The following is a 57,671-nucleotide window of genomic DNA, read 5'->3' as shown; positions in this document are numbered from 1 at the left end:
GTTTAAGGCCAAATCCACCGAACCATCAAGCGTGCCCGACCCGCCATCATTTGCCGTGATCGACGGGATCGAAAGCCCATCCTGATCAAACGTCCCATCAAGGGTGATGGCATCGATAATCGTGCCATATTCAAGGTTTTCATACCGCGCATCGGCAAGCGCGATATTGCCCTGCCACGCGATATCATCCAAACGCCCCGATACATCCAGCGCCATTTTGATATTGCCCGAAAGGGAATGATCAGGGGCCGGGACATAGGGCCAGAACTCAGCAATTTCACCATCCAGGCGCACCGACCCATCAACCGGGGCTGACATATTCGGGCTAAATTCCTGTTTCAGGACCGAAATCGCCAGCGGCATTGTCCCATTGGCCGTCAATATCTGGGCATTATCATTGCCCAAAAATGCCTTACCGGCCAACTCGCCCTCGTTCAGGCGCACATCCAAATCCATCTTAAGCGGCTTAATACCCCGGGCGGCCTTGGCCGTAATCCCGGTGATTTCACCCTTGATTGATGCACTTGGTTGCTGGCCGGGTTTTTCATCCAATTTCGCCGAAAGGGTCGCAGTCCCATCCAGGCCATCAAACCCGGCAATGGCACCCCACGGGCCAAGCTTAAGCGCATCAAGGGTGACATCGGCTGAAATCAGCTTCTTTGCCTTATGATCCAGCACCGCAGTTAAATGCCCACTGCCCACATTCAGGTCCGCGTCAAGCTGCTGCCCGCCGTCGCTTTTCTGAACAAAAGTAAGCGGCTTACGCAGGCTGATCACCTGATCGGCAATGTTTGCATTAAACGTGCTGGCATCTACCCGAATATCATCGCCAAGTGCAATGCGCGTATCGGCTTCAAGGCTGATCGGCACATTGGCCTGCCACGTCCCGTCGGTGTCCAGCGACAAATCAAGCGCATCCAAACCGCCGTTTAGCTTCGCCGTAATCGTCTTGATCGCAACGTCACTGGCAAAAATATCCTTGCCATTCAGCGTCGCATCGATCTTTGGCGTATCAAATGCGTTGCGCACGGTCCCGCTAAGATCAATATCTTCAAGCCGGATCGCGTCTTCGCCCGCTTGCGCATCCATACGCAGGCCCTTGGCGGTCGCGTTAATCGTAACCGTTTGCGTGCCGCTTTCGGGCTTAAACCCGATATCCGCACTCATTTCGCCATTGGCAAACGGCACCCCAAACTCCGACAGCGCCACTGCCGAAAGCTTTGATAGCTTTAACTCACCGCGCATCGGCACACTATAATCTGGCAGGGTAATTCCCCCGCGCAGGTCAATCTGCCCGCCGCGCAGTGAAATCGCCTCAACCCGAAGGGCGTCACTTGGCAACACCACATTCGCCGCAAGGTCATAGGTATTTTTGCCGCGCGCAAACTTAACTTTGTTGTTCAAGGACAACACCGATTGCGGCGACCATTGCATCTTGCTGGTAAGTTTCACATCCCGAAGAACCTGCCCCGCGGCATCAACCTTTGCCGTAGTCAGGTTGATCACCCCTGCCGGGGCCGCTGTCGGGCCATCAAGATCAATGGCAAGCGTGGCCGGTGCAATTTCAACACCAATACCGGGCGGCACAGTGCCCGGCGCCACATCAAGATTTGCATCAATCGCCATCTGCGCAAATGTATCGGTCAGGTTCACCTTGGCCGTCCCGCCAATCATCGCGGTTTCAACCTGATCAAGGTCGACCAGCATATCCAATGCCGGGCTGATCGTGACCGCGCCCGAAATAACCGGTGACGGGCCGACAATCCGATCCAGATCCGAAATGCCAAATCCGGCTTTGTTTGCGGTAACGGCAACATCAAATTGACCGCCCTTGTCGGCTGACCATGCCCCATCCGAAAGCGTGATTTCACCCTGCCCGGATAAATCCATCCCCGAAATCGGCGCAAATACCGAAAGGTCTGCGGCATCAACCGTCAAATTGGCATCAGAAACCGCCATGGCATCATCAAGTTCCGCCTGCCCCTTTACCGAAACACCCGGCATTTTGACCGCCAACTGATCGATAAGGATTTTGGAAAAGTCCGATGCAATCGTGGCATCAATCGTGGCTTCCGGGGATGATCCGATAATCGCGCCAAGGCCTTCATCCTGCCATTTGGCACCTTCGGTCATGACGGCAAGTTTCGCGGCTAAATCCCCGTCAAAACTCGATTTTCCTTCAACATTGGCGGTCGCGGTTACTCGATCAATCGTTGAAACCGGTGTGGTGATATTTTGCCCGTTTAGTTTGACCACCAACGTCGGCAGGGCCAAATCACCATCGGCTGACACATCAAGGTTAAGCCCATCCCAGCCCACCTGATCGTCCATCAGGGATGACAGGGCCGGATCAACATGGGCCGCGATTTGTGCCTTAACCTGCTCATCGGCCAAATCAATATCCGCCGTGCCTGACACATCCAATGTGCCCGGCTGAACGACCGACAGCCGTTCAAATGAAAGCTGTTCTTCATCAAGATCAAACGCGCCGGTAACGCCAAGCGTGATGGCGCTACGCAATGGCTCTGGCAATTGGTCCGCAATCTTTTCAAGCGGGTCCAGATCGCCATCAAAGCCAAAATCAACGCGTTCTGATGACAGCTGCACACCAATATCGCCGTTCAGCGACGCATATCCGCGTGCAGCCACGTCAATCTTGCCCCGCCAATCATTGGCAGGCCCTTTCCCATTCAGCGAAACGGTAATATCGGCCGCACTTTCTGGATCAACCCCCGCCAGCGTCATGACAATGCCATTGCGATCAATTTCGCCGTCAATTTCGGCGCGCAGGCGCTGTTCGGGACCATCGAAATCCAGATCAACCGCCAACCGATCCGTCCCACCATCAAGCGGTTTTAGATCAAGCTTGGCCTTGCCCGAAAGGTCACTGCCCGCCGCCGCACTGGCCTGAAGACCGTATAAAAAGCTTTTGCCCGTGACCGGATCAACAACCGCAATTTCGTCAAACGCCACATCATCAATGGCAATTTCGATTGGCAGTGAAAAACCGGAACTATCTTCGTCTTCGGGCGCATCGGGGGTGCTGGGTGCCGATCCGTCGGGCAAGATCACATGTGTCTGTGCGACCGAAAGCCGGTTGACCTTTAACTTCCCGCCAAACAACGCACTTGGCGACCAGTCAAACACAACATTGCCAAGGTCCAGATCAAACCCATCCACCGCACGCGACATCGACACATGATCAAGCTGCAAGCCCGTCCAAATGCTGCCCTCAACCCGGCCCAATTCAAACTGGCTGTCGGTTGCGCCCGATACGGTTTCGTTGATCATCGGCGTAATGGCGCGCAAAACCGGCCCGGTGCCAGCAATGCCAACACCGACCAGTACAAGCACAACGCCGCCACCAACCGCAATCGCACTTCGGCGCGCCCACTTATTCAGTTGGCGCTTCGAACCGTTTGGCTTGCCCTTACGGGGGGACTTGCGTGGCCTTGGGGATGTGGGATCAGACTTGGTCAAAACGCCTGCCCCAGACTGATATAGAACTGATAGTCGTCATCAACATTTTCACGTTTATCAAGCGGTACGGCGATATCAAAACGCAGCGGCCCCACGGCCGTGTAGTACCGGAAACCAAGCCCGGTCGCCCACAGCAATGAAATATCGCCGGGCTCACTGCGTTCATATACGTTGCCCCCTTCGATAAAGGGCACGATGCCGAAACTTTCGGTAATGCGGGCACGGAATTCAAACCCGACTTCCAAGACCGACCGCCCACCAAGTGGATCACCGTCCTCGGCCAGTGGCCCGACCTTTTGGTATTCATACCCACGGATCGATCCACCACCGCCGGAATAGAACCGTTTGTTTGATGGCAAATTGCCGCGCTCTTCACCAATGATCGTCCCGGTCCGCGCACGCGCCGCCATGACGTAATCACCGTCATCATCAATCGAAAGATATTGCGACCCGCTCAGCGATACAGACGTAAAGCTTGTGCTGGAATCATTCAGGCCGACATAGGGCGACACATTGATTTCAAAACGGTTGCCTTCTGTGGGATCAAGGGGATTATCCGTATTGTCGTGTTTTAAAATGCCGCGCAAACCGCCCAGATAAAACTGCTCGTTGGGGGAATCTGTCCCGGTCAGGTCGGAATATTCCGCCGTCACCCCAAAGGTGCCCGACCAGTTTTCACCAAGTTTGCGTTCAACCCCGACAAAGTTATCGAACAATGTCCCCTGATAGGCATCCGTATCATGGTTTTTGGCGTTACTTTCCGCGACAAGCGCCTGACGCCGACGCAAAAATTGCGGCTTACGGAACTCGGCAGTTAACCCCTGCTCAAGGCCCGATGCCTCAATGCCAAGGCGCAGTTTCTCGCCCCGCCCAAACAGGTTGCGGTGTTCCCAAAACGCATTCGCACCCGGACCATCGGCGGTCGAAAAGTTCACCCCGCCCCCGACAGAACGATGCTTGCGCTCGACCACGGTGATTTCGATGGGCACTTCACCGGTTTCACCAACCGGTCCAACTGGCTTTACCACCACACTGTCAAACAGGTTCGATTTTGCCAAATCCTGACGCGTGGTTCTGATTTCATCGGGATTGAATTTTTGCCCCGGGCCCCAGCTGCGATATCCGGCAATAAAATCAGGGTCGACTTCCTCGGCCCCTTTTACCTCGACCGCGCCAAAATTGGCCTGTGCGCCAGCATCAAATGCATATGTCACCGACAGGGTCTTTTCGGCCGTATTGGCAACCACCCTGCGATCCCCGGCCTTGGCCAACGGATAACCATCTTGGCGCAGCACATCCACACCAAATTGTTCGGCCAAAATGATCGGGTTTGCACGCGCACGCTGCCCGATTTCCAAATGAATTTGTTCAAGCTCCGCATCCGTTGCCGCGCGCTCGACCACCTTATCAGTATAGGTGGTTTTAAACGTCACCCCATCAAGCAAATACGGCGTTCCCGGATCAACATGATAGGTCAGGACAACCGGTTTGGGGGCATCTGATCCCGCCACGGTATCGCTATTTTCCTGATCACCGTCCGCGGCATCCGTATCGGAATTGCCAGTGTCGGTGTTGGACTTGGTATCTGCATCGCTATCGGCGTCATTATCGGTATCGCTACCGTCATCAGACACTTGTGCGGTTCCGGAAGCCTCTTTTTCTTCGATATCAAAGGTGATTTCGGCGTCATAAAACCCGTTTGACCGCAACACCGCCTGAAACCGTTCAAGATCATCTTCGGCACGGCGTTGCAGGCCTGCGCGTGATCCGGGCGGTTGGGATTGCAACCTGCGTGCGGTGCTTGTTTCGTTCAGGCTTTCGATCAGTTTTTCTTCATGCGGATCAATCCCGGTCAGTTCCACACTATAGGGAACCGTGGTGCGCAAATCATTATGCTGTACCGCGCCATCGGAACCAAACCCAAAGCCCGATATGCCGTCATCTGACGAACAGCCCGCAAGCAACGTGCCCGCCATCAAAAGCGGGATGAATGCTGCGCGTCGGCGATTACACCGGAAGTTGCGGAACATGTAGTCGGTCAAAAAACGTGGTATCCTTTTGCTGCGGCCCAACCGGCTTTTCGCGCGGTTTTATGGTGATCGATTTTCGATCTGTTATGTTCAATCTTATATGGTCATATCGCAGTTTGGTATTTGTGCAATTTTTAAATCAGATATCTGAAAACACCCTGCTTTAAACGACTGTACAGGTAGAAGACCCTTCATGCCAAATCGCATGTAAAAATGGCATGGCTATGAACCGTAAACGCACTTGTCAGAAAAACATATTAAGCGTACCGCGGGTTGAGTACACTTCATAAGCTGCCCCCATTTGCAGGAGAACCACCACGTGGCTTCGACCCAGTCCAATGCCGTTATTCTTCGCAATGCCATGCCCGCCGATATCGATGGGCTTTGCGCGCTTGAAACAAACAATTTCACAAGTGATCGCATTTCGCGCGCATCCTTTTTGCGGTTTCTGCGCGGCAGCTCGGCCCGCCTTTTGGTCGCCGATGCCGGGGATAGCGATCATCCCAACGTGGTCGGCTATGGATTATTGTTGTTGCGCGAAAATACGGTAACGGCACGAATTTATTCTCTCGCAATTTCAAACGAATGGCGCGGCATTGGCCTTGGCACGCAACTTCTGGCCGGGTTGGAAAACTTTGCCATCGACGCCGGATGCCATCGCATCCGCCTTGAAGTCCGCATCGAAAATGATACGGCACGTGCATTATACGAACGCCACGGATACCAAAAAGTTTCCGACCTGCCCGGATATTATGAAGATGGGGGCGATGGCATCCGATTGCAGCATGATCTTTATGATGTGATTGCCGAAAAATCGCCTGCGGTTTCAACTGGCGCGCCGCTTATTTTGGTTGATCGATTGTCTGACCTGCCCTTTGCGGTATCGGGTGCGCGCGTCATGCGGGTGCGTGATTACCTTGCACTGGATCATGGGGTACGTAATCGGCGTGTGATTAACCTGTGCCGGTCTTACGAATATTTGTCGCGCGGCTATTATTGCAGCCTGCTGGCCGCCGCACGGGCCGAACGCGTCATCCCCGAGGCCGACGTCTTGCTCGATCTCAACTGGAAACGCCTGCAAAAGGCCGCCCGTCTTGATCTTAGCCCACAAATTGTCGACGCCCTGACAAAACCCGGCGATCAGCCAACCCACGTTGATATCTATTTTGGCCGCAGCCACGACAAACGGTTTCGTCACATCGCCCAACGGGTATTTGATCAGTTCCGCTGCCCGATCCTGCGCCTGCATCTGACCAACAAGGACGGCAAAGTATCCTTGCGCGAAATCGAAGCCCCGTCGCTAAGCCAGCTCGGCACCGAAAACATCACGGAGTTTGAAGCCGCCTTGCGGGCCTATTTGCGCGGCCGTGTCCGCAAACAGGGCAACGTCACCCAACCAACCGCCTTGGTCGCGATCTTGCACGATCCCGATGAAGTCATGCCACCGTCAGACAAAGACGCCCTTGCCCTTTTCGTTCAGGCCGCCGCCGACCTTGGCGCGCGTGCCGAACTGATCACGGCAAAGGATTTCCATCATCTTTCGGAATTTGATGCGCTGTTGATCCGCGAAACCACCGCCCTTGATCATCACACCTATCGCTTTGCCAAACGGGCGGTAAAGGAAGGCATTCCGGTGATTGACGACCCGGACTCGATGCTGCGTTGTACCAACAAGGTCTATCTGGCTGAATTGCTGCGCACCCACCGCATTCCGGCGCCCAAAAGTGCGATTTTTGATAAACGCCGCATTGGTGAAATCGGCGAACAATTTAGCTTCCCGTCGGTCCTTAAGGTACCTGACGGCTGCTTCTCACGCGGTGTGCGCAAGGTCAAATCACCGCAACATCTGTCCGAAGTCGCCACCGAGATGTTTAAAAACTCGGAATTGCTGGTCATTCAGGAATATGTCGAAACCACGTTTGATTGGCGCATTGGGGTTTTGGGCGGCGAAGCCATCTTTGCCAGCCGCTATTTCATGGCACCGGGCCACTGGCAGATCGTCAAACACGAAGATGACGGCAAAAGTTACGAAGAAGGCGGATTTGAAACCGTCGCCATCGAAGACGCCCCCGAAGACATCGTGACAACCGCCCTTGCCGCGGCACGATTGATGGGCGACGGGCTTTATGGTGTGGATATGAAACAAACCCCACAAGGCCCGATGGTGATCGAGGTGAATGACAACCCCAACATCGATGGCGGCGTCGAAGATGCCGTTCTGGGGATGGAGCTTTACCGGCGCATCATCGCCCACCTTCTGGGCAAGATCGCCCGCCCGTAAACGCGCAACAACCACATGAGATCAAAGGCCGGGGATCAACACCATGATCACCCGGCTTTTTTGCGCACAAAAACAGCCGCCTGCAATTTATCCCGGCCATAGCGCGCCATCAGATCAAACTCATGGCGCAGGATCGGAAAGGACAGGCAATCACTGCCCGTAAACGGATCATGGTCATCACCAATATCGGGGTCCGTAACATACACAAACCGGTCATCAAAGCCCGACACGACCACCCAATGGGGAATTTTATCGCCGTAAATGCGGTACTGACTGATCAAAACCAGCGCCATTTGCCCTTCGCGCATCCGGTTTTCAATATCCGCCACACCAAACGGCCCGACACTCACGGGAATACCGGCCTGTTCGATCTGCTGGGCAAAATCATAGTGCACCAGTTCGACCACTTCCCGGCTTTTGGGTTTGCGCACAGAATCAACAAACATCGGGCCGTCACGGCTGCGCAAAACCTCAACCGCGAAGCCCCGCCGATCTGCTGCCAAGGCCAAACCCAACGGCCCGCACCCGCCATGCCCGGACGTCATGAAAATCGTTGTGGCTTCGCGCCAAAGGGCGATCTCAAGGCTTCTGTCCATCTCAACCGATGGATCAAGCGCATTCATCGCCATCATCAACGACGCTGGCCCACAGGTAAATGGCAAAGTCTGGTGATAAAACTGGATCGGGGATGGCAACCGCATGGCATGGGGGACCAAAACCCGCTCCATGCGCAGCGCATCGGAATGATCGGGATAATAATCGGGATACAGCGCGAATTCTTGGTATCCCTTGCCATGAAACAGCGCGATGGCATCTTTGTTGCCCTGTGCGACTTCAAGACGCAAAATCGGTGCCCCAAAATCAAGGCTAAGGTCCTCGGCCTGTGCAACAAGCGCACGCCCAATGCCCATCCTTCGATGATCCGGTGCCACCGCCACCGAATATAGCCGTGCCAGCGCCACATTGCGCCGGAAAATCACCACCGCGTAGCCAACAACCACGCCGTGGATTTCGGCGACACACAGGCGCGCGGTTTCACTGCCGACAAAGCGTTTAAACGCCCGGCGGTTCAACCGATCAACGTCAAAGGAAACACTTTCGATCTGACACAGGGCATCAATATCCCGGTCATCTGCTAATCGAAATATCACGCCGCAATCATCAGCTTGGCCCAAATTCGCACCTTCACACCCTCAATGCCGCAACATCGCAGCATTCATAAAACGACGTCACGGCAAATGCCCCATGCAACCGCATGTCATCCCTTCATATCGTCACGAAACCCAAAAAAGCGATAGTGCATTTTCGGAAGGCGTGCCGCGCGTTTATGCGATGGCCAGAAGGCTCTTCGCGCATGACGCAACAGCACGGCGCGAGGACAAAGTTGCTAGTGGCAAGCTTCGGTGGCCAAGTGAGAGTGGCCGATGGTGCATGATGGTGGATGATGTGCGGTCGGCCGACGGTGGATGGTGCGTGATGGCTGGTGGCTGTTGGCTGATGCGGCCTGCGGGGCTAAGACGGGGCGTCTAAACGCCCCATCCCAAAAACGTCAACCGCGTGCAGCAATACGCGCCATCAAGGGCGACATATCATATCCGGCATCGGATGCTGATTTGATAATATCCTGAACCGGAAGGCTGCCCGAACTGGCCAAGGACCACAGGATCGTGCAACGCGTTCCACTGCGGCAATAGGCAAACACAGGCTTTTCCGCGGCCTTAAGATTGGCGGCAAACGCATCGGCGTCGGCATCGGAAACATTGCCACTGGCGACGGGTTGGAAAATCGCTTTCATGCCATTGCTTTCGGCCCTGGCGGCAATTTCCGCAAAGGATGGCTGACCCGGGTCTTCGTTATCGGGGCGATTGCAAATGATGGTTTTGAACCCTTCCTTGGCAACCTCGTCAATGGCCTCAATGGGCAATTGCGGCGATACGGTCAGCTCATCACTCAGTCGTTTCATGTTTGTCTTTCCGTTCTTCATGGCCATGGGACGCAAAACACCCGTCCCTTTATTGCGGTACCAATAACCGATGCCATTATCTGGCGGCGATGGCAACCGCCAGAAACGAAAACCAACAGAAAACAGAACGAAAACAGGGTCAAACACGATCAATTTTTAGGTTTGAACGTTTCCCCCCGCCCTGCCCGCACGACGCGCCAAACCAATCACGGGTCCAGCACATCACGACGGGGCAGATAACGACCATCATTAAGGACGGGCTTAGTTGGCTGTTTTGCTGCGCACCGAACAGGTCTGCACACCGAGCACACGATAAAGCGGGCAAAATCCAAATGCCGCTGTTAACAGCGCCACAAGACCCGCCGCCACCATCACCCAGCCATATGCACCAAATGCAACAATCCCGCTTTCTGGTGCCGCCATCACAAACGGCACGGCGATCAAAACCAGTCCGACAACCAGTCGAAGCACACGATCAAATCCACCAACATTTTTCATTTTTTGCATCCTGATTTCTTGGGTTAAAACATCCTATAATTATTACATCATGAAATAATGGTTTACATTGCGATTTGGCAATCTAGCATCAAAATATCGCGCACGAACAGGCGCGCTAACGCGTTGAAAAATCGGCAAACCTCAGGACGCTATTCTTGTCGTATGTCTGTCTTCATGGCAAAAGAGGATAAATTTTCAAATTGGAAACCATGCCCCATGAACACGCTCACCGCGACGCTTGATGACTTTCCGATCTGGCTTGAAACGAACCCATCGGGCACATTTTCCGACTGGCTAAAGGCCTCTGTTGCCGATGATTGGAAACGGGTCACGCATCATCCCTTTACCGATGCATGGGGGGCTGCCGCCCTGCCCCAGGCCAATCTTAAAAACTACCTTATTCAGGATCATCGCTTTATCGACCGGTTCGTTGCCCTTTTGGCTGCGGCGGTGTCTCGTGCGCCAACGCTCAAGGACCGCATTCCGGGTTGTCAGTTTTTGGCGGTCCTGACCGGGGCGGAAAACACCTATTTCGAACGCAGCTTTAGCGCCCTTGGCGTCACCGATGACGACCGCAACCAACCCGCCGACTGGCCTGCCACTGCGGGATTTAAGCAACTGATGCGCGATGCCAGCGAAAGCACGTCATACACCAATATGCTCGCCGTGTTGGCCGTGGCCGAGGGCACCTATCTTGGCTGGGCGGATCGGGTGAATAAAGCCATCGCCGAACGCCCGGCTGATTTTTGGTATTACGAATGGCTTGATCTTCATGTCGGCACATATTTCGAAAGCGTGATTGCGTATCTAAATGGCCAGCTTGATCAATATGGGCCTGATTTGAATGCCGATGAACGTGCGCAATGCCTTGACCATTTCCGCAAGGCCACATCCCTTGAAGTCGCGTTCTTTGATACCGCGTGGGCTGCACAAGAATGACGACCATTCGTACTTTCAAACCCGATGACGCGGCCCAAATGCGCGTGATTTACCGCCGTGCGGTCACCGAACTTGGCGTGCTTCGCTATAGCCCCGAACAAGTCGCAGTTTGGGCGGATCTAACCCCAACGGCGGATCGCCTGACGGACATGATGGGGGATGGGCGCACCGGTTTTGTCGCGGTAAATACCAACGACAAAGTGCTGGCCTTTGGCGATCTGGAATCTGACGGCCATATCGAATTTCTATATGCCGATCCCGATGTCGCGGGAACCGGTGTTGCCGCAATGCTTTATGACGCGATCGAAGCCAAGGCCACCGCAGATAACCTGACCCGGCTTTATGTCGAAGCCAGCGAACTTGCCAAAAGCTTCCTGCTTAAACGTGGATTTACGGTCATTCAACGCCGCGACTTTGAAGTGGCCGGTGTACCCATTCATAATTACGCAATGGAAAAGAACCTGCGCGCAGAAAGCTAAGCCGCCAAAGAACCGCGATACATCCAAAGAAAAAGTCCGCCCGAAAGCAGCCTCTTTATCATCTTCGCGCAACCCGAACCGATGGCCTATTCACGCAATCCGCGCTTGGCCGTCGCAACCACCCGGTCGATATAGGCATTTGATTGCCCAACATAATTCGCCGGATCGCGCAACGCCGCCCAATCCAACGGCGCATCTGTCAATTTGGGCAATTCATCAAACAGATTTGTCGCGTTTTCGGCCGATTTTGCCAAGCCATCCTTCACCAGCGTTTCGGCTGCGTCCCGCCCGACATGATCGGCAAGGGCAAATGTCGCCGCCTCTGCCAACATTGCCCCACGCGAAAGATCAAGGTTTTCGGCCATCCGGTCGGCATTGATTTTCAAATTCGGCACTATATCCACCGCCTGCGCCAACGCCGTCCCCGCGGCCATAATCATCTGCGGCAAAGTCAACCATTCCAAAAGCCAGCTTGATCCACTGCGTTCATGCGCATGAACCTGTGCTTGGCTAAACACGCCCAATTGCCCGGCGTTAAACTGTGCCAAGGTCACCAGCATTTCGGCCTGAACCGGATTGGATTTGTGCGGCATGGTCGATGATCCACCGCCCTTGCCCGGCTGAACCTCGGCGATTTCCGATTGCGCCAGCAAAACAAGGTCCTGTCCCATCTTACCCAGCGCCCCGGTTAACGCTGTTAACTGCGCGGCAAAATCGACCAAAACATCGCGCTGCGCGTGCCATGGCATGTCACTGGTTTCAAGTTCAAGTTCCTCGGCCAGATTGCTTTCAACCTCTGCCGCCTTGGCACCAAGGGACGCCAACGTCCCCGCCGCCCCGCCAAAGGATAAACGCAGCAAATCCTGCGAAAGCCCTTCAATCCGCCGATCAATCCGCACCAACGGCGCCAACCATCCCGCCGCCTTAAGGCCAAATGTCGTCGGCACCGCCTGTTGGGATCGGGTTCGGCCCATCATCACCGTGTTGCGATGTGTCTCAGCATGGGTCGACAGCAGCTTGGCCAATTTGCGAATGCGGCGGCGAATGATCGACACCACATCGCGCAACCGCAACACAAGTGCGGTATCCACGACATCCTGACTGGTCGCCCCAAAATGGACAAAGCGCGCATCCTCCACACCAATTTCGGCCTTAAGCGCCTTGACCAAGGCGGGCACCGAAACGCCCGCACGTGCTGTCCCCGCCGCCAAGGATGCCGGGTCGGGCTGAAAATCGCGGCATATTTCGGCGATTTTGCGCGCACTTTCATCGGGGATCAGCCCCGCATGTGCTTGCGCCGATGCCAGGGCCGATTCAAACAGCAACATCGATGCGATCTGTGCGCTGTCATCAAACAGGGCCGCAATTTCAGGATCGGCAAAAAGGTCACCAAGCAGCGCGGAATCAAATGGCGAAATGGTCATCAGGCGGTATCCACCACGGTAAACAGGCACGAAAGGAAACAGGCGATAAATCAGTTCGACGGCTCAAAGGCACCCATGATTTTATGGGCCGATGCATTGAACGCCAACCTTATTGATCAAAAAGCCCGATGGCGAACGAAAAAAGCCAAACCCGTCGCGTTTAAACCGGCGACAGGCTTGGCTTTTAAAACTCAATCGGCCTTAAACCGCTTCAAGCGCAATCGCGATGCCCTGACCAACCCCAATGCACATCGTCGCCAGCGCGTATTTCCCGCCACTGCGTTTAAGCTGAAGGGCGGCGGTCCCGGCAATGCGTGCACCAGACATCCCCAACGGATGGCCCAGCGCAATCGCCCCGCCATTCGGGTTCACCCGCGCATCATCATCAGCAATGCCAAGGTCACGCAACGTCGCCAATCCTTGCGATGCAAATGCTTCGTTCAGCTCAATCACATCAAGCTGATCAATACTCCACCCCAACCGCGTCAAAAGCTTCTTGCTGGCCGGTGCCGGGCCAAAGCCCATAATACGCGGCGCAACGCCCGCCGTCGCACCACCAACCACCTTGGCAATCGGTGTCAGGCCGTATTTCTCAATGGCGGCCTCAGACGCAATAATAAGGGCCGCTGCCCCATCATTGACACCCGATGCATTGCCCGCTGTCACCGAACCACCTTCGCGGAACGGGGTGGGCAATTTCGCCAGTTTTTCGGCCGTGGTGCCCGGACGCGGATGTTCATCCTGATCGACAATCACCGGATCGGCTTTGCGTTGGGGGATGCTGACCGGGGTGATTTCTTCGCTCAGAATACCGTTTTCTTGGGCCGCAACCGCCTTATCCTGTGATCGGGCGGCAAAGGCGTCCTGATCTTGGCGCGATACATTGAAATCCTCGGCCACGTTTTCACCGGTTTCGGGCATGGATTCCACGCCGTACTGCTTTTTCATCACCGGGTTCACAAACCGCCAGCCAATCGTCGTGTCAAAGATTTCCGCATTACGCGAAAAGGCCGAAGTTGCCTTTGGCATGACAAACGGCGCACGCGACATGCTTTCAACACCGCCCGCAATCATCAAATCGGCTTCACCGGCCTTGATCGCGCGCGCAGCCATAATGATGGCGTCCATACCCGATCCGCACAAACGGTTGACCGTAGTCCCGGTAACGGTTTCAGGCATGCCTGCCAAAAGCGACGCCATGCGCGCCACATTGCGGTTGTCTTCGCCCGCCTGATTGGCGCAACCAAAAATGATGTCATCCACCGCGCCAAAATCAACACCGGGATTGCGATCCATTAACGCCTTAAGCGGAACCGCCCCCAAATCATCGGTGCGCACCTGCGACAGGCAACCGCCAAAGCGGCCAATCGGGGTGCGAATATAATCGCAAATATATGCGTCAGCCATTTTCCTGATCCTTATTTGCAGCATTTCAAAATCATACTGCTCATCTTTTTGTTGGCATGCACCTTACTGCTGGCCTTCATGGGCCTTGGCGGTCCGGGCATGCAATGCGCGTAAAACGCTTAATTCGTTTTCGTTCGGGATCGGAGTTTGCGCAACTTCATCGGCAAATTCAACGTCCCAACCCGTATTTTCGATGATATCTTCGCGCGTTACCCCCGGATGGATCGACGTCACGATGAATTGTTTCCCCATCGGGTGGGGTTCCATGATGCAAAGATCGGTGATCAAACGCGACGGGCCTTTGGTCTCAACCCCATAAGATGCGCGGTCTTCCCCGCCCGTCCCATGACCAAGCGACGTGACAAAATCGATCTTCTCGACAAAGCCGCGCTTGCTTTGCTTCATGACGATAAAAACTTCGCCGCAACTGGTCGCAATTTCCGGCGCCCCGCCCCCACCGGGCAGGCGCACTTTGGGATTGTCGTAATCGCCAATCACCGTGGTGTTGATATTGCCATATTTATCAAGCTGGGCGGCCCCTAAGAACCCGACCGAAATCTTACCGCCCTGAAGCCAATAGCGGAACATTTCCGGCACCGCGACCGTATTCATCGCGGTTTCGCAAAGCTCCCCATCGCCGATGGATAGTGGCAACACATCGGGCTTGGTGCCAATCGTGCCACTTTCATAAATCAGGGTCAGTTCCGGCGCATGGGTCAGTCGGGCCAAGTTACAGGCCGCGGACGGCATCCCAATACCGACAAAGCACACATCGTCGTTTTTGAGCGCGCGCGCAGCGGATACCGTCATCATTTCAGTCGGGCTATAGTCAACCATGATCTTTTCTCCGCTCAGGCCTTGTTTGCGTCGCGTTTGGCCGCGAAATCTTCGGGGCCACCATTCATCACATGTTCTTCGATCCAGGCTTTAAACGCCTCACGATCACGCGCAATCGGGTCCCACGCCTTATAAAACGCGTTGTCGCGCTTATAATATCCTTGGGCATATGATGGATGCGCCCCACCGGGCACCTCGACAATCGCGGTCACCGCCCAATTGGGCAGCATCACGGCATTGGGCGAAACATCACCGAAATCATCGACAATTTCCTCAACCGTGATGATCGATTTCTGGGCGGCCAAAACCGCCTCTTTTTGCACACCGACAATGCCTTCAAACAAAATATCACCCTTTTTGTTGGCTTTCTGGGCATGCACAACCGTCACGTCCGGGCGGATCGATGGCACCGCCGCCAGCCTTTCACCCGTAAATGGGCATTCGATGAATTTGATATTTTTGTTCACGCGCGGCAATTCCGCCCCGCGATATCCCTTAAACACCGCACAGGGCAGGCCCGCCGCCCCCGCGTCATAGGCATTCGCCATTGCCGCGTGGCTGTGTTCTTCGATCTCAAGTTTGTGGGGCCAATGGTCCTGAATGGCTTCGCGCAGGCGATGCAACGATCCAACACCGGGATTACCGCCCCATGAAAACACCAGTTTCTTGGCACAGCCCGCCCCGATCAGCTGATCATAAATCATATCGGGCGTCATCCGGATCAGGGTCAAATCCTTGATCCCCTGACGGATGATTTCATTCCCGGCGGCATGCGGGATCAGATGGGTGAACCCTTCCATCGCGATGGTATCCCCATCCTTAACGCAGGATGCGACAGCTTCTTTAAGCGTCATGAAACGTGCAACCACGGCAAACTCCTGTGGTGTCAAACCAACAAAACGAAACAGAACAAACGCCGGGTCAAAGACCGCGCTGCGTCAGAAAATCAGACATAAAAGGTCGATGGCTGTGATGACTGGCTTTCCCACAGCAGCAAACACAGCCATCGCGCCAGATCGATTTACACGTCAAAAACCACGGTTTCCCGATCCCCTTGCATGTGAATATCAATCCGGTATTCAATCCCGGCGGGGCTGGTTGATGACGTTTGGTTGCGCTTGGCAATCAATGTGTCGCGGCGGTCTTCTGGGACCGATTGCAACACCGCATCCTTGGCGTTGCGGTCTGCCTCGTCATCGAAATAAAACCGGGTAAAGGCGTGGCTTAACATGCCGCGCATAAAGACAATCACGTTGACAAACGGGGCGTGTGCGTCTTCGACGACACCGGGCTTTACCGTATCAAACCAGAACCGGTTATTGGCATCCGTACCCGTGCCACAACGACCAAGCCCGCGGAACCCGGTATCGGAAACATCAATCGGATTGTCGTTGTAAACGCCGTTGGCATCCGCCTGCCAAATCTCAATCATCGCATCATTCACAGGATTGCCTTCACCGTCATAAACGGTGCCGGTAATGCGGATATGTTCGCCCTCGGCATCCGGCCCGGCAATGGTCGGGTCCACAATATCGGTAAAGTCATACCCATATTGCCCGGGGGTCAAGCCATAGGCGAAATACGGACCAACCGTCTGCGAAGGGGTTTCACCATATGCCATAACTTAATTCTCCATCGGGGTGGCGTTGCGTCCGCGCAGGACAATGTCAAACTGATATCCAAGGGCAAAGCCCTCCTCGGTTTTATCAAGCGAGAATTTGGAAATCAGACGTTCACGCGCGACCGGGTCTTTGGTCTCAAGGAAAATGGGATCAAGTTCCAACAACGGATCGCCGGGGAAATACATCTGCGTCACCAACCGCGTGGCAAAGCCCGGCCCAAACAGCGACAGGTGAATGTGGTTTGGCCGCCACGCATTGAAATGATTGCCCCACGGATAAGCCCCCGGCTTGATCGTATAGAACATGTAATTGCCATTGGCATCCGTGATGCAGCGCCCTGATCCACGGAAATTCGGGTCCAGCGGCGCGTCATGCTGATCTACTTTGTGCACATAACGCCCGGCCGCATTGGCCTGCCAAACCTCAACAACAAGGTTGGGCTGCGGGCGGCCATCGGTATCGGTTACCCGGCCATGCACCACAATGCGCTCGCCGATCGGTTCGCCATTCGTCACACCATTTTTGGTCAGGTCGAAATCAAGTTTGCGCACCGCCGCCGGGGCAAAACGCGGGCCGGTGCCCTCTGTCAAACCGGGTTTGATCGCGACCAAGGGCCGCGTTGGGCCGCGCAGGATGGTCGATTTATATCCTGGTGCGATATAGGGGGCGTGCGATCCCCAATCACGCGGTTTAAAGCTGGACATGTGGCTACTCTCCCTTATCGGCCTTATCGGTCTTATCAGCCTTGGCAGCCTTGTCGGCCGCGTCGATCTCGGCATAGGTTTGTTTGGCAATGCGAAATGCCGTATTGGCCGCCGGAACACCGGCATAGACCGCAACATGCATCAACGTTTCACGGACATCGTCGCGCGTTGCCCCGGTATTCAGGGTGGCGCGAATATGCATGGCCAATTCTTCTTCATGACCAAGACCGGCCAAAAGGGCGATGGTCACAATCGACCGTTCGCGCTTGGTAAAGTTGTCGCTGGTCCAAACACCATTCCACACATTTTCCGTGATATAGCGTTGAAACCCTTCGTCAATTTCGGTGACGTTTTTCGATGCGCGGTCCACATGTGCATCGCCCAAAACGGACCGGCGGGTCTTCATGCCGATGTCATACCGGTTCTCAGACAAGGTTGTTCTCCTTGATAAATCGGTTGATTAACCGGGCCAGTAATTCCGGGGTTTCAAGGCACGGCAAATGCCCAACCCCGTCAATCAATTCAAATGTCGCATTCGGGATCATGTCCGCCGTTGCGCGCACCACATCGGGCGGCGTTGCAAGGTCTTCTGATCCGCAGACACACAGGGTCGGAACCGAAATTTTGCCCGCCGCGTCGCGCAAATCCCCATCACGCAGCGCCACACAGGTGCCGATATATCCAGCCTGCGTCGTGCGCACCAACATGTCGCGATACATCGCGGTTTCCAATGGGCGGTTTGCGCGGTAATCGGCGGATAACCACCGTTCCATAATTGCGTCGCCCAAAACCGCAATGCCGTCGGCTTTAATCGCCTCAATCCGGCTATTCCAACCGTCATAATCGCCAAGTTTTGCCGCGGTATCACACAGGATCAAACCACGTACCCGGTGGGGCTGTGTGGCCACCACGTGTTGCGCAATCAATCCACCAACTGAAAGCCCGCACAAAATCACCTGATCAAGGCCCAAATAGTCCAGCAACCCGATCAAATCATTGCCATGCAATGCCAAATCATATTGCGCGTCCCCCACACCCGAAAGCCCATGGCCCCGCTTGTCATAGGTCACAATGTGAAAGCGATCCGAAAGATCGGTAACAACGTCATTCCAGATGCGAAAATCCGTGCCCAACGAATTGGAAAGCACCAAGACCGGGCCGTCTTTTGGGCCGGTTTCGGCGTAATGAATATGGGTCCCGTTGACCGGGGCGACTTGCAAACTCATTTGGTTTCCACCCTGCTTATGTGACCCTACATTCCCAGATGGTTTTGGTTATGTAAAATGAGGATTTGCGTATTTTGCATAACTATATCAGTATGAAACGAGCATGAATAAAAGAACCGCATAACAACAAAACGCAGGGAAGCATGCTTGACCAACGTATTAAGTTCCGCCACCTCACCTGTTTTCTTGAGGTCGCCCGCCAACGCAGTGTCGGCAAGGCCGCCGATACATTGGCCATCACCCAGCCCGCCGTTTCAAAAACCCTTCGCGAACTTGAAGAACACCTTGATGCGCGCCTGTTTGACCGTTCCAAACGCGGTGTGACCCTGACCGATTTTGGCAAGGTGTTTTTGCGCTATGCCGGGGCCAGTGTCACCGCCCTGCGCCAAGGGGTCGACAGCATCAGCCAAGTGCGCATGCAAGGCGGGTTATCGATCAATCTGGGGGTTCTTCCCACGGTCGCGGCCAGTGTGATGCCCGCCGCCATCCGCCGGTTTAAGGCATTAAGCCCCGACACCACGGTGAAGGTTGTGGCTGGCCCGAATGTCATGTTGATGGGGCAATTACGCGTTGGTGAATTGGATCTTGTCGTCGGGCGGTTGGCCGAACCCGATCAAATGTCGGGCTTATCGTTCATCCATCTTTATTCCGAACATATTTCCTTGGTCGCGCGCCCCGGCCATCCGTTATTGGCCGATAAAAACCCCGACATCACCCGCATTCGCGAATTTACCGTGCTGGTCCCGCCCAAACAGGCGATCATTCATTCCACGGTGAATAAAATGCTGATTGCGCATGGCATTGGTGCCCTGCCCGACCGGATTGAAACCGTTTCAACATCGTTTGGCCGCGCCTTTACCCGCGAAACCGATGCGATCTGGATCATTTCAAATGGCGCGGTTGCGTCTGACATCGCCGAGGGGAATTTGGTCGAACTGCCAATTGATACCAGCGACACCTTTGGCCCAGTCGGTTTAACCACCCGAATTGACAGCCCGGTATCCCCGCCGGTCGAAATGCTGATCAACGCCGTCCGCGAAGAAGCATCGACCCATCACAAAACACTTTCGAGCCGAGGAACATAATCGTTTAGTTATGCATAGGCGCTTATATATCATTATACATAACCATCTCGACCCGCTTAGATTGACTGCAATTGGGCATGGCAGCATTGCGCACAGCGCACGCCAGCCTCAAAATAACAGTTCAAAAATAACGTCCCAAAAATAACGACAAGAATAAGAAACGAACTCGGAAAACTTCGTACGCAAGATACGCATCGTTTCGAAAACGTTTGTCGATGTCATGACGCGACAAGACGTTCAAAGGAGGAAAAATTGAAACACATCACCAAATTGCTGGCTGGTGCTGCTGTCGCGACCATGGTGTCGTTTGGCGCACACGCACAGGAAGTCACCCTGACCATTCATCATTTCCTGGGCCCCAAAGCACCGGCTCAGTCGAAAATGATCGAACCGTGGGCCAAGAAAATCGAAGAAGAATCAAACGGTCGCATCAAGTTTGAAATCTTCCCGTCCATGTCGCTTGGCGGCAAACCGCCAGAATTATATCGTCAGGTCCGTGACGGCGTTGCCGACATCATCTGGACACTGCCGGGCTATACGCCGGGCGTTTTCCCGCGCCTCGAAGTGTTTGAACTTCCCGGTGTGCATCTTGGTGATGCGCGCGCAACCAACCTTGCGATGTGGGACATGAAAGACGCCTACGCCGAGGACCTCAAAGACGTTCACGTTCTTGCCGCACATGTTCATGCCGGTCAGGCCATCCACCTGACCAAAAAGGACGTCCGCACGGTTGATGATGTTAAGGGCCTAAAACTGCGCACGCCAACCCGGACCGGTTCCTGGATGATCGAAGCATGGGGTGCCGAACCTGTTGGCATGCCCGTCCCCGATCTGCCACAGGCCATGTCGCTTGGCGTGGTGGATGGTGGCTTGGTACCGTTCGAAGTTGTCCCGCCGCTTAAACTGGCTGAACTGGTGTCCTATTCCGTCGAAGGCGAAGGTGTAAATTCACGCTTTGGCACCTCGACCTTCCTGTTTGCCATGAACAAGGACCGCTATGACAGCCTGCCTGACGACCTTAAGGAAATCATTGATCGGAACTCCGGCCGTGATTTTGCCGCTGAAATTGGCACTGTCTGGAATGACGTCGAAGAAGTCGGCAAAAAAATGATCAATGACGGCAAAGGTCAGGTTGTGAAACTGACCCCAGAACAAAAAGCCACCTTTGATGGCCCGGCTGAAACCGTTGCCAATCGCTGGATCGAAGAAGCCAACTCAAACGGCATCGACGGCGCGAAACTGGTCAAGGACGCCAAGGCCGCCGTTTTGGCTCATACGAAGTAACATCCAACGTTGCTGGAAAATCTTGTGGGGTCACGTATCTTGATCGATGCGTGATCCCATATCCCCCCGCAAGATTGTTTGGTTCTCCCCCATGAAAAACGTGCTCAATACCGCCGCTGTCTGGTTTGCCATTGTCGGCGGGGTCCTTGCATTGATGATTTCCATCGTCACCATGGTCAATGTCACGGCGTTTGGCCTTGATAAACTGGCCCGCCTGTTTGATGCCAATGTCCCGGCAATCATCGGCTACGAAGATTTCGTCACCATGATCGTAAGCTCGGCCGCCTTGATGTTCTTCCCCTATTGCCAAGCACGCCATGGCCATGTCGCCGTCGATGTCTTTATCAAAATGTTGCCGTCTTGGGTCGCGCGCGGGGTCAATGTCATTTCGGGCATCGGCATGACGCTGCTTGCCCTTTTCCTTGGCTATATGATGATCAATGGCCTGATCGAAGTCCGCAGCGACAATACCCTGTCGGCCATTCTCGGCTGGCAGATTTGGCCGTTCTATGTGCCGGGCATCCTATCCATGTTCCTATGGGCGCTGATTGCCGGAACGCAGGTTTTCGAAAGAGAAGCCCATGTCTGAACGCGAACTTATCGGCCTTGGCGGCCTTGCCCTTTTATTCGTTATTTTGTCGTTACGCGTTCCGGTCGGCCTTGCCATGGTCGGGGTGGGCATTGGCGGCAATTATGTGCTCAGCCTGTTTTTCCCGTTCCTGCGCTTTGATCCGTATTTGCAGCAATTCAAATCTCTGCTCTATGGGATTGTTTCAAACTATGAACTGTCCGTCGTGCCGCTATTTGTCCTGATGGGCTATCTTGCCAGTCAGGCAAACCTGTCGCGCGATCTGTTTCAGGGCGTAAATGCCATTTTGGGCCGCTATCGCGGCGGTGTCGCCATGGCCGCCATTGGTGCGTGTGCCGGGTTTGGCGCGGTATGTGGATCATCGCTTGCGACCGCATCAACCATGGGCAAGGTGGCCCTGCCTGAATTGCGCCGCCTGAAATATTCCCCGCGCCTTGCCACCGGCACCCTTGCGGCGGGCGGCACGCTTGGCATTCTAATACCGCCCTCTGTTGCCCTTGTGATTTATGCCGTGACGGTCGAAGCATCCATCATTCAGATGTTTCAGGCCGCCATTCTGCCGGGCATCATTGCGGTCCTGTTCTTTATGGCGGTAATTGCCATTCAGGTGCGCATCAACCCATCCTTGGCCCCGATCCCCGAACCGATGGCACCGGCGGAACGCAAACAGGCATTGCTGCGCCTGATCCCGGTGATGGTGATTTTTGGCTCCATCATCTTGGGTCTGGGGGCCGGTTTGTTTACCCCAACCCCTGCGGCCGGTGTCGGTGTGTTCGCGATTTTGCTCTATGGCGGATATATGCGCCTTCGCGGCAAAGGTGGCCTGACATGGCCCGGCCTGCGCCAGGCCCTAAAAGACACCGCCGTAACATCCTCGATGATCTTCTTCATCCTGCTCGGCGCCGAAGTCCTCAAAGGGTTCTTTAGCCGTGCCAACCTTCCGGCCTATATGGCTGATGCGGCGGCCACCAGCGGACTTGATCCGTGGATGATCATGGTTTTGATGTTGTTGGCCTTGGTGGTTCTCGGCTGCTTCATGGAAAGCCTGTCGATGATTGTCGTCGTCATCCCGTTCTTCTGGCCGGCCCTTGTTGACATCAATGGCGGCGATTGGGCAACGGCGGCCACCGCGGCCTATGGCATGGGGGCCGAAGATCTTAAAATCTGGTTTGGTATTCTGGCCCTGATTGTCGTGGAGCTGGGGCTGATAACCCCACCCGTGGGGCTGAATGTCTTTATCATTAATGCCCTGGCCGAGGGTGTCCCCATGAGCCAGACCTTCCGCGGTGTGATGCCATTCTTTGCTGCGGAAATTGTGCGCATCCTGATCCTGATCTTCATCCCGGCCCTGACATTGTTTGTGCCAACATTGCTGGGCGGATAGCCAGAACACATGCAATGCAAAGCCCGTCCGTCACGACATCAACATCACCGCTGGCGGGCTTTGCTTTTGATCACCGCCAAAACGCGGTAAACTGCCCAACGCATACCTTTTTCACCGCTTAAAAAAGGTCTTCATCACCGCCATGCGCAACAGCATCCCGATCTATAAGCTTTATGGTGAACGTGACGCCACTGCGAATGTCGACGTCACCGCGACCGCGACAGCACGGGATGATTTTGACCACGCGCTTGATGACGCCAACCCCACGGGCCGGGAGGCATCACTGCCAAGCCCCCGACAACAGATCACCGAGCCGGAATTCTTTCACCTTGAAAGCATCCCCGAACGGTCACGCCTGCATGACTGGCACATCAAACCGCACCGGCATACCAACCTGTTTCAGTTGCTGTATATTACGCATGGGGATGCCAACATCACCTTTGACGATCAACATTTCACCATGCAATCGGGTCAATTGATCACCGTGCCGCCGGGGACTGTGCATGGCTTTAAATTCAGTGATGATATTGATGGCTGGGTGATCTCGCTGACCGATTATCATTTGGGTCAAATTCTGGCCCCGGCCCCCAAATTACGCGCACGGCTTGATCAGGCAATCTGTGTCGATGTTAAAGCCACCTCGGATCAACCAAGCCCGATGGATTTTCTGATCACGCAACTGGTCGCGGAATATGACAGCCACCAAACCGGGCGGCTGTTTGCCCTGCGTCACATTCTTGGATTATTGCTGCTGGCGATTGGCCGCCATATTCCCAGTAACGATCCCGCCCGCCTGTCGCGTCAGGAACAGAAAACCGATAAATTCCGCAAATTCCAATCGCTGGTCGAAACATTTTACAAGCAGCACAAACCGCTTGAATTCTACGCCCGCGAAATCGGCGTCACCACCACACAGCTGAACCGCATTGCCAAGGATATCTATGGCATCACCGCGCGCGAAGTCCTGCAAAACCGCCTGATGTTAGAAGCCAAACGAACGCTGATCTATACCGACATCGCCGTGCAGCAAATCGCGGGCGAATTGGGCTTTCGCGATGCCGGGTATTTTTCGCGTTTCTTTGCCAAAAAACAAAATACCTCCCCCGCACAATTTCGCAAAAACCACCGCTAGATAGAAAAAGACCGGGCACATGGCCCGGCCTTGATCTTGGTATCAAACCAATCAACGTAACTGCGGCTTAAAGCCAACCCGCCGTCCCGCTTAAATGTTGCGGAAGTTCACTCAGCGGCAGCTTGGTCAAATCCTTGGTGATTTCACCGTCAAGCGCCTGCGACACCGGCTTGGACATTTTCTGTCGCGCTTCACCCATGATTTTCGGCGGGGCGACGACGATCAAACTATCAAATTTTTCGGCGTTTCGTTTCGCCGTCAAATAGGACATGACGTCATCGACAAATTCCATTTGGGCATGTTCATGGGGATCGGTGCTGGGCGGCATGGCGTGACGTTGTTGATTGCCACCGGGATTGGCAAAACCGCGCCCCGGTTTGTCACTGGCGATTTCCGAACTTGATCGGTTATCGGCAATCATTTCATGGACGGTTTCCAATTGCGGGCCGTCTTCGTTGTTTTTAACGGCGACCACATGGGCGCGGCCACCATCTGCGACAAGAATCCATTGGTTGTTATGGGGCATCAAAGACCTCCATTTTTGTTGCACGCATCTTTTCAACGCACGCAAAACCAATGATGTTCCATATGTCGCCAACGAAAATGCAACCCGTCCCAAATGCAAAAAGGGCCGGTCCAACCGACCCGCCCTTTTCACCTTAATTCTGATATCGCCAATTCTGATATCACGCCTGGTCGGCGGTTATCGCCAGCCCAACAACCAACGATCCAACCGCCCCAAAAGCCACGAAACACACAGCCCCATCAGCGACAACACCACCACACCGGCAATCAACTGATCGGTCTGATACAGGTTCCCCGCCGCGAGAATAAGCGCGCCAATCCCGTATTGCGCCCCGATCATTTCGGCTGCAATCAACAAGATGATCGCAATCGATGATGAACTGGGCTATCAGGATGCCGGATATTTTTCCCGCTTTTTCACAAAAAAGGCGGGGATGCCCCCCGCCCGTTATCGCGCGCTGTATCGATAAATACCCTGACAATTTTTCGGTTTAAACACCATCAAACCCCATCAAACATCCATCAGGCAGAAATCGGCACCGCATCATTCTTTACGTCACCGGATGATCCAGCGCCCGCCACAAACGGAAAAGATCAATCGTGTTGCCTAACCGGTTGGTCCAGTGTGCCGGCAGGAATTCATCCTTGCCAAAACCCAGCTTGCGATAAAGCCGAATTGCCGGTTCGTTTGTTGTCGCCACATGAAGCCAGAACCAATTAAAGTCCGGGTTTTGGTGCAAACGGTCGACCAGGGCAGCAAGCGCCCTTGCCCCAATTCCCTGCCCCTTGATGAAAACGGCAAATTCCTCAAGCTTTGGCGTCTCCGTCGCCATATGCGACAAATAGGCATATGCCTGTGGGGCGCCATCCGGGCCATACACCCACAAAGCACGATCCGCGCTATCATTTGCCGTTTCCAAATCCTCACGCGGGACAAGTGTCAGCACCCCGGCATGGGCCGGATCAGCAAGCGAGGCCAAAATCCTGTCAATGTCATCAGCTTGCGGGTTTCGCCATATATCAGCTGACATAACGTCTCCTTGATTGCCTTCCTAAACCAGCCGAAAGCCTTGCTGGTGTTTGTTTAGCGCCAGCCCAACAACCAACGATCCAACCGGCCGAGCAGCCACGAAACACACAGCCCCATCAGCGACAAAACCACCACACCTGCAATCAGCTGATCGGTTTGATACAGGTTCCCCGCCGCCAGAATAAGCGCACCAATCCCGTATTGCGCCCCAATCATTTCGGCCGCAATCAACAAGATGATCGCGATGGATGAGGAAATGCGAAAGCCTGACAAAATCGTCGGCAACGCACCGGGCAGGATGATTTTGCGGATCACCGACCACATCGGCAAATCAAAGCTTTGCCCCATGCGGATCAGGTTACGCTGCACATTATCCACCCCGCCAAAGGTGTTGATCACGGTCGGGAAAAACACGCCAAAGGCGATGGTGGCAAATTTCGACGGTTCGCCAATACCAAACCAAATAATAAACAGCGGCAATAGCGCGATTTTCGGGATTGGAAACAGGGCCGACACCAACGCCACACCGGGCGACCGCGCCCAGGTAAACATGCCAACCAAAAACCCAACCACAAGCCCGGCAACCGTGCCCATGATCCACCCGCCCACAAGGCGCTGCAACGATGCACCAAGGTGCAACCAAAGATCCCCCGATATGATCAACTGCCAAAGGGCCTTGGCCACCGCAATCGGGCTTGGCATGGCAAGTTCACTGATAAAGCCGGTACTTGATCCCAACTGCCACAGCGCAATCACAAGGATAAAGCTGCCCCATGCGGCAACCGGGTTGGATTTCGGGTTAAAGCCCGTCGCGCGGAACCGCACAGGTTCGCTATTGGTGTCTGGCGTCTGTGCCATCTGTTTTGCGCCCTCATGCGACATTTTCAAGTTCCTTATCCGCTGCAATCGCTTCATCCCGGATCAGGTTCCAAAGTGCCTGCTCATGGGCAATCAATTCCGGCATCCCTTCGCGGCGCTCGTTGATCGGCACATCAATGGTATGGATTTCCTTGATCGTGCCGGGACGACGCCGCAACGCCACCACCTTATGGGCCAACCGCACCGCCTCGTTCAGGTTATGGGTCACATAAACCGCCGTCATGCCGGTGCGGGCAAACAAATCAGAAAACTCATCAAGCAACAAAATACGCGTCTGCGCATCCAGTGCCGATAACGGCTCGTCCATCAACAACACCGCCGGGCGCACGGCCAATGCGCGTGCAATCCCCACACGCTGCTTCATGCCGCCCGACAATTGTTTGGGATACGCATTGGCAAAATCCGAAAGGTTTGTTTGCGCCAAAACTTCGGCAATGCGTTCATCGCGCTCGGACTTGCTCAGCGGATGGTCTTCCAACACCAGGCTGATATTGCCCGCCACGGTCCGCCACGGCAAAAGTGCGAAATCCTGAAACACATATGTCAGCGGGTTCAGGCACCCTTCGGGCTTTGCCTGATCACACATCACAACCGCACCCGATGTCGGCTTTAACATGCCGCCAATGATCGACAATAACGTCGATTTCCCACAGCCTGACGGCCCGATCAGGGCCACGACCTCGCCCGGCTCAATGCCAAACTCAATATCACGAAGCGCTTCGACCTGATCATAGCTGTGACTGACATTTTGAATCTGAAGCCGCATGGTGCTCTCTTTTGGTGCGTTAAATAATCAAATAAACAAATGCAAACCGGGCCGAAGGCATGCTTCGGCCCGGCGTAAAAACCCTCAGACCTTACTCGCCCAGCGGCGCGATAAAGCTGGTATCGATGAACTCATCGGGGTTGGCATCGGCCGACACATAACCACGGTCCTGATACCATTTCACCTGCGCCTTGACGTCTTGCACATCAAGTTTGGCTTCCTCGGTGATGAACATCGCGCCATTGCGAATTTTGGCATAGGCCTTGTCCGCTGGCTGATCGGCATAGACATATTTATGCACGATCTCAAGGATTTCGTCGGTGGTATCACTTTTGACAAGCTTACCATCCGCGTCCGTCGCCAAAAGGCCCGCGCGGTAATCCGCAACCCCTTTTTGATAGGCGCGCACAAACTTTTCAACCACGTCGCGGCGTTCTTCCACATTGCGTGCGGATGTGAACAAACCACCAACCTGATAAGGCACATAATCCTTTACCCAGCCAATGATATGCGCCGCACCGGCATTGGCCAGCGGCTTGGCAATGTGCGGGACAATGATCATGCTATCGACCTGCCCGCTTTTCAGCGCGCCAATCATGTTTGGCACGGACTGAAGCGGCTTAAGCTCCATGCTTGCAAGATCAACACCGGCCTTCTCGGCCACATTGCCCATCATGTAATGGAAGCTCGATCCAACCTGCGACAGGGCAAAGCTATGCCCGCCCAGCTTATCAACCGATGTCAAACCGGCATCAAACGCCTTGTTGGACGCCAAAATCGCCGATCCGTCATAGGCTGCATCTTCATGAAGCTGCGCGCCAATCACCTTAAGCGCACCTTTGCCCGCAAGGTTAAAGAAGCCCCCCGTAAATGCGGTCACGCCAAAATCGGCATCCCCCGATGCAATCGCCACCGCGACCGGCTGCGCAGATCGGAAAAACGTAATTTCCGCATCCAGCCCCTCATCGTCGAAATAGCCCTTTTCCTTGGCGATAAACAGGGGCGAGCTGGATACAAACGTCAGGGCCGCAATGTTGATTTTCTCAGCCGCATTGGCAATGCCGGCCCCAAATACCGTGGCCCCAACCGCCAGTGCCAATAGCGAACGGCGCGCAGTTTTCCCGGCCCCACTCATCAAATCACGTGAACGCATGCTTCCTCCTTCATGGTCTCTTTTTTTCAAAATCACATCTTGGGAATTTTGTTAGCCGATCTCACCGCCAATTGCCAATGTTTGGCGTTAAAAAGATCAAAAAGGGCAGATTCAACCTCAAAACCAAAACGCGCCGTAACGATATTCCATCCACCCCGCAAACAACACCCGCAAATGCCCCAACATTCCCCCGCCCCCTTCCCGTCGTTCCCGCGAAGGCGGGAACCCATCTCGGACAAAAGCCGCAGCGGCCAAATGGATCCCCGCCTACGCGGGGATGACGTTCGTTCCATACAATTGCTTTAAGTCCCGTCATTCCCGCGCAGAGCCTGTGCCCGCGAAGGCGCGGTACGGGAATCTCGACCCGCATGCTCCCCTTGCCACCCGACAAATACCGTCACAAATTGCCACCTCATCCGAAACAAGATAAAACCAGCACACAAGCTTAACCCCCGTCACAAGGCCAAACATGCCCCACCCCTCAAACACCACTGCCGCCAATGCCGTCGCCGCCACCAAATCCAGCCCCAACGGCAAAACCGCCATGATCATTGGCGCGGGCCCGGCTGGCTTAATGGCGGCTGAACGGTTGGCGGGCAAAGGATATGCGGTGACACTTTATGAAGGCATGCCAAGCGCCGGGCGCAAATTCCTGATGGCGGGGAAATCGGGCCTCAACATCACACATAGCGAAGATTTGGAAACGTTTCTGACCCGCTACGGCACATCGCGCGACCGCCTTGAACCGCATTTGCGCACATTCGGCCCGGATCAAATCCGCGACTGGTGTGCCGGGTTGGGTGTGGAAACCTTTGTGGGTTCGTCGGGCCGGGTGTTCCCCACCGCAATGAAGGCAAGCCCGCTTTTGCGTGCGTGGCTTAAACGCCTTGATGGTTTGGGCTGTAAAATCCACTACCGCCATTACTGGACGGGCTGGAAAGATGCCGGTCAGGCCGTTTTCAAAACCCCCGACAGCCCAACAAACGGTGACGTTACCGCAACGGCGGACATCACTGTGCTGGCCTTGGGCGGCGGAAGCTGGAAACGACTGGGATCAGATGGCAAATGGATGGACATCCTGCAAAATGCCGGGATCAAATGCACGCCTTTTAAACCCGCCAATTGCGGCTTTGACGTCAACTGGACCGACCATTTGATCGATAAATGTGCGGGCGCGCCGGTCAAGGCCGTCACGCTGACCTGCGGCACCCAAACTGTGCGCGGCGAGTTCGTCATTTCCAAAACCGGCATCGAAGGCAGCGCGGTTTATGCCATCTCAGCACCGCTTCGCGATCAATGGCTTGAAACCGGCGATGCCACCGTCACACTCGACCTCACCCCGGACCGCAGTCTTGAGGATGTCACCAATCGTCTCGCCAAACCGCGCGGCAAAAACTCCATGGGCAATCACCTGCGCAAAACGCTCGGCCTTGATGCCACCAAAACCGCACTCGTTTTCGAAGTCACCCCGCGCGAAACGCTAAACGACCCAACAAAACTCGCCACCGCGATTAAGGCCCTGCCGATCAAAATCACCAAACCCCGCCCCATTGACGAGGCCATCAGCACCGCCGGCGGTGTGGCATGGGAAGAACTCGACGAGAATTTCCAACTCAAAAAACGCCCCGGCACCTATTGCCTGGGCGAAATGGTCGATTGGGAAGCCCCAACGGGCGGGTATTTGCTGAGTGGGTGTTTTGCCGCAGCTGCCCATCACAATTGGCTTTGAGTCAGCATCCCAGCACCTGAAAAGTAGAAAAAACACTTTTCGGTACCCTTACGCATAGTATTTCAAAGATCAAGAACAGCGTAGGTTTCTCAGGACATGGGAAATCAAGGATGCTTTTGTCTTCAAGACATTAAAGCAAACGGGACAGATTTGTTTTCTGCATGCATCAAAAATCAAAGCGCATTGGTTGAATGTGAAAAACATTCTCAACCAATCGATCCATCGCGAAAAATGTGTTTTTAAGTGAACGCAAGTCGCCTATCGCAAGATGATCTGATGCCGTGCAACAAGATAACAGCGTTCTAACCACGGTATATTTTGGGGGACCCGAATGAAAAACCGTACCTATCGGAAATTTATACTGCCATCGGTCTTTGTTTTGGGTTCTCTGGCGTTTCCGGCAAAGGTCTTGGCACAGGAAACCAAGCCCGCCGTTGCCGATGTGAATGGCAAGATGGACCTTCAAGGCGGCTCGGTCGGGCGCGAAGGCTCCGGGGCAGTTGGCGGCACCGTCAGCATTCCGGTCGCGCATTCCTTTGCGGTCCAGATTGACACCGCGCTAAGCCATAGCCCCTCGGCGAATAGCGGCGGCGTTGCCGGGCACTTCTTTACCCGCGATCCGGATGCTTATATGGCCGGTCTTGCCAGCATGTGGATACGCATTGATGGTCAGGATTTGTGGCGCAATGGCCTCGAAACAGAATTTTACCTGAATGACTATACCCTGTCCTCATCGCTCGGCCTGCAAAACGTCGGCGCGCGCGACACGGGATATGGCAATATAGAGCTCGGCTACTACATAAACGATGATCTGTTTTTAAAAGGCGGGGTCTCAGGCTATAGCGATTATCGTGCGCTATATGTCGGTTCCGAATGGCGCCCGATGGATGACAGTCCGCTGTCCCTGTTTGCCGATGTTGGGGCGGGTACCGAAAATGGCGGATTTGGCACGATTGGCCTGCGGTTTAGCTTTGGCGCCGAAAACAGCAATCTGAAAAAACAGCACCGCGAATATGACCCGCCCAATATCGTCACTGGCTTCACCAGCGGTTCAGGCGGCGGCGGTCAAGCCGTGAACGAGATCGTCAATAAGCGCGAAGAAGAACCAGCACCGGCACCTGCACCACTCGACGCCGTCGATTTGTAACATTCCGATTTTTGCGTCGATCTCTGCGATTTAAGAATCTGAACAAACGCCGACAAGCTTACGCCACAAGCAACAAACAAAGCCCATGCCTTTCCAAAGGTATGGGCTTTCGTCCGTTTTGACGCCTTCGCGCAAGAAAAGGCGGCGGATTTAGTTTATGACCTCCGTCCCAAAATCAACACCCCTCGCCCCATCGACTAACCGGTCGGCACCACCTGGCGCGTGGAAGAACTCGACGAAACTTTCCAACTCAAAAAATGCCCCGGCACCTATTGCCTCAGCGGAATGGTCGATTGGCAAGCACCCACGGACGGGTATTTGTTGAGTGTTTTTTTTCACTATTAATTCTTAAATGAAATTTGACTTTTTCATCGCGTAAGCCGCGACAAATACTACGATGCCGACGTCGGCAACAAACCAAGTAAACACTTTTACAACACGCAATCTAAACCTCATATTCTTTACTTTTTTCTGCATTCTCTCCACAAATTCAAGCTTAGCCCTTCTCTTATAAGCCAAATATTCCGCCTCAATTAAAGCAGATTCATCTTGTTTTTCTTTATAGAAATAATCCTTTCTGGAAAACTTGCCATGAAGCTTCTCTTGCTCGAGCTCTCGCTCTAGACTCTCTTCAAACGTCGTTTTTTCAATGGCGTACAGTTCTTCAAAATGCTTATAGCCATCCTCCACAAAATGCTCGCTAAGTCGCATCACGAACACTACCAAAAAATACAGAAGGGCTAAGTTTGCTAGAAAGATAAACTGGTTCAGGTCAGCAGAAACCTTCACACCTGAAAAATCGAAATCTGTCCCAGTCACCTTGAAACTTGAGAGAGAAATTACGACGGCGGCAGAAACCACAACGGCCTTCCTAGATTTTTTAAAGTCATCGTGATCGAGAAATGTATATATCAAAGCAAATATCTCTCTTACTTTTGAAAAAAGGGGGCAGACTTATTTTGTACTCAAGACAATGCCCCCTTCAATGACAATGCACCGTCCCCACCTTGTTATCCATGTGGCAACACTGACCCGGTGGGGAGCTTTTGCGGCAGCCGCCGCCATGCTCAACGCTTTGCGTGAGGGTTTGGTTTGCCCCCGTCACACCACCCGCCTGCACCGGCATTGATCCCGTGCTAACTGCAAACACCCCGCTGATCGCCAAAAGCATCATGATTTTCATACCCTTCCCTCCCTTTTGATATTCATGTGATGATACGCATGAAACCTGTGGGCGCATACCACCCAAAAGGTCAGGTCGGTTTTGCGCGCCCAAACCCTTGGATCACGGGGATTTCCGGTGGGTTTTACCAATAAAAATCGTCGTGCAATTTGCAATAATGCCAAGCCTGTGCCTTAATAAGTACGAACTGAATAACCCTCCAAAAACAAAAACAACGAGGCAAGAACCATGGTGGATGCCAGCACTGGCGATGCCCCACGTCACGATGTTTCTGACAGCGCATCAGATTTAAGCAGCATGACCAATGCCACCCCCGAAGCATTGGCCGCCTATTACGATAAATGGGCCGGAAGCTATGACGCAGATTTGCCCAAAATGGGCTATGACGCGCCAATTCGCGCCGCCCAAATCATGCGCGACCACGATATCGCGCTTGACGCACCGATTTTGGATGCCGGATGTGGTACCGGCCTGACCGGGCTTGAACTGGCCCGCCTTGGCTACCGCGACATTACCGGCATTGATATTTCGCTCGAATGCCTGCAAGAGGCCGAAGCCAAAGACGTTTATCGCCACCTGAAAAAGCGCAACATGAATAAGCCGCTGGCCTTTGGCGATAATGGGTTTGCCGCCGCGCAATGCATCGGCACCCTGACCTATGTCACTGAAAAACGAAAACTGTTTGCCGAGTTCTGCCGGGTAGTCAAACGCGGCGGCATTGTTTCCTTTACCCAGCGTGCTGACCTTTATGACGGTGCCTTCATCAAGGCCATAAGTGCGACAAGCCGCGCGGGGCTCTGGGAACAGGTATCGCATTCCGATCCGATGCCCTATCTGCCAAATCACAAAGATTTCGGCGATGAAAAACACATTTTCTATGATGTGTACCGCGTTAAATAGGCCTGCAAATCCCCGCTTCTTTTCAACCACCTAACCCCCATTCACGATCAAAACAGCATCTTTCGCAGATCATAATTGCGAATTAGTCGCAAAATTATGGTTGACAGGGTCAACCATTTTTGGATAGTTGATTATGTCAACCATATCGTGATGCGGGGTTTCTCCGCCGTACCAAGCGCCCCACGCTTGGCATTCGGCCCCTCATCATCCCGGCATCACGAACGACATGTAAACTTTGTCGCTCTGTCACTCTGCACCCCGCGCGCCACCACCGCCCGGTGCACTTATACGAAAGCAACTGTGCCCCGATGACCGTGCCAAAATCCAATCTGCTCCACGTTTCAAACAAGGTCTATCCAGACGGCCTGCCCGCCCCGCGCAGCAAATTTGCCGCCGCCGCCGTGTTGCTGACCATTGTCATGGCTGTGCTTGATGGCACGATCATGAATGTCGCCCTGCCAACCATCGCCCATGATCAGGGGGTGTCCCCTGCCCATGCGATTTGGGTGGTCACCGCCTATCAGTTGGCCATTGTGGTGGCCCTGTTGCCGTTTTCCGCACTTGGCGAAGCGATTGGCTTTCGCAAAGTGTACCTTAGCGGCATTGCGATCTTTGGCTTGGCATCGGGCTTGTGCGCCATGGCGCCGAATATCGAATTTTTGACTGCCGCGCGCGTGCTTCAGGGCTTTGGCGGTGCGGCGCTCATGAGCATCAACGGCGCGATCATGCGCCACATCTTCCCGCAATCGAAACTCGGCCGTGCGATTGGCTGGATCGCGATGACGGTATCGGTCTCAGCAGCCGGCGGGCCGACTATTGCGTCGGGCATTTTGGCGGTCGCAACCTGGCACTGGCTGTTTTTGATCAATGTGCCGATCTCGATCTTTGCCGTGATCATTGGCTATTTCGCCCTGCCGTTTAACACGCCAACCCGCAACCGGTTTGATTTCATCAGCGCGTTTTTAAACATGCTGACCTTTGGCGGCTTGGTGTCTGCGCTTGGCAATGTCGGCACCGAAAGTTCGCTGGCCTTGATCATTGTCCAATTTGTCGTCGCCATTGTTGCGGGGATCGCGCTGGTGCATCGCCAATTGTCCAAAGATCGGCCTATGCTGCCGATTGATTTGCTGCGCCTGCCGATTTTTACCTGCTCCATCGGGTCATCGATTTGCGGTTTTTGCGGTCAGATGATTGCGTTCGTCACCCTGCCTTTCTATTTCCATGATGTATTGGGTTATAGCATCCCGGTGACCGGGCTGTTGATGACGCCATGGCCAGTGACAACCGCCATCGTCGCCCCAATCGCCGGGCGTTTGGCCGATAAATATTCGCCTATTCGCCTGACCGGTATGGGCATGGGATTGTTTGCCGTTGGCCTGTTTGCCACCACCTTTGTCCCGGCCGAGGGCAGCTATATCGGCATGATCGCCGCCCTTTCGGTCTGTGGTGCGGGCTTTGGCCTGTTTCAGGCGCCCAACAACCGCCTGATCCTGACCAGTGCGCCGCGTGATCGGGCTGGCGGGGCCAGTGGCCTGCTGTCGACCGCGCGCCTGACCGGCCAATCCATCGGTGCGGCGCTTGCCGCGATCCTGATTGGCACAACTGGTCAATTTGATCTGAATTCGGTGATGATTGCCGCGACCATTGCCGCAGTTTTGTCCACCCTGATTTGCGAAGGCCGTCGCCATGCGCTTCGCACCGGGCTGATCGCCAGCCCGACCAACGCCTAACACACAGTCACAAAGCCCCGTAGCAAAGCACCCTAGTAAAGCACCCTAGTAAAGCAACAGTGTCCCGCCATGACCCAAGATCGCACCGCTGACACAGACAACGACACCGCGCACATCACCAACGTCGCCAATCCCGCACAAAACGGCGACGATGTGGCGCAAACCAACATCCATGTGCCCGGCGAAACCCTGCATCGGTTGGTGCATGCCTATAAGCGCAAAACAATGAACGCCATGCAAGCTGCTGACATGCCCATGCCGATGTCGCACAAGCGCGTGTTGAAATGGATCATCAAACTGCCGGGCATCACCGCCCAGCAAATGGCCGAAAAATCCGGTCAGGACAAAGGCCGGATCACCCGGCTGATCAAAGAAATCGAAAACGAGGGGCTAATAGAAAGACGCCCCCACCCCGAAGATCGACGGAGCCAAACCCTGCATTTGACCGCCGCGGGCGAAACCCTGATGACCAAGTTTCGCAGTGTCGAACAAGAAGTCAGAACCCGCATGACCCGCGGCCTTAGCCAGCAGCAAATCGCAGATTTCGTCAATATCGCCAATCTGATGGCCGATAACCTTGATGGTTGCGATTAAGCCCACAGCATAAAACGCGATCCAAAATCAAACATCGCGAACCGGACTTAGGAGTTTGAAATGAGTAAACCTGCCCCGCGCGATCTGACCGTGATTGGCAAACAATACGTCACCCCAAACATGCTGCGCGTCACCCTTGGCGGTGATGGCATCAAAGACTTCCCAAAAGATCAGGCAAGTGCCTATGTCAAACTGATCTTCCCGATTAAGGACGATGAAAAGGACCGCGTTTTGCGCCGGACCTATACCGTGCGTCATGACCGCATCACCGATCAGGGCCGCGTGATCGATCTTGATTTCGTCATGCATGGCGCATCCGATGATGACCATGATCATGGCGGCCCGGCGTCAAACTGGGCGGTTGATTGCAAACCCGGTGACGTGATCACCGTCGGCGGCCCCGGCCCGAAAAAGCTTGTGGACCCAACTGCGGACTGGTTCTTGATTGCCGGCGATATGACCGCCCTTCCCGCCATGTCGGTCAATCTTGAAATTCTGCCCGCCGATGCCCGCGGCTATGCGGTGATCGAAGTCCAATCCGAAGCCGACATGCAAAATTTGATCAAACCCGATAACATCACCATCGAATGGGTAATCAATCCCCATCCGGGCACGCAAAACACAGCGCTTAGCGACGTTGTCAAAAAGCTGCCTTGGCATGACGGACGCCCGTCGGTGTGGGCGGCCTGTGAATTCACCTCGATGAAGGAACTGCGCAGCTATTTCCGCACTGATCGCGGCCTTGGCAAAGATGACTTTTACATCTCAAGCTATTGGAAACTTGGGATGAACGAAGACAACCACAAAGTCATCAAATCCGAAGACGCCAAAACAGCCGCCTAAATTCCGCAGGCCCATCACATCACCACAAAACAATCGGGCGATACGCCCCGCCCGATTGTTGCCCCCGGTATTGCGCCGGCGAATTGGAGTTTTAAGACAGGCGCACCTTAAACATACTGCTCATGCAGCCGCGCCATTCGGCGGCGTGCGAAGAAACCGGCATGCTGGGTGGTCTGAACGTTTTCCGGGCGTAACAGGCCGTCTTCTTGGCAAACAAACGCCCGGCTGGCACCAATCACCCCTTTTTCCGAGCTATAAACCGCGATCACAATGATCTCGACCCGGCATTCCGCGCCATTGCCCACGGCATCACAGTTTGGCAGGCTATCCGCTTGGCCCGCGTCACCCGTTTTCTGATATTGCTGACGCCCGACCCGATCCAAAAGGTTCTGAAACGCGCCCAATTCAATGCACTTGCCCGCCTCCAGCGGCCCTTGCACGGTGACTTCATTAAGCTTGGCCGAGAGCATGGATTTGGGGTCTTCGCGTTTGGCTTCTTGGTCGGGATCAATGTCTGTGACCTGTTGGTAAACGCAGTCATCCCCGGTGCCCATACAGACCAGAACCTTATCAATATGAATGGCTTCCTGGCTCATATTGCTGATCATGAACCGGGCTTTGTCGGAATGGCCCATCATCTGATTGATCACGATTTTTGGTCTGCGCACGCGCCGGTAACTTGCAAACAGCAGTTGCGCATAGAAAATCCAGATCAGCAATGTCGCCAAACTTACCCCGACCTGAAGCAATGTGGCGTGTTGTTCAATCCATGTTTCCATGTGCGTCCTTTGATGAAAAAACAGGGTGTAAACCAGTTTCTTTATCAACGTGCGCGCATGGCTTTTGTTTCCCCACATCGATCAAGCGGTACAATCAGGACATACAAAAACGCCCCGGCCATATGGCACGGGGCGTTTTGTATTGGGTTTTTATGGTGGTTCGCGCAATGCCCGAAAATTACGGTGCCGGCGGCAGGTCTTCTTCAAGAATGACCAAATTCAGCGAATAGCTGACCTCGCCTTCATCTTCGTCACGATGCACGACACCGACGAATTCATCGCCAACACGCATTTCGATCGGTTGGCCTTTTTTCTTCGGCGCATCGATTGCAATGAGTTTATTGTCAAAGGTGCGGCGCAGGTAATCGGTAACGCGCGCAATTTCGGTCGGTGTCATAGGACTTGTCCCTCGTTCTTTCCACTCGGCGTCTATCTGTCAGAATACAGGAAATCAAAAGCGCCATGTCATGGCTGCCCGTCTTCCTGTGCGACTTTCATCTATAAGCTATTGTCCTTTCACAAATCCGCCCCTGAAATCAAGTGTGCAGCGGCAAAAAAGACCGATTTGATCAAAATTTACCGCCATCAGGGGTAAGATATGTCTGAACCAAGGCTTCTGGTGTTAACGGCCCGCAAAGACAACGCCCATTCCCAAACAGGACATACTGGTCAATACCGGCCAATTAAACCTGCCTCACAGATAGGGACCATTGCGCGAAATTTCCAATCGAACATCGCCCTTTTCTGGTTTTATCAGCAAACATCGGCAAAGCGGTTGCAATCACACCAAGCAGCAGGTAAGCCAAATATATGACCGAAACCAACCCTGCCCCACAGCCGCAAAGCGACGGTAAAACCGCCCCCAAAGGCACCAGCCAGCAAGACCGCCCGGTGCTTTATAGCTTCCGGCGCTGTCCCTATGCGATGCGCGCACGCATGGCGTTGCTTGCCGCACAGATTGACGTCGAACTGCGCGAAGTTGTGTTGCGCGACAAACCCCAAAGCATGATCGACGCATCGCCCAAGGCAACCGTGCCGGTTCTGATCCTGCCCGATGGCAGTGTGATCGACGAAAGCCTGGAAATCATGGTCTGGGCCTTGGCCGAAAACGATCCCAATGAATGGCTGACACCCGAAAGCGGCACGCTCGACGATATGCTCAGCCTGATCGCGCAAAATGATGGGCCGTTCAAACATCATCTGGATCGCTACAAATATCATACCCGCTACGAAAATGCCGATCCGGCCGAACATCGCCGCGATGCCGAGAAAATCCTCAATCGCCTTGATGGTCGTTTGGCGGTTGGCAAATATCTGTTTGGCACGCGCCCGGCCTTGGCCGATTTTGCGATCGCGCCCTTTGTCCGCCAATTTGCCAATACCGACAAGGACGCCTTTGACGCCATGCCGTTTGTCCATGTGCAACGCTGGCTGTCGGACTTTCTGGCCTCAAGCTACTTTGAACGCGCCATGACCAAATACGACCAATGGCACGACGGCGACACACCCGTCATTTTTAAGGCCGCGTGATTTTTAAATCACATCGTCATTTGTCACCTGATCACGCTATTCGCACCAATACGTGCAATAGCGATGCATGCTTCGCGGTTAACGCGACAAATATCCACCGACCTTGCCCATATATACTTCTGTTACCATTCATAGGCTGGTCAAGGCGCGCTGCCTATGCTAGCAAACAGCACACCACATCATAACGCTTCAGGACCGGATTTTATGGCCGATTACGATGTTAAGCCGCTGATTACAGCGGACGAAATTTCTGTGAAGATTGATGCGCTTGCCGCCGAGATCAATGAAAGTTTCAAAGATACCGAAAAGCTGATTGTTGTTGGCCTTCTGCGGGGTTCTTTTGTTTTCATCGCCGATCTGGCCCGCAAACTGACCGTTCCGGTCGAAGTCGACTTCATGGTTGCTTCAAGCTATGGCGATTCCACGGAAAGTTCGCGCAATGTGCGCATCGTCAAAGACCTTGATGGTCAAATCCGTGGCAAGGACGTCCTTCTGGTCGAAGACATCATCGATACCGGTTATACCCTGTCGGAAGTTGTCCGCCTGCTCAATACCCGCGATCCAAATCGTCTGGAAATCTGCACGCTTTTGAATAAGCCGTCGCGCCGCGAAGTCGAAATTCCGATCAATTTCTGTGGCTTTGATATTCCCGATGAATTCGTGGTTGGGTATGGCATCGACTATGCCCAGAACAACCGCAACCTGCCCTTTATCGGCACGGTGCATTTCCACGGCGAATAAGCCGCTGCGGGGCCTAAACCCCAAAGAGATATTTAGTCATAAAAAAATGGCGGGCCCGCATTAGCGTCCCGCCATTTTTATATCCGCCGTCGGATCAAATTTTGGATCAACATCAAGTCCGGCTGATGGTTCCGGTGTCGGGTGCTGTGCCGCCGCAGTTGCAGCAGCCGCCGCTGCGGCCTTGGCATGTTCCTCGGCCTGTGCTTGTGCTTCACGTGCGGCCTTTTCGGCCTTCTGTGATGGGCGATCAAACACGCCAAGCGCGTTTAAATCATCGACCATCTGCTCCAGCCCGCTTTGCATGCCGGGCTTATTGCCCTGCCCGGTGGCGTACCCTGCCGTTGCGGCATGGATCAAAAGATCAAACACAACGTCATCTTCGGTACGTGCCGGTTTTTGCTCGGCGGCGGGGCGTGCAATGAACTCGCCCGGATCGCGCTGCATCATGATGGCAAGGCCAACCAATGCCAGAACGATCATGCCCAACCCGAATGCAACGGCTGCTGCAATCGCACCAAACTTGGCGGCCACCGCCATAAAGGCCGCGGCCAACAGGAACCCGATCCCAATCAACAAGACCACGCCGATCATGGCAAAAACCGCAAGCTTTGCAGCTGCGGCCTTTGCCAGTTCGGTCAGTGCGTCGGTTAACTGATCGATCATTTCTGAAGCAGACGCCCGATCAGCAAGCCCACACCAAATGTTACAGCAACAGAAGTCAGCGGACGGTCACGCACATGTTCAACAGCCACGTCACGTGCGTGGTCAATCTGATCACGCGCCTGGCCGGAAACCTCGCGAATGCGCTCGGCAGCAGCCTGGGTCGTGCTGTGTGCGGCGTCGCTACCCATGGTCTTCAGGGTGCGGGTTACTTCCGCCAGATCTTTGCGAAGCATGTCGACATCAGCCTGAAGTTTCGCGCTATCAGCAGTCGTATCGGTCTTGGCAACCATGGTTTTCTCCTATTTGATTGAAAACAGCTACACACAAAGAACGTGTTTGGTACGCCATGAGTTCCGCATTTAATTGTGATCTTTTGCGGGCAGCCCCAACACACGATCCGCACATTTGCAAAAAACGCCAAAAAACCGCGATACTCCGCCAATAATAAATCAGCACACCGCGCAAAAATTAATACGGCAAGCCGACATAATTTTCCGCAAGTGTCGTTAATCCGGCTTTTGACGACAAAATATAGCTCAATTCCGCATCGCGAATGCGGCCATCAAACTGCCAATCATCGTCAAATTGATGCAGCATCGTGGTCATCCACCATGAAAACCGCTCGGCCTTCCACACCCGGGCCAAGGCCGTGTCGGAATAGCTTTCCATCAAATCAGATCGATTATGTTTGTATTTCGCGATCAATGCCTCTGACAGGTAATGCACGTCACTCGCCGCAAGGTTAAGCCCCTTTGCCCCGGTTGGCGGCACAATATGGGCCGCATCCCCGGCCAGAAACAATCGCCCATGCTGCATCGGTTCGGCGACAAAGCTCCTCAACTGGGCGATGCTTTTTTCAAACACCTCGCCTTCATTGACCAATTCGGCGTCTTCTTCGCCAAGACGTGTGCGCAATTCCTGCCAAAACCGGTCATCGGACCAATCTTCGATTTTATCGGAACTTGGCACCTGAACATAATGGCGCACCACGGTTTCGGACCGCATCGAACACAGCGCAAACCCCCGGTCATGCTTGGCATAAATCAGCTCGTCTGCCACCGGCTTGGCATGGGCCAACACCCCCAGCCAGCCAAACGGGTATACTTTTTCAAGCTCCTTCACACCGGGCATTGTTTGGCGCCCCACCCCATGGAACCCGTCACAGGCGGCAATATAATCACATGTCAGCTCTACCGGGTTGCCGTCCTTCATATAACGAACGCGCGGCTTATCGCTTTCAATGTCATGCAGGCTGACGTCTTCGGCCTCAAACACGATCTCGCCGCCATGGGCAAGCCGTGCTGCAATCAGGTCCTTGGTCACTTCGGTCTGGCCATAGACCATCACCGTCGATCCGCCGGTTAATTCTTCGATATTCACATGCTGGCGCGTGCCATTGACACTGATATAGATGCCGCCATGCACGATGCCTTCTTTTTTCATGCGCGCATCAACGCCGACACGCTCCATCAGGCCAACCGTGCCCATCTCCAAAACGCCGGCGCGCACGCGACCTTCGACATAGTCGCGGCTTTTGCGTTCCAAGATAACCGATGAAATGCCCTGCACATGCAACAGATGGGATAAAAGCAGGCCTGCCGGGCCTGAGCCGACAATGACAACAGGGACGTGCATGACGTTTTCCTCACAAGATCAATGTTTTATGTTTCTTTTTTTATCGGGATTAAGAACCGTTCAACGGCCCTGCCCAAGGAAACAATACGCCTGAACATCTGTGGGAAGAATGGACAAACCGGGATAATAACCGGACAAATCGAACATGTATGGCGACACAGTTATGGATACTGTGCGATTGGTTTTAACAGCCGATCATAGCCCAGCGAACGGGCCGCGAATTATTGCGGGTAGTTGCTGACCGGCACCTTGGCAGCCTTGGCACAGGCGCGCCATTGGCGACATAATGCCAGACCTTCTTCTGTCTCAAGAAACGCATCAAACGCCGTGGCAAGTGACCAGCCATCGGGATGCTGCCGGGAAAAGAAAACGAACATATCGTCTGTTTTGACCGGCGCCGAAATCACATAGCGTTCTTGCGCATCAGGGCCAAGATACGCCGCCATATCACGCTTGCCGACCTCTTCTTCTTCTAAAAACACGTCCGCACGGTTGGCATCCAAAAACCGCCACGCGGATTCCGGATTGGTCACCATATCGGCCGGAATCCCCAAATAATCATAGGCCTCTTCATACCAATAGGACGCCACCCCAACCGGGCGCAGGCCAAAGTCGGCCAAATCGCTGAGCGACGTAAGATCAAGCCCATTGGGGAAGCGCGACTTTTTATAAAAGAACGTTTGATTGGATTGCGCGATCGGATGCTCGGGAATGTAAAACTGTTCGCCACGATCAAATGACTGCACCCATGAAAATGTCGCGGCATATTCCCCGCGGCGCGTTAGTTCATAGGCCCGCCGCCACGGCATAAATTCAAGTCGCGGGTGATACCCCATTGCCTTAAACACCGCGATAACGCGTTTGGAATGAATGCCAAACCCCTCGGCATTTTCGCCAACCATCGGCGCCCAATTGCCCACCGCAAAAACAATCTCGCGCGAGGGTGCTGAGGCATCTGATGTCATCGGGCGTGTTTTGGCATCCCCGTTAAGGGGCTTTTGCCCACGCCCACGCGCCCCATCCGATCCGGGGGCATGCCACAACGATCCGTGACTTACGTGATGTACACCTGAGTGACCCGCCGCATGCGATGGTCGTATTTGGTCGATGGTGGCAAACACCGCCATCAAGCAGAACAAAACCACCGGGAACCATCGGCAAGATGCCATTTAAAACCCCAAACCTTTACAGCCGTGCGTAAAATCACCCTAACGCCAAACGAATGCATCACACCATCAAAATCGCCTGCGGGGCAATACGCATTATTTTTCATCAAAACAACATCTTGCGTAAAAATTCATCGTGCTACTGTCGCACTGCCACAATCGCTGTGCTAAGCTGTGCGTCCGGCCCTTCATCCAGGGGTGTCTAATAATTCAAAAAAATACGGGCAGAACGGGACGATGCAAAAATCAGGTAACATCGCCATTTTCACCGATCTTGACGGCACACTTCTTGATCATGATGACTATCGCTGGGACGATGCCCGTCCTGCGATCGAACGCATTCATGCATCCGGCATCCCACTGATCGCGGTATCATCGAAAACACTGGCCGAACTTAATCATATCCAACAAAATTTCGGCCTGTTTGACGGGTTGATTGGCGAAAATGGCGGGGTCATTTCGCTGGGTGATGAAATCGAACAACCCGGCCCCCTGCCGCAAAAAATCGATGATGCGCGCGAAAAAATCCGGGCCGCGATCAATGTCCCGCTGGGCAGCTTTCGCACCGTATCGCCCGAAATCATCGCGACTGAAACCGGCCTGCCGCTTGATGATGCGATCCGGGCCGGGCAACGCCATTGCTCTGACCCGTTGATCTGGCAACCCAGCGAACAAGACATCGCGATTGCCACCGACATCGCCGCGCAATTTTCGCTAAAGCTAGTCAAAGGCGGACGTTTCCATACTCTGTGCGGCCCATCCAACAAGGGGGCGGCCATGACGCGGATGATCGAACGGCTGATTGCTGGCGGGCGCCTTAACGGCGCGCCAAGCACCACCGGTACCGATGACGCAAATGAGAGGGACAGCACCGCGAAAACCAGCGGCATCACCACCATCGCGCTGGGCGATTCCGCCAATGATATTCCGATGTTGGCCGCGGCCGATATCGCGGTGCAAATTCCGCCAAAACGCGGCACAAACACCGAACCCCTTCTGACACATCCCGATCTTAGGATCGCACCTTATCCCGGCCCGGCGGGCTGGAATGCGGCACTTCAATCCATTCTTGATCACATCACCAATACCAATAAGAAAAGCGAGGTACTTCATGGCTGATTTTCATCAGGGCGGCCCCATCACGACGCTGCACCGTATTCTTGACCGCAACCCCGAAGAACTCGCCTATGAAATGAGCGCCTTCGCAAGACAACGGCGCCAAACACTTATCCTGCCCTGCCTGTATTCCGAACTTGAAACACCGGCCATGACGACCATCCTCAATGGCCTGAAACAAGCCACCTATATCGATCAAATCGTTGTCGGGCTTGATCGTGCGAATGCACAGCAATATTTGCACGCGCGCGAATTTTTCAAAGACCTGCCGCAACATGTGCGCATTCTGTGGAATGATGGCCCGCGCCTGCGCGGTGTGCATGATCGTCTGGCTGATTTTGATCTGGCGCGGTACGAGCCGGGCAAGGGCCGAAATGTTTGGTATTGCATGGGCTATACACTGGCCACCGGGCGCAGTTCGGTCATTGGTATCCATGATTGCGATATCGCGACCTACACGCCCGACCTTCCGGCCAAACTGATGTATCCGATTGCCAATCCGGCGTTTAACTTCGCCTTTGCCAAGGGATATTACGCCCGCGTTGCCAATGGCACGCTTAAGGGCCGCGTTTGCCGCCTGTTTGTCACCCCCTTGATCCGCGCACTCAAACAGGTGGTCGGCAAAACCGATTTCCTCAATTATCTTGATTCCTTCCGCTACGCGCTGTCGGGCGAAATTGCCATTCGCACCGATGTGGCCTATGGCCTGCGCGTGGCGTCCGATTGGGGGCTTGAAGTTTCCATGCTGTCGGAAATGTATCGCAACCATACGGTCCATCGTTTGGCCCAGGTCGATATCGCCGATATTTATGACCATAAACACCGCGAATTTGACCCGGCCGAAAAAGATGACGGCCTGTCACGCATGGCAAGTGACATTGCCAAATCCCTGTTCCGCAAACTCGCCACCCAGGGCACGGTATTTACCCCGGAAACCTTCCGCACCCTAAAGGCGACCTATTATCGTGTGGCCTTGGATTTGATCGAACAATACCGCGCCGATGCCCTGTTTAACGGGCTAAAGATCAACCGTGACGAAGAAGAAAAATGCGTCGAGGTCCTGTCCGAAGTCATCATCAGTGCCGGTCAGCACTATCTTGAAAACCCGCTCGAAAGCCCGTTCATTCCAAGCTGGCAGCGCGTTGAAAGTGCGATGGGCGATATCTTCGAACATCTCTCGGGTGCGGTCGAAGATGACCTCAACGACATGGATATTGGCAAATAACCCGCCGAATAACTCGGCCCCTGTGATCAGCCCACGCATCTCCTGCTGATCCCTGATCATAACCGGCTTGTGCGCTATTCGGCTGGCATCGGAAAAATGGCGAGGAAGATTTGAAGAAGATCTTCCTCCCCCTCACGCTTGCCAACCCGGCGCACGGGCAATAACAACCGCACCCCGCGCAGCCACTGTTTCTGAAAAATATGAACCAGATGAATTTGCGCCTGCCCCGTGCGGCGCGCCTTTGACAATGCTGCATGCAACGATGCGGCATAGCGACAATCGATTTCGCGGGCATAGGCCCCGCGCCAGTCTTCCCCGCTCAACGCGACAATATTCTCACCTTCCAGCAAAATCTGATAATCGTCCTTTTCCGGATGATATTCATAAATGCTGATATCTTCGATCCACAGCAGCAAGTTATCGGGCGTAAAATCATCACGACTGGGGATCATCCCATCGCGCGCATGGTCTTTCCAAAACGCCAACAGCCGATGGGCTTCATACGGCGCTTCCACAGGGATCGCGTCAGATACAAGCTCCTTGCTCTCTCTTGGTCGAAACCGCGCCATACCTTCCCTCTCAGAACCACCGCGCTGCCCCAAAACCCAAAACGGCCAGCCTCTTATCCCCTAAAACCAAAAATGGGAAAGCCACCCCGCCAGGACAAGGCTAACACACCCCGAAATTGCCGGTTTTCACCCACCACGCCTCACCAGCGCACCGTCAAAAACGCCGCAACGAAGCGGCCCACGCAAGGTGGGACACTTCGTTCTTTGGAAATTCAGCTTTGTGTTTTCAGATACCGCACGCGGGAAGGATGAATAGCTCGCGCTACGCAGTCCTTACACCGGCATCGCATCCCGGTACCGCTGCAACAGGCGGCTTTCGGTGCGGTTGCGGCCATCTGTGTTGGAAATCCAGACGATCTGATACGGCGCCAGTGTCAAAACCCCATCATAATCCTCGATCACTTGCTGGGTAATCAGCTCTTGCCAGCCTTCGGTCATGATCAGATTGATTTTCGACAGATCAAGCTCTTGTGGCCTTTCCGTCAGGTTAAACACACAGAAAATGCTTTGTTCATTCAAATGTGACTGACGCCAAACACCCAGCAATTCCGACCCAAGGTTAAGGGTATATTGCGTGGCATTGGGGTGAAATGCGGGCTGCCCTTCGCGGATCGACATCAATGCGCGCAACTGATCAAATGCCGATTTGGCCGGACCTTCTTCGGTCAAGACCCGTTCGGCATCGTCAAGCTGCCAGACCTTGCGATTAAGGCGGCGCGGAATGCCGGTTTCCTCAAACGCCTTTTGATCATTTTGCGTCGACAGGATGGTTTGAATGTAAATGGCTGGAATACCTTCAAGCGACATGGCAATCGCCTGGCTCATGACAAACCGCTCAAGCCCCATGGTCGCTTCACCGGCAAAGTTTTCGGCCAACATGCTAAACAGGGTGACATTCAACTCATAAGGCTTTTGCCCGCCGCCCTTAAGCGCACGGTAACTGACCTGGCCACCCATCTTGACCGCATGATCGCGCAAACCATCAATATCCTCATCCGGGATCAGGTTTTCGGCCGGGCGCAACCCAATACCATCATGGCTGGCGGTAAAGTTAAAGAACGTGCAGCCCGCCGGGGCCGGTGGCATCGCCATGATGCATTTGCGGATATAATTGCTCCGCCCGCTCAGCAACGCGTGAATAATCACTGGCGGCAGCGAGAAGTTATAAATCAGGTGCGCTTCATCCTGATTGCCGAAATAAGAAAGGTTTTCCAACAGCGGCAAATTGGTTTCCGTGATGAAAATCGCGTCCGGATGCACCGCATTGGTCGCCAATCGCAACGCCTTGATAATCTTGTGGGTTTGTTCAAGATTGATCGACGTGGTCCCGGCTTCTTTCCAGATAAACCCAATCGCATCAAGGCGCACAACCCGCACCCCGTGCTTAAGGTACTCCAGAACAATTTTCAGGATTTCAAAAAACACATCCGGGTTGCCGTAATCCAGATCGACCTGATCATAGCTAAACGTACACCAAACGTGTTTTTCGCCATTTTTGGTCACAACATCATTCAGCAACGCATGGCTGCGCGGGCGCACCACGTCGGATAAATCATCCTCAAGGCTGGCTGTTTTGATGTAATCGACACCGGGTTTTTCCCCGGCCAAAAACTGCTGATACCATGGGTGGGATGCGGAAATATGGTTGGCGACAAGGTCGGCCATCACGGTGGCATTTTCCGATAACGCGGCGACATCTTCCCACGTGCCAAGTTCCGGGCGAAGCATGCTAAAATCACTGACCGAAAAGCCATCATCAGACGTAAACGGATGAAACGGCAGGATATGCACCCCGGTCAGCCAGTCTTTAAGCCATTTGCTATGAAACGCGTTCAGGCTCTCAAGGCCGTTTTTGCCGTCCTGATGGATGCTATCGCCATAGGTGATCAAAAACGCATCGCGCTGATCCCACTTGCGCAGGTTTTCTTCGCACGGTTCCGGTCCATCCCCCTCAAGCGGCAGGCCAAGAACCTCAAACACGCGGCGCACCAATTCGGCATGGTCATGTTCGGGATACACATCCGCAAGCAGGTTGCGCATCGCACTGGCAAACGCAATCCGTCCTGATGTTCCAACAACACGATCCATGGTGGCTCCTTTTAAGAAATATCGCATCAATCAAATAATGAATTTGCCTGCGATGCAAGCAGGCATTTCAACCTGCTAGCAAACTAGGCATAAATATTCAAAAAATCACTTAACACTTTGTGAAATATCGTTTTCCACACAGAAAATTCTGGATAAACAGCCCGCAAAACACCGCACGCGATTACGGCTTTTTGCCCAACGCGTTCGCTTGACCGGCATCATCGCCTAGCTGATCATCCGGATAAATCACGTTCTGTGCCCCTTCGGCCCCCATAAAGACAACCACGACACGGGCGGGCACATCCCCATCATTCACCCCATCATGCCAATGATCCATCGCCTCAAGAACCCCGTCCCCGGCATAATAGGTCGTCTTACCCGCATCGCCGTAATCAACCGTAATCTGACCCTCAAGGATATAGCCATACGTCGGCACACCATGTTTGTGCCAGCCGGTGGTTTGCCCGGGTTCCATGGTCGCCAGCATTGATTTGATCTTGGCGACACCTTTTGGGTAATGCACCTGCTCGCCCACAAAGTTCACCCCGCTATCAAGCAACACCACCCCGTCATGCACATCAATGTCGGGCTTTGACCCAACATTCTTTTGCGCAGCATTTCCCTGAGTTACCCCATCGTCTTTCGTGATTGTCATCGCTGCGCTTTCGACCTTTTTGGTTTTTATCTGGCATACCGCCCGCGATCATAGGGCGATGGCGATCTGTGTACATATAAAAACGGGCACCGATCTGATCCGTGCCCGTCTTCGTCACTGGTGCCCATCAACGCCGTTACGGCGCAATCGTCACCTCAACCAGCGCATGGGTGCGGTTGGTATCGATATGCTTGATCGCATCGCGTAAAATTCCGGGCAAATCTTCGGCACGGTTGGCCTTGGCAACCCAGGCGCGGCTGGCCTCGGCAACCTTGGTGAAATCCGGGCTGGGTTTAAGGGCGGTTAACGGCATTTCATTGGTTTTCGCCGCATAGCCATCCGGATACATCCCCGCCACCGATTGGCGCACCGCCCCCCATTCATTGTTGTTCAAAACAAGGATCAGGATCGGCAGTTCAAGCGCCTCGGCAATCTGATGGCACGCCGTCGGGTTGGCAAACATATAGGACCCATCGCCCATGGTCGCGACGACAAGCTTATCCTTATCGGCCAATTGATAGCCCATCGATGCCGGGAACGACCAGCCAAGCCCACCTGAATGCGGTTCTTGGAACCAACTGCTATGGTCCGATAACGACAACGGCTCCAGCGGGCAGCCAAGCTCGGAAAACACCGTCGCCGGGCGATTGGCGATTGCTTCGGACAAGCAACGCGAAACAAAGGCCTTGCTCATCGGGTCCACCGCCCCGGCATCCGCCGTTGCCAGCGCCTTTTTGCGGGTTTCGGCATTGATGGCAGCGACCGTTTCCCGACGATCCGCGCACACCGATTTATGATCCCCATACCGGCAATCCATCGCATCGGCCAGCATCATGATCACATCGCCGGTTTCCCCACACAGCGAAAGATCGGCGGCAAAATTCCGCCCCGGGAACCGGGAATAAAGTGGATTTTGCCCGATCTGCACCACTTTGCAATCGCCGCGCAATTCATGAATATCAGGCGACCATGGGGCCAAACAATCAATCACCACCACCGCATCGGCATCCTTTAACCACCGGGCCGGGTCCATGCCCGCCTGCATCGGATGATCGGTATCAAGGGCAAGCTGGATCGCCCAGTATTGCACCACCGGAATGCCCCATTGATCAACCAGTTCGGCAAAGCGCCCAAACGCCTGCTCGGTTCCCGTCCCGCGCTGGGCAATGATCACCGGGTTTTTGGCATTCGCCAGAATATCGGCGGCGGCCTCAACACTCGGTTGCGGCGGGGCAACCTGAACTGGCTGCATGCGAAGCGGACTGTCAATCTGATCGCCCGGGCACGGTTCACACAAAACTTCGCGCGGCAGGCTGACATAAACCGGCCCCTTGGGCACAGAGGACGCAATCGCATAGGCCCGGTCCACCACATCGGGCACCTGTTCGGGAAATTTAAGTTCATATTCCCATTTGGTGGATTCACGGACCATCGCCGCCTGATCGCGCATTTCCTGGCCCCAGCCAATCGGCACGGTGCGCGCGCCAAGGCGGCCCTTTTCCATCACCGGCGTCCGGCCCGACATCAACACAACCGGCACATGTTCGGTGGCGGCATTGATGGCCCCAATCGCACAATTGGCAAGCCCCACATTGGTATGCGCCATCACCGCCTGCGCCTTGCCGGTCGCCAAGTAATAGCCATGCGCCATGCCCATCGCGGCATTTTCATGCGGCATGATCAACGCATGCGGAAGCTTGATGTCCTTGGCGGCGGCCTCGGCCAGTCCTTCGATGATCGGCGGAAAATCCGTACCCGAATTGGCAAAGATATAATCAATCCCAATCGCCTTCATCCGGGCCAACACCGCCCCACCGGCGGTCAGGGTAATTTGGCCAGCTGGCTTGGATGCACCAGATGCCTCCAATGCTGCGGATGTTTCGGATGTTTCGCTTACGTGCCGGTTCTCGTTCGTCATCAGACGCCTCTTGCCCTTCGCATTTGATAATTCTATATTTGAAATATGATTTATAATATAGTTTATTCGTGAACGAAGCCTGCCGTCAAGCAACCGCGCACGCAAACAACCCCGGAAACCAACATGACCAGTCAGCTCAATGGCTCCGTGCTTAAGGCGTTTAAAATTCTTGATCTGTTTGCGGTCGGCAAAGTTGAACTGACCGCACAGGAAACCGCCGACGCGCTGGGCATCAACATGATCACCGCCCACCGGTTTTTGCACACACTGGTTCATGCCGGGGCGTTGCGCGTCACATCGCGCGGGGTCTTTCGGTTGGGATATATGTTTGCCGATCTTGGGGACCGGGTGATGCATGACGGCAACTTGCCGGGCATCCTTCAACCGATTTTGGATCAATTGGCCTCTGAAACGGGCGAGGCCTGCATGGCCACCGCCTTTGATCACGATATGGCGGTTTGCATTGCCAAGGCCCTGCCCCACCGGGCGCTGTATGTCGATATCCGCATCGGATCACAGCTTGATGCCTTTTGCACCGCGCATGGCAAACTATGGCTGGCCCACATGAAACCGGCCGATCAGGACCGCTATTTCGCCAAGGCCACGCTTGCCCGCATGACCGATCACACCATCACCGATCTGGCCGCACTCAAATCCGAATTGGCCCAAATCCGCAAGGCGGGCTTTGCCACCAACAATGGCGAACGCGAACACGATATTTACGCCATCGCCGTCCCCATCACCACGCGCCACGGCACCATGGTTTCGGCCTTTTCGGTCTTTGGCGCATCGCCCACCTTGCTCGATCAAAACCGCGATACCTTATTAAACGCCCTGACCCAAGCCGCCGAAAACGCCCAGCACGTCCTGTACGGAAAAGATTAATCCGCACAAAATTGCCAATATCGTTCAAGACGCCCCCGCGCAAAACATGTCACTCTTGATCCGAACGGCTTAGCCAAACCGGCATTTACAGATCGGGCGCATCGACAATGATGGAAAATCTTCTTCTTCTCTGGCTGGCGGCCTTGCCCCTGATGGGCAGCCCCGGCCCCGCCACCATCAGCCTGGCCGCAACCGGCTCTGCCTTTGGGGTGCGGCCCGCCCTTGGTTATTTAACGGGCATTCTCAAGGGGTAACCGAGGCCGCAAGTCAAGAAAATGTACAGCTACTGAGACGGCACCACCCAACGCTTCTTCAATCCGTTCCGCCTCTTTGCGCAGCAGGGAGAAAAGTTCGTCCACGTTGATACTATGGCCTTCATCCGGATGTTTCCACGTCCGATCTTTCGCAAGGGTCACCATCAAAGCACCGGCCCGGCTGTGCTCCGCTGCCATGTACTTTTTCACCAGCTGATTCTCGATTGTATCGCGCAAGTCTTTAGCTGTTCGTTTATCCCCGAGCTTGAGTTCGATCACCGCCTCATAGTTAGAGGCTACGGAACGCAATCTGATATCAGTTTCTTTTTCGTCTGCGGTTACGGCCTCTTGGTCCACAGTGTAGATCGAGTTGGCGGTATGGCTCAGCTCTCGCGCGATTTCTCGACGCATGACCTTCTCATCTGATATCCTTGCCCAAGCCTCTCGCGGTGAAGCATCACGGAGAAGAAGGTCATCGAGATCAGACAGCCTATCCTTCATAATCGCAAACATGGCTTCATTCGTTGAGGCAGACGCTTCCCCCCTTCGATCAAGCGCTACCGCTTGAGCCTCATCAAATGCGTTAGCATCAATCTCTTGCGCCCAATTCTCTTCTGCCACAGCCAAAATGCGATCCTTGAAATGAGCGCACAAAGGATCTGCGGCCATCTCGAGTTTTGCAGCGAAGCCCCCCTCGCCCTTCGCGTTGAACAACGCCGATACAATGTTATTGCGTGCCTGCTCTGCGTTGTCTCGAGTGTCCGGTGAATAGGTTCCTTCGTGGTGCACATCGTCTCTAATTCGAACGTGGCGATAGGCCAGGCGAAGCAGCCGCAGCAGTAATTGCGGCGTGAATCTTTCGTCACTCAACCCAATTCCGTATTGGCTATCTCCAAAGAGCCTGGCCAGCCATGTCACAGCGTCTGATCGCTCAGATGGTTCAACTATCTCGATCTGATCAGCCAGCTTTTCGACACCCGCCCGCGGATCACTCCGCATCAAGGTACGCAACCAAACAACACGCAGCGCAAACGGCAATTGCTGCTCCAATCTTTGGAGTGCCCGTTCTCGAAGTCTCTCAATTTCCAAATCATTGCCATGCTTCAAGATAACCCGTGTGACGTTCCGAACCCTTTCGGTCATCCCAGTCGCGTTATCTGCGCCATTGATCCGATCCCCGCCGGCATCTAACCAAGATTCCAGCCGTGGCAAAAATAGTCTTGCGGCTCTCTTTGGCGTATAACCAATTCCTTGAAGCAGGCCTGAATGTGCATGCTCACCTGGCGGCTGGCTCAGCTCCCACGACAGTTCATTTCCAAGCGTCCGGTCCAAAGCGTTTGGGTGTATATCTCCGAGACACTCGATCCATTGGGGAAGGCCGTTCAGTTCAATCAGAGCGTACCGCGCGGCTAGCTCAGCTTCTGCAGCGCTGAGTTTAGCTGCCCAGTCTGGGTCCTCTGATTCGGCATATATCGCGGCCAGACCAAGTTGCCAACGTACAAGAAATCTATTGCGCTCACCTTCGGGCCTTTCGCTGGGAAAGGTTGGGTGATCATCGCGCCAGATCTTCATCAGCACACATCGAAGCTTGTCGGCAGTTTCTTGATTGAATTGCTCTTCAATGAAGCGCCGGTTCCAACCTGATGATCGGCTGTCATCACCATCGTGTCTCATGGCGTGCCACAAGTTCCAAGCCGTGTTCCAGCTTCGCTCCGTCGAGAATGCGTTCTCAGGCTGATTGGCTACTTCTCGCCAGAACTGAATCCAACTCGCGCGATCCTTGGCCTTTCGCCGCTCTTCTTGCTTTTTTCGTTCCGCCTGCTTCTTTTCCGAACGACGATGTTCTTTGCCGTGTTTCGACGGCTTTAGCCAGTCGTCAAGCGTTTGCACGAATGAAGGCTCATCCACTATGAGATGCCTAAGTCCTTCAACGTGCTCTTTCCATGTATCACGATCCGGCGGCAGGCGGATCGCTGCCTCCAAGAGTATAGCGCGTTCACCGGTGTCCCGGGTCGTGTCGCCAAGCCCTTCGCTCACCCAAGTCAGATCTCGGTCCGGTCTAAGCTGGACTGGTCCATCGAAAATCGTGATCTTTGCGAGCCTTTTCCAAGGGTCTGTGGCTTCACAGAGCGACTGGAGCATAGCGTCCTCAACCCAGAAGAGACGAGCATTGCCCTCTGCATCCAGATTGCTGAGTCGTTCGTGAAGCGATTTGATCGATTCATCGCTGCCATGGTCCCGGTGATGTAATCGCAAGGCAAGTGCGCCAGCATGCAACCATGCCTCATCTTGGCTCATACCGAGGCCGCGTTCACACGTTGCTGCGAGCGCTCCGCTGAGATGTGGCCAATCACTCGAAATATGTGGCCAACTTTTTCGCCAACTAAGCCCCTCTGAGACTAACGCTAGGAGGCCATCACGAAGTTCTTCAAGGACAGGGAAATCTAGTGGCGATCCTGCTATCAGGTGTGGAAGTTGCCAGTTAAGGTCGCCTACAGTCCGCTTCTCCCGCTTTGTCCATCGAAGAGTCCGACAAAGCTGTTCAACCGACATGTACTTGGGGAAAAGGCGTAGGACGGCACCTCGGGCCACTTCGTCGGGCCAGAGATCGTCAGCATCCGCTATACTGGAAGCAATATTCCCGAGCCTCTCGTCATCAAGGGCTACTAACGCATCAATAGCCATTACGCGCTCAACCGCAGGTGCTGCAATGTCCTGAGTGATATCGAATACGATGTCAGCACAATCTTCTATACGGCCTGCCTCGACAAGGTTGATGAGGACTTCTCGCACATCTGGATTCTCTACTCCTCTACGCCAAATTCTGTCGATTCCATCTGCCAGCTCTTTCGATGCAAAACGATGGACCTGAATGTGGGGTGCCTGAAGGCCTCTCCAGCCACCAGGGCCGTAACGCTCAGCGTAGGCGCGAAGAGCTTGATTTCGCTGTGCTTCCGTCAGCGACTCTGGGTCTCCTTCATCCAAGAGCACGGCAGGCTCATTGTCCCGCAAGAGTTCAAATATCCCATGTACTTGCAAGGCTAACCAACCCGCCACTGGTCGCTTGGACGGGCGAACGATCGTCTTGCCTTTGGTTTCCGCGAAGAGAAGCCGCTTGAGGGCCCGAAACGGCATACCTTGTCTTCGAAGAGTTATTAGCCGCTCCGCAGCAAGATACTCCGCCACCGAGCGATGATGGAAGCGCACCCGGCCATATGAAGCGAAGCCAAATAACGGACGCTCCAGCAGTGCTTTTCGTTCGTTTGGTTGCCAATCGGGCAGGATGATCGCAGGATCGAGGGCTGCCTCATCGTCAACATCGTCGGACGCTGCACTATGACGGATTGTTAGACGGCGCGTCATCTGAGCTGCAAGCGCGAGCCGACTAGCTCCTTCGATCGCCTTGTCAACGGACAATTCCGCCGTTTCACGCCTGTCGTCGCGGGGAAGCAGCTTCACTCGAACATTCGTGGCAACCTGTTCGCGATGCGTTCGGATGCGCTTGTGCTCACGCCAGTCCGCGCACAACTCAATGAGGTCCTGAGGCCTACGTGCAAACTCCAGAGCATTACGACGTCGTAGATCATCAAAAAGAAGATCGGGATCGCTCACGCCCTGCTGTCGACAAAAATCGACGATCTGCTTGTCCGACAGCGGCATCAAGGCTACCGACCGCCATTCGGCTGATTGGTTCTTGCTTCTATTGTCATGTTGAGCCTGAGGCTCACCCATCGCGACCTTTGCAAAGGTCTCTTCATTTGATTCCGAGGACGGCGCGGCTGGAATAGGCAGTACGTTTCGGACTAGCTGTTCGTCGAAGGGTATCGGTCGGGTCGTGATGACGACCCGCGTCCGGTGAAGCTGATTTCCGATGCACTTCTTCAGTCGTTTGAGCGCGCGCTCAAATGAACCCAACGTCAATTTCAGCTCGTCAATCGAGTCCAGAAAAAATGTCGCCACCTCGGACTGTGAGGCAAGCCAAGCGTCCAGCCTTGCTTCTTCATCGGTATCTAGCAGGCTGCGAAGTTCGTCAGTCGCCAGCGCGGCCAACTCAACGAAGAATGCTGGTTCTCCCGCAGACCACAGATGCGTCGCCTGAGTGCGACATTCGTATGTTTTTCCCGCACCTGCCTCTGAGATTATCAGTACGCGTTTCGATTGCAGTAAATCATCCCACGAAGATCCTCTTGCCCAACCTAGACTAACTAAGAACGATTGCTGATCGGCTTCGCTGATTTTTTCGCTGGGAATGTTTTGAAAGGTGCGCTCAATCATTATTGGAAATCTTCTATGAGAGTGCTCGCACGAACAGAGCTACCATGCATCGCCTCCCAAACAGTGGGCCAGTACCGTGGCACGCCCATGCTGTTTGTTAAGACGATACCATTAAGGTAAGTCGGAAATTGTGATGAGCGAATATGCTGGACTGTCATAACAATTATTGATTATGCCCTATTTTAGGCAAAGCTCAAAAATCGTTGGCAATTTTGGGAGCTGAAGGCAACACTTTTAGAATTAAACCAACTATTTATAATATAGTTTATGATTGAAATCAGGCCGCCGTCAAGCAAGCGCTTACCCTAAAACAACCCCGGAAATCCTCATGACCAGTCAGCTCAATGGCTCCGTGCTTAAGGCGTTTAAAACTCTTGATCTGTTTGCCGCGGGCAAAATAGAGCTCACCGCACAAGAAACTGCCGACGCCCTGGGTATTAACATGGTCAACGCGCACCGGTTTTTGCACACGCTGGTTCATGCCGGGGCCTTGCTCGACCAAAAACGTGACACGCTGTTCAATGCGCTGATGCAAGCGGCTGAAAATGCGCAACGCGCGCTGTACGGAAAAGACTAAGCCGCATAAAAATTGCCAATATCGTTCAAGACGCGCCCGTCCACTCCATGGCACTCTTGCCCCCAACGGTTGAACCAAGCTGCTGACCAAAACCTTATTTAAAACGGGGTGTAACAGATCGGGCGCATCGACAATGATGGAAAATCTTCTTCTTCTCTGGCTGGCGGCCTTGCCCCTGATGGGCAGCCCCGGCCCCGCCACCATCAGCCTGGCGGCAACCGGCTCGGCCTTTGGGGTGCGGCCCGCCCTTGGTTATTTATCGGGCATCATTATTGGCACGACATGCGTTTTGCTACTCGTCGCAACCGGGGTTGCCACCGCCCTGATCGCCCACCCGGTGGCCGGCCATATCCTGACCGTGCTGGCAACGATTTATATTCTGTATCTGGCATGGAAAATCGCCACCGCCCCGGTAAAACCCGCCCGATCAGCGGACAATATATCGGCAGACAATATGGCGCAGCCCCCCGAAACCACCGCCCCCGATTTTCGGGGTGGGGTACTGTTGGCCATCGCCAACCCCAAGGCCTTTGCCGCCATCGGCGCGGTCTATGCCAGCCATCACATCGTGCAAAACGCTGTCTGGCTGAACAACACGCTTAAAATCACAGCCTTGACGCTGGTGATTGTGCTGGTCAACACAACATGGCTGATCTTTGGCGCGGGGTTTTCGCGCCTGCTGTCGGATCCGCGTGCCGGACGGGCGATCAATATCCTCTTTGCCCTGATGCTGATTGCATCGGTCAGCATGG

At 54.3% G+C, this 57,671-nt stretch carries 54 protein-coding genes (2 of these 54 cut by a window edge); 22 read left to right on the top strand and 32 right to left on the bottom strand.

What is annotated here, in order from left to right; translation table 11 throughout:
- Together HCZ99_RS10490 and HCZ99_RS10485 are read right to left on the bottom strand one after the other, a co-directional pair.
- On the bottom strand, window positions 1–3,480 hold the 5' portion of the coding sequence (locus HCZ99_RS10490; RefSeq protein WP_167446932.1) for a translocation/assembly module TamB domain-containing protein. 975 nt of this gene lie to the left of the window's left edge; only the first 3,480 of its 4,455 coding nucleotides appear in the window; the start codon lies at window positions 3,478–3,480; its stop codon lies off the left edge, out of view.
- Window positions 3,477–5,522 carry an autotransporter assembly complex protein TamA gene (locus tag HCZ99_RS10485; protein ID WP_254869570.1) on the bottom strand — a complete coding sequence of 682 codons (2,046 nt, stop codon included), beginning with the start codon at window positions 5,520–5,522 and terminating at the stop codon, window positions 3,477–3,479. Before HCZ99_RS10485 ends, HCZ99_RS10490 begins: the two co-directional genes overlap by 4 nt.
- 307 nt (window positions 5,523–5,829) lie before the next feature.
- On the opposite strand from HCZ99_RS10485, the gene HCZ99_RS10480 reads away from it, so the two are divergent.
- Window positions 5,830–7,791, top strand: coding sequence for a GNAT family N-acetyltransferase (locus HCZ99_RS10480; protein WP_368484252.1), 1,962 nt, complete (start codon window positions 5,830–5,832; stop codon window positions 7,789–7,791).
- Window positions 7,792–7,838: 47 nt separating this feature from the next.
- Here the strand turns inward: HCZ99_RS10480 and HCZ99_RS10475 are convergent, their stop codons facing one another.
- From HCZ99_RS10475 to HCZ99_RS10465, 3 genes are all read right to left on the bottom strand, one after another.
- Window positions 7,839–8,966 (bottom strand): peptidase C39 family protein, encoded by a 1,128-nt coding sequence (locus HCZ99_RS10475; protein WP_167446931.1) that lies wholly within the window; start codon window positions 8,964–8,966, stop codon window positions 7,839–7,841.
- A gap of 374 nt (window positions 8,967–9,340) precedes the next feature.
- On the bottom strand, window positions 9,341–9,754 hold the full coding sequence (locus tag HCZ99_RS10470) for a TIGR01244 family sulfur transferase (RefSeq protein WP_167446930.1): 414 nt from the start codon (window positions 9,752–9,754) through the stop codon (window positions 9,341–9,343).
- 261 nt (window positions 9,755–10,015) lie between these two features.
- Complete coding sequence (locus HCZ99_RS10465; protein ID WP_167446929.1) at window positions 10,016–10,252, bottom strand: YgaP family membrane protein; 237 nt, start codon at window positions 10,250–10,252, stop codon at window positions 10,016–10,018.
- 216 nt (window positions 10,253–10,468) lie between these two features.
- On the opposite strand from HCZ99_RS10465, the gene HCZ99_RS10460 reads away from it, so the two are divergent.
- Window positions 10,469–11,191 carry a TenA family protein gene (locus tag HCZ99_RS10460; RefSeq protein ID WP_167446928.1) on the top strand — a complete coding sequence of 241 codons (723 nt, stop codon included), beginning with the start codon at window positions 10,469–10,471 and terminating at the stop codon, window positions 11,189–11,191.
- Window positions 11,188–11,670, top strand: coding sequence for a GNAT family N-acetyltransferase (locus HCZ99_RS10455; protein WP_167446927.1), 483 nt, complete (start codon window positions 11,188–11,190; stop codon window positions 11,668–11,670). The genes HCZ99_RS10460 and HCZ99_RS10455 overlap by 4 nt, the downstream gene beginning before the upstream one ends.
- An 86-nt stretch (window positions 11,671–11,756) precedes the next feature.
- On the opposite strand, the gene HCZ99_RS10450 is transcribed toward HCZ99_RS10455, so the two are convergent.
- From HCZ99_RS10450 to pcaD, 8 genes are all read right to left on the bottom strand, one after another.
- Window positions 11,757–13,094 carry a 3-carboxy-cis,cis-muconate cycloisomerase gene (locus HCZ99_RS10450; RefSeq protein WP_167446926.1) on the bottom strand — a complete coding sequence of 446 codons (1,338 nt, stop codon included), beginning with the start codon at window positions 13,092–13,094 and terminating at the stop codon, window positions 11,757–11,759.
- Between the two features lie 201 nt (window positions 13,095–13,295).
- Entirely contained in the window at window positions 13,296–14,501 is a 1,206-nt protein-coding gene (pcaF, locus tag HCZ99_RS10445; protein ID WP_167446925.1) for a 3-oxoadipyl-CoA thiolase, read from the bottom strand.
- A gap of 63 nt (window positions 14,502–14,564) precedes the next feature.
- Window positions 14,565–15,338, bottom strand: coding sequence for a CoA-transferase subunit beta (locus HCZ99_RS10440; RefSeq protein WP_167446924.1), 774 nt, complete (start codon window positions 15,336–15,338; stop codon window positions 14,565–14,567).
- 14 nt (window positions 15,339–15,352) lie between these two features.
- On the bottom strand, window positions 15,353–16,207 hold the full coding sequence (locus tag HCZ99_RS10435; RefSeq protein ID WP_167446923.1) for a CoA transferase subunit A: 855 nt from the start codon (window positions 16,205–16,207) through the stop codon (window positions 15,353–15,355).
- Window positions 16,208–16,359: 152 nt separating this feature from the next.
- A complete protein-coding gene (gene pcaG, locus HCZ99_RS10430; RefSeq protein ID WP_167446922.1) occupies window positions 16,360–16,959 on the bottom strand; it encodes a protocatechuate 3,4-dioxygenase subunit alpha in 600 nt (199 codons plus the stop codon).
- Between the two features lie 3 nt (window positions 16,960–16,962).
- Window positions 16,963–17,664 carry a protocatechuate 3,4-dioxygenase subunit beta gene (gene pcaH / locus HCZ99_RS10425; RefSeq protein ID WP_167446921.1) on the bottom strand — a complete coding sequence of 234 codons (702 nt, stop codon included), beginning with the start codon at window positions 17,662–17,664 and terminating at the stop codon, window positions 16,963–16,965.
- A gap of 4 nt (window positions 17,665–17,668) precedes the next feature.
- The gene (gene pcaC / locus HCZ99_RS10420) at window positions 17,669–18,097 is read right to left on the bottom strand and encodes a 4-carboxymuconolactone decarboxylase (RefSeq protein WP_175581477.1); all 429 of its coding nucleotides are present in this window, start codon (window positions 18,095–18,097) and stop codon (window positions 17,669–17,671) included.
- Window positions 18,090–18,890 (bottom strand): 3-oxoadipate enol-lactonase, encoded by an 801-nt coding sequence (pcaD, locus tag HCZ99_RS10415; protein ID WP_167446920.1) that lies wholly within the window; start codon window positions 18,888–18,890, stop codon window positions 18,090–18,092. The genes pcaC and pcaD overlap by 8 nt, the downstream gene beginning before the upstream one ends.
- A 143-nt stretch (window positions 18,891–19,033) precedes the next feature.
- Between pcaD and pcaQ the strand changes: the two genes are divergently transcribed.
- The 5 genes from pcaQ (at window position 19,034) to HCZ99_RS10390 (ending at window position 24,364) form a co-directional block, all read left to right on the top strand.
- Window positions 19,034–19,975 carry a pca operon transcription factor PcaQ gene (gene pcaQ, locus HCZ99_RS10410; protein WP_167446919.1) on the top strand — a complete coding sequence of 314 codons (942 nt, stop codon included), beginning with the start codon at window positions 19,034–19,036 and terminating at the stop codon, window positions 19,973–19,975.
- 252 nt (window positions 19,976–20,227) lie between these two features.
- Window positions 20,228–21,259 carry a TRAP transporter substrate-binding protein gene (locus HCZ99_RS10405; RefSeq protein WP_167446918.1) on the top strand — a complete coding sequence of 344 codons (1,032 nt, stop codon included), beginning with the start codon at window positions 20,228–20,230 and terminating at the stop codon, window positions 21,257–21,259.
- A gap of 91 nt (window positions 21,260–21,350) precedes the next feature.
- Window positions 21,351–21,848, top strand: a complete 498-nt coding sequence (locus HCZ99_RS10400) for a TRAP transporter small permease (RefSeq protein WP_167446917.1) — start codon at window positions 21,351–21,353, stop codon at window positions 21,846–21,848.
- Window positions 21,841–23,232: a TRAP transporter large permease gene (locus HCZ99_RS10395; RefSeq protein ID WP_167446916.1), complete on the top strand. Its 1,392-nt coding sequence runs from the start codon at window positions 21,841–21,843 to the stop codon at window positions 23,230–23,232. The genes HCZ99_RS10400 and HCZ99_RS10395 overlap by 8 nt, the downstream gene beginning before the upstream one ends.
- A gap of 142 nt (window positions 23,233–23,374) precedes the next feature.
- Complete coding sequence (locus HCZ99_RS10390) at window positions 23,375–24,364, top strand: helix-turn-helix domain-containing protein (protein WP_167446915.1); 990 nt, start codon at window positions 23,375–23,377, stop codon at window positions 24,362–24,364.
- Between the two features lie 67 nt (window positions 24,365–24,431).
- Here HCZ99_RS10390 and HCZ99_RS10385 read toward each other — a convergent pair whose 3' ends face one another.
- From HCZ99_RS10385 to HCZ99_RS10360, 6 genes are all read right to left on the bottom strand, one after another.
- The gene (locus tag HCZ99_RS10385) at window positions 24,432–24,890 is read right to left on the bottom strand and encodes a host attachment protein (protein ID WP_167446914.1); all 459 of its coding nucleotides are present in this window, start codon (window positions 24,888–24,890) and stop codon (window positions 24,432–24,434) included.
- Between the two features lie 177 nt (window positions 24,891–25,067).
- Window positions 25,068–25,244 carry a hypothetical protein gene (locus HCZ99_RS10380; protein ID WP_217701489.1) on the bottom strand — a complete coding sequence of 59 codons (177 nt, stop codon included), beginning with the start codon at window positions 25,242–25,244 and terminating at the stop codon, window positions 25,068–25,070.
- Window positions 25,245–25,440: 196 nt separating this feature from the next.
- Window positions 25,441–25,920 (bottom strand): GNAT family N-acetyltransferase, encoded by a 480-nt coding sequence (locus HCZ99_RS10375; protein ID WP_167446913.1) that lies wholly within the window; start codon window positions 25,918–25,920, stop codon window positions 25,441–25,443.
- 53 nt (window positions 25,921–25,973) lie between these two features.
- Entirely contained in the window at window positions 25,974–26,801 is an 828-nt protein-coding gene (locus tag HCZ99_RS10370) for an ABC transporter permease (RefSeq protein WP_167446912.1), read from the bottom strand.
- On the bottom strand, window positions 26,791–27,564 hold the full coding sequence (locus HCZ99_RS10365) for an ABC transporter ATP-binding protein (protein ID WP_167446911.1): 774 nt from the start codon (window positions 27,562–27,564) through the stop codon (window positions 26,791–26,793). The genes HCZ99_RS10370 and HCZ99_RS10365 overlap by 11 nt, the downstream gene beginning before the upstream one ends.
- Window positions 27,565–27,655: 91 nt before the next feature.
- Entirely contained in the window at window positions 27,656–28,717 is a 1,062-nt protein-coding gene (locus tag HCZ99_RS10360) for an ABC transporter substrate-binding protein (RefSeq protein ID WP_254869569.1), read from the bottom strand.
- Between the two features lie 469 nt (window positions 28,718–29,186).
- Here HCZ99_RS10360 and HCZ99_RS10355 point away from each other — a divergent pair, with 469 nt between their 5' ends.
- Together HCZ99_RS10355 and HCZ99_RS10350 are read left to right on the top strand one after the other, a co-directional pair.
- Window positions 29,187–30,446 carry a TIGR03862 family flavoprotein gene (locus tag HCZ99_RS10355; RefSeq protein ID WP_167446910.1) on the top strand — a complete coding sequence of 420 codons (1,260 nt, stop codon included), beginning with the start codon at window positions 29,187–29,189 and terminating at the stop codon, window positions 30,444–30,446.
- A gap of 331 nt (window positions 30,447–30,777) precedes the next feature.
- Window positions 30,778–31,593 (top strand): hypothetical protein, encoded by an 816-nt coding sequence (locus HCZ99_RS10350; protein ID WP_167446909.1) that lies wholly within the window; start codon window positions 30,778–30,780, stop codon window positions 31,591–31,593.
- 348 nt (window positions 31,594–31,941) lie between these two features.
- On the opposite strand, the gene HCZ99_RS10345 is transcribed toward HCZ99_RS10350, so the two are convergent.
- Together HCZ99_RS10345 and HCZ99_RS10340 are read right to left on the bottom strand one after the other, a co-directional pair.
- A complete protein-coding gene (locus HCZ99_RS10345) occupies window positions 31,942–32,454 on the bottom strand; it encodes a hypothetical protein (protein ID WP_167446908.1) in 513 nt (170 codons plus the stop codon).
- 121 nt (window positions 32,455–32,575) lie between these two features.
- A complete protein-coding gene (locus tag HCZ99_RS10340) occupies window positions 32,576–32,776 on the bottom strand; it encodes a hypothetical protein (RefSeq protein WP_167446846.1) in 201 nt (66 codons plus the stop codon).
- Between the two features lie 228 nt (window positions 32,777–33,004).
- Between HCZ99_RS10340 and HCZ99_RS10335 the strand changes: the two genes are divergently transcribed.
- The 4 genes from HCZ99_RS10335 (at window position 33,005) to HCZ99_RS10320 (ending at window position 36,843) form a co-directional block, all read left to right on the top strand.
- The gene (locus HCZ99_RS10335) at window positions 33,005–33,676 is read left to right on the top strand and encodes a class I SAM-dependent DNA methyltransferase (protein ID WP_167446907.1); all 672 of its coding nucleotides are present in this window, start codon (window positions 33,005–33,007) and stop codon (window positions 33,674–33,676) included.
- A gap of 308 nt (window positions 33,677–33,984) precedes the next feature.
- Window positions 33,985–35,406, top strand: coding sequence for an MFS transporter (locus tag HCZ99_RS10330; protein ID WP_167446906.1), 1,422 nt, complete (start codon window positions 33,985–33,987; stop codon window positions 35,404–35,406).
- A gap of 69 nt (window positions 35,407–35,475) precedes the next feature.
- Window positions 35,476–36,000, top strand: coding sequence for a MarR family winged helix-turn-helix transcriptional regulator (locus tag HCZ99_RS10325; RefSeq protein ID WP_167446905.1), 525 nt, complete (start codon window positions 35,476–35,478; stop codon window positions 35,998–36,000).
- Window positions 36,001–36,060: 60 nt separating this feature from the next.
- The gene (locus HCZ99_RS10320; protein ID WP_167446904.1) at window positions 36,061–36,843 is read left to right on the top strand and encodes a siderophore-interacting protein; all 783 of its coding nucleotides are present in this window, start codon (window positions 36,061–36,063) and stop codon (window positions 36,841–36,843) included.
- A 107-nt stretch (window positions 36,844–36,950) separates the two neighbouring features.
- Here HCZ99_RS10320 and HCZ99_RS10315 read toward each other — a convergent pair whose 3' ends face one another.
- Entirely contained in the window at window positions 36,951–37,622 is a 672-nt protein-coding gene (locus HCZ99_RS10315; protein ID WP_167446903.1) for a hypothetical protein, read from the bottom strand.
- 178 nt (window positions 37,623–37,800) lie between these two features.
- Entirely contained in the window at window positions 37,801–38,019 is a 219-nt protein-coding gene (locus tag HCZ99_RS10310; protein ID WP_167446902.1) for a DUF3126 family protein, read from the bottom strand.
- A 413-nt stretch (window positions 38,020–38,432) separates the two neighbouring features.
- Here HCZ99_RS10310 and HCZ99_RS10305 point away from each other — a divergent pair, with 413 nt between their 5' ends.
- Complete coding sequence (locus tag HCZ99_RS10305; RefSeq protein ID WP_167446901.1) at window positions 38,433–39,152, top strand: glutathione S-transferase; 720 nt, start codon at window positions 38,433–38,435, stop codon at window positions 39,150–39,152.
- Between the two features lie 204 nt (window positions 39,153–39,356).
- The gene (gene hpt / locus HCZ99_RS10300; protein ID WP_167446900.1) at window positions 39,357–39,893 is read left to right on the top strand and encodes a hypoxanthine phosphoribosyltransferase; all 537 of its coding nucleotides are present in this window, start codon (window positions 39,357–39,359) and stop codon (window positions 39,891–39,893) included.
- A gap of 60 nt (window positions 39,894–39,953) precedes the next feature.
- Here the strand turns inward: hpt and HCZ99_RS10295 are convergent, their stop codons facing one another.
- The 4 genes from HCZ99_RS10295 to HCZ99_RS10280 form a co-directional block, all read right to left on the bottom strand.
- Window positions 39,954–40,556 carry a hypothetical protein gene (locus HCZ99_RS10295; protein WP_175581476.1) on the bottom strand — a complete coding sequence of 201 codons (603 nt, stop codon included), beginning with the start codon at window positions 40,554–40,556 and terminating at the stop codon, window positions 39,954–39,956.
- Window positions 40,553–40,846, bottom strand: coding sequence for a DUF883 family protein (locus tag HCZ99_RS10290; RefSeq protein WP_167446899.1), 294 nt, complete (start codon window positions 40,844–40,846; stop codon window positions 40,553–40,555). The genes HCZ99_RS10295 and HCZ99_RS10290 overlap by 4 nt, the downstream gene beginning before the upstream one ends.
- Window positions 40,847–41,024: 178 nt before the next feature.
- Window positions 41,025–42,191, bottom strand: a complete 1,167-nt coding sequence (gene pobA, locus HCZ99_RS10285; protein WP_167446898.1) for a 4-hydroxybenzoate 3-monooxygenase — start codon at window positions 42,189–42,191, stop codon at window positions 41,025–41,027.
- 221 nt (window positions 42,192–42,412) lie between these two features.
- Window positions 42,413–43,360, bottom strand: a complete 948-nt coding sequence (locus HCZ99_RS10280; protein ID WP_167446897.1) for a substrate-binding periplasmic protein — start codon at window positions 43,358–43,360, stop codon at window positions 42,413–42,415.
- A 234-nt stretch (window positions 43,361–43,594) separates the two neighbouring features.
- On the opposite strand from HCZ99_RS10280, the gene HCZ99_RS10275 reads away from it, so the two are divergent.
- Both HCZ99_RS10275 and HCZ99_RS10270 read left to right on the top strand, forming a co-directional pair.
- The gene (locus HCZ99_RS10275) at window positions 43,595–44,476 is read left to right on the top strand and encodes an HAD-IIB family hydrolase (protein ID WP_167446896.1); all 882 of its coding nucleotides are present in this window, start codon (window positions 43,595–43,597) and stop codon (window positions 44,474–44,476) included.
- The gene (locus HCZ99_RS10270; RefSeq protein WP_167446895.1) at window positions 44,469–45,698 is read left to right on the top strand and encodes a glycosyl transferase; all 1,230 of its coding nucleotides are present in this window, start codon (window positions 44,469–44,471) and stop codon (window positions 45,696–45,698) included. Before HCZ99_RS10275 ends, HCZ99_RS10270 begins: the two co-directional genes overlap by 8 nt.
- 74 nt (window positions 45,699–45,772) lie before the next feature.
- Here the strand turns inward: HCZ99_RS10270 and HCZ99_RS10265 are convergent, their stop codons facing one another.
- The 4 genes from HCZ99_RS10265 to HCZ99_RS10250 form a co-directional block, all read right to left on the bottom strand.
- Window positions 45,773–46,267 (bottom strand): PAS domain-containing protein, encoded by a 495-nt coding sequence (locus tag HCZ99_RS10265; RefSeq protein WP_167446894.1) that lies wholly within the window; start codon window positions 46,265–46,267, stop codon window positions 45,773–45,775.
- Window positions 46,268–46,540: 273 nt separating this feature from the next.
- On the bottom strand, window positions 46,541–48,355 hold the full coding sequence (locus tag HCZ99_RS10260; protein WP_167446893.1) for an alpha-amylase family glycosyl hydrolase: 1,815 nt from the start codon (window positions 48,353–48,355) through the stop codon (window positions 46,541–46,543).
- Between the two features lie 181 nt (window positions 48,356–48,536).
- On the bottom strand, window positions 48,537–49,010 hold the full coding sequence (locus tag HCZ99_RS10255; protein WP_167446892.1) for a cupin domain-containing protein: 474 nt from the start codon (window positions 49,008–49,010) through the stop codon (window positions 48,537–48,539).
- A gap of 136 nt (window positions 49,011–49,146) precedes the next feature.
- Window positions 49,147–50,928: a thiamine pyrophosphate-requiring protein gene (locus HCZ99_RS10250; RefSeq protein WP_254869568.1), complete on the bottom strand. Its 1,782-nt coding sequence runs from the start codon at window positions 50,926–50,928 to the stop codon at window positions 49,147–49,149.
- A gap of 123 nt (window positions 50,929–51,051) precedes the next feature.
- Here HCZ99_RS10250 and HCZ99_RS10245 point away from each other — a divergent pair, with 123 nt between their 5' ends.
- Both HCZ99_RS10245 and HCZ99_RS10240 read left to right on the top strand, forming a co-directional pair.
- Complete coding sequence (locus tag HCZ99_RS10245) at window positions 51,052–51,813, top strand: IclR family transcriptional regulator (protein ID WP_167446891.1); 762 nt, start codon at window positions 51,052–51,054, stop codon at window positions 51,811–51,813.
- A 107-nt stretch (window positions 51,814–51,920) separates the two neighbouring features.
- On the top strand, window positions 51,921–52,067 hold the full coding sequence (locus tag HCZ99_RS10240) for a hypothetical protein (protein WP_175581475.1): 147 nt from the start codon (window positions 51,921–51,923) through the stop codon (window positions 52,065–52,067).
- On the opposite strand, the gene HCZ99_RS10235 is transcribed toward HCZ99_RS10240, so the two are convergent.
- Window positions 52,044–56,342: an NACHT domain-containing protein gene (locus HCZ99_RS10235; protein ID WP_167446890.1), complete on the bottom strand. Its 4,299-nt coding sequence runs from the start codon at window positions 56,340–56,342 to the stop codon at window positions 52,044–52,046. The genes HCZ99_RS10240 and HCZ99_RS10235 overlap by 24 nt on opposite strands.
- 328 nt (window positions 56,343–56,670) lie before the next feature.
- Here HCZ99_RS10235 and HCZ99_RS10230 point away from each other — a divergent pair, with 328 nt between their 5' ends.
- Together HCZ99_RS10230 and HCZ99_RS10225 are read left to right on the top strand one after the other, a co-directional pair.
- A complete protein-coding gene (locus HCZ99_RS10230; protein WP_254869567.1) occupies window positions 56,671–56,919 on the top strand; it encodes a helix-turn-helix domain-containing protein in 249 nt (82 codons plus the stop codon).
- A 133-nt stretch (window positions 56,920–57,052) separates the two neighbouring features.
- Window positions 57,053–57,671, top strand: the 5' portion of a protein-coding gene (locus tag HCZ99_RS10225; RefSeq protein ID WP_167446889.1) for a LysE family translocator. Its footprint extends 20 nt past the window's final position; 619 of the gene's 639 nt are visible here — the first part of the coding sequence; its start codon is at window positions 57,053–57,055; its stop codon lies beyond the right edge, outside the window.

Origin of the sequence: Thalassospira lucentensis (genome assembly GCF_011806425.1) — a bacterium.
GTDB classification, from domain to species: Bacteria; Pseudomonadota; Alphaproteobacteria; order Rhodospirillales; family Thalassospiraceae; genus Thalassospira; species Thalassospira lucentensis_B.
This window is presented reverse-complemented; position numbering and strand designations above follow the sequence as displayed.

Coding starts and splice junctions, on each gene's coding strand:
- HCZ99_RS10470 (WP_167446930.1), bottom strand. CDS start 9,754: ATGAAACGACTGAGTGATGAGCTGACCGTATCGCCGCAATTGCCCATT.
- HCZ99_RS10465 (WP_167446929.1), bottom strand. CDS start 10,252: ATGAAAAATGTTGGTGGATTTGATCGTGTGCTTCGACTGGTTGTCGGA.
- HCZ99_RS10460 (WP_167446928.1), top strand. CDS start 10,469: ATGAACACGCTCACCGCGACGCTTGATGACTTTCCGATCTGGCTTGAA.
- HCZ99_RS10455 (WP_167446927.1), top strand. CDS start 11,188: ATGACGACCATTCGTACTTTCAAACCCGATGACGCGGCCCAAATGCGC.
- HCZ99_RS10450 (WP_167446926.1), bottom strand. CDS start 13,094: ATGACCATTTCGCCATTTGATTCCGCGCTGCTTGGTGACCTTTTTGCC.
- pcaF (WP_167446925.1), bottom strand. CDS start 14,501: ATGGCTGACGCATATATTTGCGATTATATTCGCACCCCGATTGGCCGC.
- HCZ99_RS10440 (WP_167446924.1), bottom strand. CDS start 15,338: ATGGTTGACTATAGCCCGACTGAAATGATGACGGTATCCGCTGCGCGC.
- pcaG (WP_167446922.1), bottom strand. CDS start 16,959: ATGGCATATGGTGAAACCCCTTCGCAGACGGTTGGTCCGTATTTCGCC.
- pcaH (WP_167446921.1), bottom strand. CDS start 17,664: ATGTCCAGCTTTAAACCGCGTGATTGGGGATCGCACGCCCCCTATATC.
- pcaD (WP_167446920.1), bottom strand. CDS start 18,890: ATGAGTTTGCAAGTCGCCCCGGTCAACGGGACCCATATTCATTACGCC.
- pcaQ (WP_167446919.1), top strand. CDS start 19,034: ATGCTTGACCAACGTATTAAGTTCCGCCACCTCACCTGTTTTCTTGAG.
- HCZ99_RS10400 (WP_167446917.1), top strand. CDS start 21,351: ATGAAAAACGTGCTCAATACCGCCGCTGTCTGGTTTGCCATTGTCGGC.
- HCZ99_RS10395 (WP_167446916.1), top strand. CDS start 21,841: ATGTCTGAACGCGAACTTATCGGCCTTGGCGGCCTTGCCCTTTTATTC.
- HCZ99_RS10390 (WP_167446915.1), top strand. CDS start 23,375: ATGCGCAACAGCATCCCGATCTATAAGCTTTATGGTGAACGTGACGCC.
- HCZ99_RS10385 (WP_167446914.1), bottom strand. CDS start 24,890: ATGCCCCATAACAACCAATGGATTCTTGTCGCAGATGGTGGCCGCGCC.
- HCZ99_RS10375 (WP_167446913.1), bottom strand. CDS start 25,920: ATGTCAGCTGATATATGGCGAAACCCGCAAGCTGATGACATTGACAGG.
- HCZ99_RS10370 (WP_167446912.1), bottom strand. CDS start 26,801: ATGTCGCATGAGGGCGCAAAACAGATGGCACAGACGCCAGACACCAAT.
- HCZ99_RS10365 (WP_167446911.1), bottom strand. CDS start 27,564: ATGCGGCTTCAGATTCAAAATGTCAGTCACAGCTATGATCAGGTCGAA.
- HCZ99_RS10360 (WP_254869569.1), bottom strand. CDS start 28,717: ATGCGTTCACGTGATTTGATGAGTGGGGCCGGGAAAACTGCGCGCCGT.
- HCZ99_RS10355 (WP_167446910.1), top strand. CDS start 29,187: ATGCCCCACCCCTCAAACACCACTGCCGCCAATGCCGTCGCCGCCACC.
- HCZ99_RS10350 (WP_167446909.1), top strand. CDS start 30,778: ATGAAAAACCGTACCTATCGGAAATTTATACTGCCATCGGTCTTTGTT.
- HCZ99_RS10340 (WP_167446846.1), bottom strand. CDS start 32,776: ATGAAAATCATGATGCTTTTGGCGATCAGCGGGGTGTTTGCAGTTAGC.
- HCZ99_RS10335 (WP_167446907.1), top strand. CDS start 33,005: ATGGTGGATGCCAGCACTGGCGATGCCCCACGTCACGATGTTTCTGAC.
- HCZ99_RS10330 (WP_167446906.1), top strand. CDS start 33,985: ATGACCGTGCCAAAATCCAATCTGCTCCACGTTTCAAACAAGGTCTAT.
- HCZ99_RS10325 (WP_167446905.1), top strand. CDS start 35,476: ATGACCCAAGATCGCACCGCTGACACAGACAACGACACCGCGCACATC.
- HCZ99_RS10320 (WP_167446904.1), top strand. CDS start 36,061: ATGAGTAAACCTGCCCCGCGCGATCTGACCGTGATTGGCAAACAATAC.
- HCZ99_RS10315 (WP_167446903.1), bottom strand. CDS start 37,622: ATGGAAACATGGATTGAACAACACGCCACATTGCTTCAGGTCGGGGTA.
- HCZ99_RS10310 (WP_167446902.1), bottom strand. CDS start 38,019: ATGACACCGACCGAAATTGCGCGCGTTACCGATTACCTGCGCCGCACC.
- HCZ99_RS10305 (WP_167446901.1), top strand. CDS start 38,433: ATGACCGAAACCAACCCTGCCCCACAGCCGCAAAGCGACGGTAAAACC.
- hpt (WP_167446900.1), top strand. CDS start 39,357: ATGGCCGATTACGATGTTAAGCCGCTGATTACAGCGGACGAAATTTCT.
- HCZ99_RS10295 (WP_175581476.1), bottom strand. CDS start 40,556: ATGATCGATCAGTTAACCGACGCACTGACCGAACTGGCAAAGGCCGCA.
- HCZ99_RS10290 (WP_167446899.1), bottom strand. CDS start 40,846: ATGGTTGCCAAGACCGATACGACTGCTGATAGCGCGAAACTTCAGGCT.
- pobA (WP_167446898.1), bottom strand. CDS start 42,191: ATGCACGTCCCTGTTGTCATTGTCGGCTCAGGCCCGGCAGGCCTGCTT.
- HCZ99_RS10280 (WP_167446897.1), bottom strand. CDS start 43,360: ATGGCATCTTGCCGATGGTTCCCGGTGGTTTTGTTCTGCTTGATGGCG.
- HCZ99_RS10275 (WP_167446896.1), top strand. CDS start 43,595: ATGCAAAAATCAGGTAACATCGCCATTTTCACCGATCTTGACGGCACA.
- HCZ99_RS10270 (WP_167446895.1), top strand. CDS start 44,469: ATGGCTGATTTTCATCAGGGCGGCCCCATCACGACGCTGCACCGTATT.
- HCZ99_RS10265 (WP_167446894.1), bottom strand. CDS start 46,267: ATGGCGCGGTTTCGACCAAGAGAGAGCAAGGAGCTTGTATCTGACGCG.
- HCZ99_RS10260 (WP_167446893.1), bottom strand. CDS start 48,355: ATGGATCGTGTTGTTGGAACATCAGGACGGATTGCGTTTGCCAGTGCG.
- HCZ99_RS10255 (WP_167446892.1), bottom strand. CDS start 49,010: ATGACAATCACGAAAGACGATGGGGTAACTCAGGGAAATGCTGCGCAA.
- HCZ99_RS10250 (WP_254869568.1), bottom strand. CDS start 50,928: ATGACGAACGAGAACCGGCACGTAAGCGAAACATCCGAAACATCCGCA.
- HCZ99_RS10245 (WP_167446891.1), top strand. CDS start 51,052: ATGACCAGTCAGCTCAATGGCTCCGTGCTTAAGGCGTTTAAAATTCTT.
- HCZ99_RS10240 (WP_175581475.1), top strand. CDS start 51,921: ATGATGGAAAATCTTCTTCTTCTCTGGCTGGCGGCCTTGCCCCTGATG.
- HCZ99_RS10235 (WP_167446890.1), bottom strand. CDS start 56,342: ATGATTGAGCGCACCTTTCAAAACATTCCCAGCGAAAAAATCAGCGAA.
- HCZ99_RS10230 (WP_254869567.1), top strand. CDS start 56,671: ATGACCAGTCAGCTCAATGGCTCCGTGCTTAAGGCGTTTAAAACTCTT.